The organism is Citrobacter freundii complex sp. 2024EL-00216 (assembly GCF_043945515.1).
Classification (GTDB): domain Bacteria; phylum Pseudomonadota; class Gammaproteobacteria; order Enterobacterales; family Enterobacteriaceae; genus Citrobacter; species Citrobacter portucalensis.
In genome coordinates, this window is the sequence record NZ_JBIMRA010000004.1 from 115,344 (window position 1) to 173,014 (window position 57,671).

Here is a 57,671-nt window from a genome sequence, read left to right on the forward strand (position 1 = left end):
ACCGTCACCACCGTGACCAAAGCGGCACCGGCGAAAACAGCCACCAGCACATCGACGACCAGCACTACCACCACGACAAGCCCTACGGTCATCAAGATTGAATCCGCCGATCCGCAGGTGGTGTACGTTCCAACCTATAACCCGAACACGGTTTACGGTACCTGGCCGAATACCGCCTATCCGCCAACCTATCTGCCACCAACGCCCGGTGAGCAATTTGGTAACAGCTTCGTCAATGGTTTAGGCTTCAGCCTTGGTGTCGCCACAACCTATGCCATCTTCAGCAACATCGACTGGGATGACGACGACGACCACCATCATAATGATGACTGGGATAACCATGGCGGCTATAACCGCAACGGTGATAACAACATCAACATTAACGTTGATAACTTCAATAAAATCAGTGGTCAGCGCCTGACAGATGCCAACCGTACCTGGCAGCATAACCCGGCCTACCGTGAGGGTGTGCCTTACCCAAATAGCCAGCTCAATAACCGCTTCCACTCCACTAACACGGCAACCGGATTAAGTTCGACCCAGCAAAGACCGGTCAACCGTGATAACCAGCGCCAGGCCGCGATGAGCCAAATGGAAAAATCGACGGGGAAAACATTCCCGCAGACGGCACGCTCGGGCACGAAAGACGCCCAGCGTCAGGCATCGAATCAACAGCTGAAACAAATTTCCCAACGTAATAACTACCGCGGTTACGATACCAAACCGCAAACCGCGAAGCGGACGAGCACTCAGCAGCGGGAGAATCGCCAGGCAGTCGCCCAGCGACAGGAGAAACGGGTCACGCAACCGGCACAACAGCGCAATCTTCAACAGCGAACCAGCCAGCCACGCGCCAATGCGCTGAGCGGTAACGACAGTCGCTCCGCCAACTGGCAGGCACAGCAACAACGAGGTGTCCAGAGCCGCCAGGTCGCCCGTAATCAGCCATCGCGCCAGCCTTCTGGCGGGCGTGCTGAACACCGTGAATTCCGTCATCGTTAAGGGAACCGACATGAAAAATAAACTACTCAGTGGAATGGTGTTGTTCATGGTTTCGGCCACCGGGATGGCACAACAATCCTTCAGCACACCAGACCAGGCAACAGATGCGCTGGCAAACGCTATCAGTGAGCAAAATGAAAGTGCAATGAGCAACCTGCTCGGGGAAAACTGGCGTGATTTTCTGCCGCCAGAAGGCGTCGATCCTGATGCGGTTGATCGCTTCCTGCGTGACTGGAAGGTACGCCATAGCACTGTCATCGACGGCAATACGGCGCATCTTGTGGTTGGAGACAGCGACTGGCAACTGCCAATCCCGGTCGTCAAAAACGCTTCAGGCTGGCAATTTGATATCAAGGAAGCGGCCGAAGAGATCCTGACCCGTGAGATTGGACGCAACGAACTTGCTGCCATTGAGGCGTTGCACGCCTATGTGGATGCCCAGCAGAGCTATTTTGCGATGAACCAGAAATACGCGCAAAAGATTGTCAGTTCTGAAGGGAAAAAGGATGGTCTGTACTGGCCTGTTTCGCCGGGCGAAGCGCCAAGCCCGCTTGGCCCAGCCTTCAGTCCACAGGAGCCGGGCATGGGCTATCACGGCTATCACTTCCGGATCCTTCCCGATAAAACCAGCGGTTTTGCCATGGTAGCCTGGCCCGTTAGCTACGATCACACCGGCGTGATGAGTTTTATGATTAACGGTGAAGACAAAGTCTACCAGGCCGATCTCGGTGTTGAATCACAGCAGAAAGCACAAGCGTTAACCACATTCCATCCGGATAAAAACTGGCAACCTGTAGCGCCCTGATACCGAGTCGGAAGGTTAGTAGGCCGGGTAAGGCATAGCCGCCCCCCGGCAACCCCAACAAATTAAATGCAGCAACTTTATCCGTTGTCACTTTAGCTTTGCTGCACATAGAGATTTGCAGGTCAGTAACCATGGTGTAGTTCACCTCTTCCACCATCGCATCCGCAGCCATGCCGATCAGCCCACACGCTCACGTCAGCGTGGATTTGTCTGACGTGAGCTCGGAGAGTTAATTCTGATGCGGCATTAATTCAGGATAACCTTTAAACACCGGCTTAGTGCTGATAAGTGCTATTTCGTCAGCTCGAATGCTGCCAGAGTTTGTTGCCCATACACCTTCCTGTGTCTGGTTAATCTGCTGATGCTGCGCATTCAAATTTTGTCCCATTGCCGCAATATGTGTGCTTTCGGTACCACCGCTGTTGGTAGCCCATGGAATGACGGCATCCTGCGCCAGCGCCATGCCGGAAATAAACACGGTAGTTATTACTGCTGCTTTTAAAAAACGTTTCATCATTTCCCCTCCCAATTTATTATCACGCTATTAGTTTACAGGGTTATTAATTTCATCTAATGACAAGATAAGGTGATTTATTTCTTGTGAAACAGTATGTTGATTTGGAATGCTGATTTCATGCGGTTCGGGAGTTTGATGCAGTACGGTAAAAAACATTTTCTGGCAATTCGGCTAGTTACCTTAATCTTTGCCAGATCTTGACACTATTATGTAACAAATACATAAAAAAAGCGGCCATTCAGCCGCTTTTTATCATTTCGGAAAAATTACTTTTTCTTCGCTTTCGGGTTTGGCAGGTCGGTAATGCTACCTTCAAAGATTTCTGCCGCCAGGCCCACGGACTCGTGCAGAGTCGGGTGCGCGTGGATGGTCAGCGCGATATCTTCTGCGTCACAACCCATTTCGATCGCCAGACCGATTTCGCCCAGCAGCTCGCCGCCGTTGGTACCGACAATCGCACCACCGATAACACGGTGAGATTCTTTGTCGAAAATCAGTTTGGTCATACCGTCTGCGCAATCGGAAGCGATAGCACGGCCAGAAGCAGCCCACGGGAAGGTGGCGGTTTCGTAGCTGATACCTTTTTCTTTCGCTTCTTTCTCGGTCAGACCAACCCATGCAACTTCTGGTTCAGTGTATGCAATGGATGGGATAACTTTCGGATCGAAGTAGTGTTTCTTACCGGCGATAACTTCAGCGGCAACGTGACCTTCATGCACACCTTTGTGTGCCAGCATCGGCTGACCGACGATATCGCCGATAGCAAAGATGTGCGGTACGTTGGTGCGCAGCTGTTTGTCAACGCGGATGAAGCCACGGTCGTCAACTTCCACGCCAGCTTTGCCCGCGTCGAGGTTTTTACCGTTCGGTACACGACCGATAGCGACCAGCACAGCATCGTAACGCTGAGCTTCGGCAGGGGCTTTTTTGCCTTCCATGGAAACGTAGATACCGTCTTCTTTCGCTTCAACGGCGGTCACTTTGGTTTCCAGCATCAGGTTGAACTTCTTGCTGATGCGCTTGGTGAAGACTTTAACCACGTCTTTGTCGGCAGCCGGGATAACCTGGTCGAACATTTCAACCACGTCGATCTCTGAACCCAGCGCATGGTACACGGTACCCATTTCCAGACCGATGATACCGCCGCCCATTACCAGCAGGCGCTTAGGAACAGTTTTCAGTTCCAGTGCATCGGTGGAATCCCATACGCGCGGATCTTCATGCGGAATAAACGGCAGTTCGATCGGACGGGAACCCGCCGCGATGATTGCGTTGTCGAAGTTGATCACGGTTTTGCCGTTTTCGCCTTCAACTTCCAGGGTGTTTGCCCCGGTAAATTTACCCAGACCGTTAACCACTTTCACTTTACGGCCTTTGGCCATACCCGCCAGACCGCCGGTCAGCTGAGTGATAACTTTTTCTTTCCAGGTACGAATCTTGTCGATATCGGTTTTCGGCTCGCCAAAAACGATACCGTGTTCAGCCAGCGCTTTGGCTTCTTCGATAACTTTTGCTACGTGCAGCAGCGCTTTAGAAGGGATACAGCCGACGTTCAGACAAACACCACCAAGGGTGCTGTAACGTTCTACGATGACGGTCTCCAGACCTAAATCTGCGCAACGGAAGGCAGCAGAGTAACCTGCAGGGCCTGCCCCAAGTACCACGACCTGAGTTTTGATTTCAGTGCTCATCATGACCTCTTAATTTATACCCGTCGTCCAGCGGGTCGTTCTATCCGCCCGTATTTTACAAAATTGTTAACAATTTTGAAACAACAAACGGCAACCGATTTGTCTTTCGCACAATAACCTCACTGACTTCATGAGATTACCAGAAAAAAGCCGGCCGTCGGGCCGGCTTTTTCGCTTACATCACCAGGCGGCGAATGTCAGACAGCATGTTGTTGATGATGGTGATAAAGCGCGCACCATCCGCACCGTCAATTACACGGTGGTCGAAGGAGAGCGAAATCGGCATCATCAGACGCGGCATAAACTCTTTACCGTTCCACACTGGCTCCATAGAGGACTTGGAGACACCGAGAATAGCCACTTCCGGCGCGTTCACAATCGGCGCGAAGTGGGTAGTACCCAGGCCACCGATGCTGGAGATGGTGAAGCAACCGCCCTGCATTTCGCCAGCGGTCAGCTTGCCATCACGCGCTTTCTTGGAGATCACGGTCAGTTCACGAGACAGCTCGGTAATGCTCTTCTTATTCACGTCTTTGAAGACCGGAACAACCAGACCATTAGGAGTATCAACCGCTACACCGATGTTGATGTATTTCTTCAGGGTCAGGCGCTGACCGTCTTCAGACAGGGAGCTGTTGAAGCGCGGCATCTGTTCCAGAGCTGCGGCAACGGCTTTCATGATGAAGACTACTGGGGTGAATTTCACGTCCAGTTTACGTTTTTCAGCTTCGGCGTTCTGCTGTTTACGGAACGCTTCAAGATCGGTGATATCGGTCTTATCGAAGTGAGTAACGTGCGGGATCATCACCCAGTTACGGCTCAGGTTAGCACCAGAGATTTTCTGGATACGGCCCAGTTCCACTTCTTCGATTTCACCAAACTTGCTGAAGTCCACTTTCGGCCAGGGCAGCATGCCCGGGATACCGCCACCTGCTGCTGCAGTCGGAGCCGCTTCAGCACGCTTGATAGCGTCTTTCACGTAAGCCTGAACGTCTTCACGCAGGATACGACCTTTACGGCCAGAACCTTTCACTTTCGCCAGGTTCACACCGAATTCGCGCGCCAGGCGACGAATCAGCGGCGTTGCATGAACGTAAGCGTCGTTTTCAGCAAACTCAGATTTGCCTTCCGCTTTCGCTGCCGGAGCTGCGGCTTGCGCAGGTGCTGGTGCAGCGGCCGGAGCCGGAGCAGCTGCTTGCGCAGGAGCGGCTGCAGGTGCTGCGCCTTCGACTTCGAAGACCATAATCAGAGAACCGGTTTTAACTTTGTCGCCGGTGCTGATTTTGATTTCTTTCACGGTACCCGCGAACGGTGCCGGAACTTCCATCGACGCTTTATCGCCTTCAACGGTGATCAGTGACTGTTCAGCGGCAATTTTATCGCCCACTTTAACCATCACTTCAGTGACTTCAACTTCGTCACCACCGATATCCGGTACGTTAACTTCTTTCGAGCCAGAAGCTGCCGGAGCCGCCGCTGCTGCTGGAGCAGCCGCCTGAGCCGGTGCAGCAGCAGGCGCTGCGCCCGCCACTTCGAAGACCATAATCAGGGAACCGGTAGACACTTTGTCACCCGTGTTGATTTTGATCTCTTTAACGGTACCTGCGAACGGCGCCGGAACTTCCATAGAGGCTTTGTCACCTTCAACGGTGATCAGAGACTGTTCAGCCGCAACGGTGTCGCCCACTTTAACCATGATCTCGGTAACTTCTACTTCGTCGCCGCCGATGTCAGGTACGTGTACGTCTTTCGCCGCAGAGGCAGCAGGTGCTGCTGCCGGAGCTGCTTCTTTCTTCTCTTCTGCCTGAGCAGGTGCAGCAGCTGCTGCACCGTCGGCGGAATCGAAAATCATGATCAGTTTGCCGGTCTCAGTTTTGTCGCCAACAGAGACTTTGATCTCTTTAACGATACCCGCCTGAGGGGACGGAACTTCCATAGAGGCTTTGTCGCCTTCTACGGTGATCAGCGACTGTTCAGCTTCAACTTTGTCGCCTACTTTGACCAGGATCTCGGTGATTTCAACTTCATCAGCCCCGATGTCCGGTACATTGATTTCGATAGCCATTATTCTTTTACCTCTTACGCCAGACGCGGGTTAACTTTATCTGCATCGATGTTGAATTTGATGATTGCGTCTGCAACCACTTTCTTATCGATTTCGCCACGTTTAGCCAGTTCGCCCAGGGCCGCTACAACCACGTAGGAAGCATCAACTTCGAAGTGGTGACGCAGGTTTTCACGGCTGTCAGAGCGACCGAAACCGTCAGTACCCAGTACGCGATAATCATCAGCCGGTACATAAGTACGAACCTGTTCGGCAAACAGTTTCATATAGTCAGTAGATGCTACTGCCGGAGCGTCGTTCATCACCTGAGCGATGTACGGAACGCGCGGCGTTTCCATCGGGTGCAGCATGTTCCAGCGCTCACAATCCTGGCCATCACGCGCCAGTTCAGTGAAGGAAGTTACGCTGTAAACGTCAGAGCCTACACCGTAGTCGTTCGCCAGGATCTGTGCTGCTTCACGCACGTGACGCAGGATAGAACCGGAGCCCAGCAGCTGAACTTTACCTTTCTTACCTTCGAGGGTTTCGAGTTTGTAGATACCTTTACGGATACCTTCCTCGGCACCTGCTGGCATTGCCGGCATGTGGTAGTTTTCGTTCAGCGTGGTGATGTAGTAGTAAACGTTCTCTTGTTTCTCACCGTACATACGCTCCAGACCATCGTGCATGATGACCGCAACTTCGTACGCGTAAGACGGATCGTAAGAGATACAGTTCGGGATAGTCAGAGACTGAATATGGCTGTGACCATCTTCGTGCTGCAGACCTTCGCCGTTCAGCGTAGTACGACCAGAAGTACCCCCTACCAGGAAGCCGCGAGCCTGTTGGTCGCCTGCCTGCCAGCACAGGTCACCAATACGCTGGAACCCGAACATGGAGTAGTAGATGTAGAACGGGATCATCGGCAGATCGTTGGTGCTGTAAGACGTCGCAGCAGCCAGCCAGGATGCGCCTGCACCCAGTTCGTTGATACCTTCCTGCAGGATCTGACCTTTCTCGTCTTCTTTGTAGTAAGCAACCTGCTCACGGTCCTGCGGGGTGTACTGCTGACCGTTCGGGCTGTAGATACCAATCTGACGGAACAGACCTTCCATACCGAAAGTACGCGCTTCGTCAGCGATGATCGGAACCAGACGATCTTTGATCGACTTGTTCTTCAGCATCACGTTCAGGGCACGAACGAAAGCGATAGTGGTGGAGATTTCTTTGTTCTGCTCTTCCAGCAGCGCACCGAAGTCTTCCAGAGCTGGCAGTTCCAGCTTCTCGGTGAAGTTCGGCTGACGAGCAGGCAGGTAGCCGTGCAGTTTCTGACGCTGAGCGTGCAGATAAGTGTGCTCTTCAGAACCTTCCGGGAAGGTGATGTAAGACAGGTTTTCAACCTGCTCGTCGGTCACAGGAACGTTGAAACGGTCGCGGATATAACGCACGCCGTCCATGTTCATTTTCTTAACCTGGTGAGCGATGTTTTTACCTTCAGCAGTGTCACCCATGCCGTAACCTTTGATGGTATGGGCCAGGATTACAGTTGCTCTGCCTTTGGTTTCCTGCGCTTTTTTCAGTGCAGCGTAGACTTTCTTCGGATCGTGACCACCACGGTTCAGAGCCCAAATCTGCTCGTCAGTCCAGTCAGCAACCAGTGCTGCGGTTTCCGGGTATTTACCGAAGAAGTGCTCACGTACGTATGCGCCATCTTTGGATTTGAAGGTCTGGTAGTCGCCGTCAACGGTTTCGTTCATCAGCTGGATCAGTTTACCGCTGGTGTCTTTACGCAGCAGCTCATCCCAACGACCGCCCCACATGACTTTGATAACGTTCCAGCCAGCGCCCGCGAAGATGCCTTCCAGTTCATTAACAATCTTGCCGTTACCGGTTACCGGGCCGTCAAGACGCTGCAGGTTACAGTTGATAACAAAGACCAGGTTGTCCAGTTTTTCACGGGTCGCGATGGTGATCGCACCTTTAGATTCTGGCTCATCCATCTCGCCGTCGCCCAGGAAGGCGTAAACGGTTTGTTTAGAGGTATCTTTCAGGCCACGGTGTTCCAGATATTTCAGGAATTTAGCCTGGTAGATAGCACCGATTGGGCCCAGACCCATAGATACGGTCGGGAACTGCCAGAATTCCGGCATCAGTTTCGGGTGCGGGTAGGAAGACAGGCCTTTGCCATGTACTTCCTGACGGAAGTTGTTCATCTGCTCTTCAGTCAGACGACCTTCCAGGAATGCGCGTGCGTAGATGCCCGGAGAAATGTGACCCTGGAAGTACACCAGATCGCCGCCATCTTGCTCGTTGCGTGCACGGAAGAAGTGGTTGAAGCAAACATCATATACCGTTGCGGAGGACTGGAAGGATGCCATGTGGCCACCCAGCTCGAGGTCCTTTTTAGACGCGCGCAGTACGGTCATGATGGCGTTCCAGCGGATAGCAGAACGAATACGACGTTCCAGCTCCAGATTGCCCGGGTATTCCGGTTCATCTTCAACGGCAATAGTGTTTATATAATTGCTGGCCCCTGCACCTGCCGCTACTTTCACGCCGCCTTTGCGGGCTTCTGAAAGCAGTTGGTCGATCAGATACTGAGCACGCTCAACACCTTCTTCACGGATGACCGATTCGATCGCCTGTAGCCAGTCGCGAGTTTCGATCGGATCCACGTCATTTGGGAAACGTTCTGACATGGGGGTATTCCTTATCTATCTAATACGTTGAGTTATCTGGAACCTGTCCCATTACGTTCTCGTCAGAGAGCGTAATAAGACAGGTTCTGCGTTTAGTTGCCGCGCACTTTATATGGCGCTTGATTTACAACATCTTCTGGTTAACGTTCTGCCAGAAAAATCACTAATTCTTTCGTTGCTCCAGACGGCGTAAGGCGCGTTCACGACGGCTTTCCTCACGGCTTCTGTCCAGCAGAATCTCTTCGATAAAGGCCAGGTGACGATGAGACGCTTCACGCGCTTCTTCAGGCTTCCCGGCGATAATTGCTTCAAAGATACGGGTACGATGACTGCTTACCAGCGGCAGCATTTCACGACGCGCATACAGCAATTCGAAGTTTTGCCGAACGTTCTGGGCCAACATCGGCTCCATACACCTTAGCAAATGGAGCAGCACTACATTGTGTGCCGCTTCGGTGACAGCAATTTGATACTGAAGTACCGCATCAGATTCGCCGTCAAGATCGCCGGACTGTTGCGCAAGCTCGATTGCATGGTGGAGTTCACGGATACGCGTTTTGTCTTCATCCGTGCTGCGCAGTGCAGCGTAATAAGCTGCAATACCTTCCAACGCATGGCGCGTTTCAAGCAGGTCAAACTGGGATTCAGGATGGTCGGAGAGCAGCTCTACCAGTGGGTCGCTAAAGCTCTGCCACAGGCTGCTCTGAACAAAAGTGCCACCGCCCTGACGACGAAGCAGTAAGCCCTTCGCTTCAAGGCGTTGGATCGCCTCGCGTAAGGAGGGGCGGGAGACGTCGAACTGTTTTGCCAGCTCGCGTTCCGGTGGGAGTTTTTCTCCGGGGCGAAGTGTCCCCTCAAGAATTAAAAACTCCAGCTGCTGCTCAATCACATCGGAGAGTTTTGGTTGGCGGATTTTGCTGTAGGCCATGATTTCCTGTCTTAAGCCATTTGCCCGAAGTCAATTGGTCTTACCAATTTCATGTTCTTGACGCTAAAGTAACAAAGTATTCACCTTCTGTCCATACAGGTTTTGATTGAAATCAGTAAAGGAGGCATATTTTAACAACATTACAGAAATAACGTTTCAAACATGTAACTATGCACAAATGTTAAATTTACCCACCTCGGGGTAGTTTTAACGGAATTGAAACGAAAAATTATCTCATCTGAACCGATTCACCTGCTTATTTATCGATATATCAACCACTATTAATGAATAGAAATTCAAAATGGAAATTTTGTGGTAGATAAACTCGCATTTACAAATGGTTTCTTTTTATTCAACTCGTCATCTTCCCCGCATAAAGCAGGTGCATTCGCGCTCGCATATCATTATTCTGATCAAGACAAAAGTATTAAGGCAACATTTTATCAAAAGCATCTGTAAACAAATTAATACAACAAACGGAATTGCAAACTTACACACGCATTGCTGCGTAGTTCAAAAAATAAGCACTCGAAATATGAAGAGTAAAACCACACACGAGGTTTCATGATGGAAAGTCAACAGCATGGCGATCAGCTCAAGCGCGGCCTTAAGAACCGCCATATACAGCTAATCGCACTGGGTGGCGCGATTGGTACCGGGTTATTCCTCGGTAGCGCATCCGTTATCCAGTCTGCAGGACCGGGTATTATTCTGGGTTACGCTATTGCCGGCTTTATCGCCTTTTTGATTATGCGTCAGTTAGGTGAAATGGTGGTTGAAGAGCCCGTTGCAGGCTCATTTAGTCACTTTGCTTATAAATACTGGGGCGGTTTCGCGGGGTTCTCTTCCGGCTGGAACTATTGGGTGCTGTACGTGCTGGTTGCCATGGCTGAGCTAACTGCCGTGGGTAAATACATCCAGTTCTGGTACCCGGAGATCCCAACATGGGTGTCTGCGGCTGCCTTCTTTGTGCTGATCAACGCCATCAACCTGACCAACGTGAAAGTGTTTGGTGAGATGGAGTTCTGGTTCGCCATTATTAAAGTCATTGCCGTCGTAGCGATGATCCTGTTCGGCGGCTGGTTACTGTTTAGCGGTAACGGCGGCCCGCAGGCCAGCGTCAGCAACCTGTGGGACCAGGGAGGCTTCCTGCCGCATGGCTTCACCGGTCTGGTGATGATGATGGCTATTATCATGTTCTCTTTCGGTGGGCTGGAGCTGGTCGGGATCACCGCAGCAGAAGCGGATAACCCGGAGCAAAGCATCCCCAAAGCGACTAACCAGGTTATCTACCGTATCCTGATTTTCTATGTGGGTTCGCTGGCGGTTCTGCTTTCCCTGATGCCGTGGACGCGTGTCACGGCGGATACCAGCCCGTTTGTCCTTATTTTCCACGAGCTGGGCGACACCTTTGTTGCTAATGCCCTGAACATCGTAGTGCTGACTGCCGCCCTTTCTGTCTATAACAGCTGCGTATACTGCAACAGCCGTATGCTGTTCGGTCTGGCACAGCAGGGCAATGCGCCGAAAGCGCTGATGAACGTCGACAAACGCGGTGTACCGGTGAACACCATTCTGGTTTCCGCACTGGTGACGGCTCTGTGTGTGCTGATCAACTACCTGGCACCGGAATCCGCCTTTGGCCTGCTGATGGCGCTGGTGGTTTCCGCACTGGTGATCAACTGGGCAATGATTAGCCTGGCACACATGAAGTTCCGCAAAGCCAAACAGCAGCAGGGTGTTACCACCCGCTTCCCGGCGCTGCTCTATCCGCTGGGTAACTGGGTGTGCCTGATTTTCATGGCTGCAGTACTGGTGATTATGCTGATGACGCCGGGCATGGCGATCTCGGTGTACTTAATCCCTGTATGGATTGCCATTCTTGGCATCGGCTACCTGTGTAAACAGAAAACGGCCGGCGCGGTTAAAGCGCATTAATCCCCCCCTCCCCCCACCTGCGTCAGGTGGGGGTTGTTACCTGTCTCACACTTTCCCACTCACGACTGTTTAGTCCATATCAGCGGCGTTATCCTGCAACGCAAAAATACCGGTACCGGACAATAATTCTCTCCATATCTCATTAATGGAGTGCAGTTGATGGAAACCAGTAAGCTCACGGTGAAAGAAAAGATCGGCTATGGAATGGGCGACGCCGGATGCAACATCATCTTTGGCGCCATCATGTTGTTTGTTAACTATTTTTACACAGACATTTTTGGTCTGGCACCTGCACTGGTCGGCGTATTACTGCTCTCAGTACGCGTTATCGACGCCGTTACCGACCCTATAATGGGCGCGATGGCCGACCGCACCCGTAGTAAATATGGTCGATTTCGTCCATGGCTTTTATGGATGGCTTTCCCGTACGCATTATTCAGCGTACTGATGTTTACCACCCCTGAGTGGACCTATAACAGCAAAGTTATCTATGCGTTCGTTACCTACTTCCTGCTATCTATTACTTATACAGCGATCAACATTCCCTACTGCTCGCTCGGCAGCGTTATCACCAACGATCCGAAGGAACGCGTCGCCTGCCAGTCATATCGCTTTGTGTTGGTAGGCATTGCAACCCTGCTGCTGTCCCTCACCTTGCTGCCAATGGCCGACTGGTTCGGCGGGGAAGACAAAGCCAAAGGGTATCAGATGGCGATGGCGGTTCTGGCTTTCATCGGCATGTGTATGTTCCTGTTTTGCTTCGCTACGGTCCGTGAACGCGTACGCCCTGCTGTCCAGACCAATGACGATTTAAAAGCCGATCTGAAAGACGTGTGGAAGAACGATCAGTGGGTAAAAATTCTGCTGTTAACATTGTGCAACGTCTGTCCTGGCTTTATTCGCATGGCTGCCACCATGTACTACGTGACATGGGTTATGCAGCAAAGCACGCAGTTCGCAACGCTGTTTATCAGTCTTGGTGTGGTCGGCATGATGATCGGCAGTATGCTGGCGAAGGTATTAACCGATCGCTGGTGCAAACTGAAAGTCTTCTTCTGGACCAATATTATCCTGGCGATTTTCTCTGCCGCGTTTTACTTCTTCGATCCGAAAGCCACCATGATGATTATGGTGCTCTACTTCCTGCTCAACATCCTGCACCAAATCCCTTCTCCGCTGCACTGGTCGCTGATGGCGGATGTCGATGACTATGGCGAGTGGAAAACCGGTAAACGCATCACCGGAATCAGCTTCTCCGGTAACCTGTTCTTCCTGAAACTGGGCCTGGCGATTGCCGGAGCGATGGTCGGCTTCCTGCTATCCTGGTACGGCTACGACGCAGGGGCGAAAGCGCAAAGCGACTCTGCCATTAACGGTATTATGCTGCTGTTTACCATCATACCGGGCATAGGCTACCTGATTACCGCAGGCGTGGTTCGTCTGCTGAAAGTTGACCGCGAGTTTATGCAACAAATCCAGACAGATTTAGAAAAGCGCCGCGCCAACTACCGTGAACTGAATGAATACCACGATATAAAAACGACTGAAACCGTAAGGAAAGCCTAATGAATCAGTGGCCAAATCCCTTTATTGAACAGCGTGCCGATCCGTTTATCTTACGTGACGGTAGCCACTATTACTTCATTGCTTCAGTACCCGAATATGACCGACTGGAGATACGCCGGGCCGACTCGCTGGACGGGTTGCGCACCGCCGCCCCGATTGTCGTCTGGCACAAACCAGAAAGCGGCCCCATGAGCCAACTCATCTGGGCACCCGAAATCCATCATCTGGCAGGCAAGTGGTACATCTATTTTGCTGCCACCCACACACAGTCGCTCGATAAGCTGGGGATGTTCCAGCATCGCATGTTTGCGCTCGAATGTGCCGACGCCGATCCGCTGACCGGGCAGTGGACGGAGAAAGGTCAGATTAAAACGCAGTTTGATACCTTTGCGCTTGATGCCACCACCTTTAACCATCAGGGAAAACAGTGGTACCTCTGGGCGCAGAAGTCGCCCGATATCGCCGGAAACTCCAATATCTATCTCGCTGAGCTGGAAAATCCATGGACGATTAAAGGCGAGCCGGTCATGCTAAGTCACCCTGAGTATGACTGGGAATGCCGGGGTTTTTGGGTCAATGAAGGTCCTGCCGTCATGGTTCACGGCGATAAGCTGTTTATCAGCTATTCCGCCAGCGCCACCGATGAGAACTACTGTATGGGATTATTGTGGATTGACCTCAACGCCGATCCGCTCAACCCGCAGAACTGGCACAAATCACCGCGCCCGGTCTTTACCACCAGTTATGAAAACCACCAGTTTGGGCCAGGACACAACAGCTTTACACAAACGCCGGAAGGTGAAGATGTGCTGGTGTATCACGCGAGAAACTACACCGAAATCGAGGGCGATCCGCTGTACGACCCAAACCGCCACACTCGTCTGAAGCTCGTGCGTTGGGACGAAAACGGCATGCCAGATTTTGGCATCCCGCCTGCTGATACGAACTAAACCGCTGCACTGCCCGGTGGCGCTAACGCTTACCGGGCCTACACGTTTTTTCATTGTAGGCCGGATAAGCATTAGCGCCATCCGGCACAACGCTATACTAATGCCCCATAAATGGTGAGCACCGCAATAACCACCACCACCACAAACGAGGTTTTCTTCGCCAGCGAAACGGCGGCTTTTGGCGTTTCGACTTTATCGGTGTGCGGTTCACGCGCCAGCGAGAACTGCGCCAGACGCGTAAGCACCTGATATTGCGACGTGTGCAGATCCGCAAGCGAGGCAAGCCAGGCCGGCAGCGCCTTCTCGCCATGTCCCAACAGCGCATAGACCACGCCCGCCAGACGCACCGGGATCCAATCCAGCACATGCAGGATCGCATCAATACCTGATTGCAGACGCTGGTGCGGTGTCTGATAGCGCGCCAGCCAGGACTGCCAGGCACGTAAAAAAGCATAACCAACCAGCGTCACAGGTCCCCATGGACCACCGACAATCAGCCAAAATAACGGCGCCAGATAAAAGCGGAAGTTGTTCCATAACAACGCGTTCTGCAGTTCGCGCAAGAATTCACGCTCATCGCAGTCCGGCGGAACCCCATGGATAAGCGTCAGCTCGCTGGCCATAGCATCACGGGCGTGAGCATCATCGCGAGCAGCCGCGTTCAGGTAAGCGTGATAGTGAAGGCGCGCCTTGCCAGCACCGATGCACAGCAAGCCAATTAAGATCCACGCCACCAGCAACGGAACATTAAACAACAGCCCATGAAGTGCGCGCAGTAGCAGAAACGTCACTCCCATCGCAATCAGAGTCATGCCTACCGTACGCATCATCGAAAAATGCTTAATCCGGCGGAAAAAAGCTTCAATCCGGTGATCAAGCTGCCAGTGCTCACCCAGCTTAAACAGGCGTTCAACAATCAACACCAATAATGTTGTAAACAGCGTCATGTCATCTCCTTGTGCGACGAGGGGGTGACCAGGGCGCGGAACCTTGCCCAGTCAAAGGACGGCCCGGGATCGGTCTTACGCTCGGGCGCAATATTGCAATGTCCTGTCATGTTGTTAGCAATGGCCGGATAACGCGTAATCAGAGTATTCGTCACGGCAGCCAGTTGCTGATACTGCGCATCGGTATAGGCCAGCGTATCCGTCCCTTCCAACTCAATACCAATTGAAAAATCATTACAGCGTTCTCGCCCTTGATAGCTCGACACACCCGCATGCCAGGCGCGTTTATCAAAAGGCACATATTGCACGATTTCACCGTCACGGCGAATCAAACAATGGGCCGAAACACGCAGATGGGCGATCCCGGCAAAATAAGGATGGGCGTTGGGATCAATCGTGCCCGTAAACAGCGCGTCTATCCACGGGCCGCCAAACTCGCCGGGCGGCAGGCTGATATTATGCACCACCAGCAGAGAAGGGTTTTCGTCATCCGGGCGGCAATCGTAATGCGGAGAGGGAACGCGTCGCGCCTCTGCCAGCCAGCCCTCGTCTAACAACATGCAGAATCTCCTTATTGGTGGTGCTCATATCAGGTTCAGGGTAGCATGTTTCCACCTTATGATTCGTTAGCAATTTGGAGTTTTATCATGCCGCCTCGCCGCTATAACCCTGACTACCGACGTGACGCGCTGTTGGAACGCATAAATCTGGATATCCCTGCCGCTGTAGCTCAGGCGCTGCGTGAAGATTTAGGCGGAGAAGTTGATGCCAATAACGATATCACCGCACAGCTTTTACCCGAAGACATGCGCTCCCATGCCACCGTAATCACCCGCGAAGATGGCGTTTTTTGTGGAAAACGTTGGGTGGAAGAGGTCTTTATTCAGCTGGCTGGCGATGATGTCAACATCACCTGGCATGTTGAAGATGGCGACAGCATAAAGGCCAATCAGCAGCTGTTTGAACTGAACGGCCCTTCCCGCGTTTTACTGACCGGTGAACGTACTGCGCTGAATTTTGTGCAGACGCTTTCAGGTGTAGCGAGCGAAGTGCGTAAATACGTCGACCTGTTAGCAGGAACCAAGACCCAACTGCTGGATACGCGTAAAACCCTGCCGGGACTGCGTACCGCGCTAAAATACGCCGTATTGTGCGGCGGCGGCGCGAATCATCGTTTGGGGCTGTCCGACGCCTTCCTGATTAAAGAAAACCACATTATTGCTTCCGGCTCGGTACGTCAGGCCGTCGAAAAAGCCTTCTGGTTGCACCCGGATGTGCCGGTTGAAGTCGAAGTAGAAAGCCTGGATGAGCTGGACGACGCGCTGAAAGCCGGGGCCGACATCATCATGCTCGATAACTTCGAAACTGACCAAATGCGCGAAGCGGTAAAACGCACCAACGGCCAGGCGCGTCTGGAAGTGTCGGGCAACGTCACCCATGAAACGCTGCGCGAATTTGCCGAAACCGGTGTGGACTTTATCTCTGTTGGCGCGCTGACCAAACATGTTCGCGCACTCGATCTCTCCATGCGATTTCGCTAATTGCTGATTGTATTGCCCGATGACGCTTCGCTTATCGGGCCTACTACACAGGTTTATTCCGTAAGCCGAATACGGCATTTACACCACCACCCGGCAGTTTCTTCGAGTCTCTTCGCAAATACATTGTCTGACTCTGTAATTTCGTAAAAATCCTCTGAACCCGCTTTCCCGTTTTGTTTTTTGTCTCTCGCCGTCCTCCCGTCGGTTTGCCAAAGTAGCGCCAGCAAACTCAAGGAGCGAACGATGAACAAGCAACGAGGCTTTACGCTTATCGAACTCATGGTGGTGATTGGCATTATTGCCATCCTTAGCGCCATCGGCATTCCGGCATATCAAAACTATCTGCGCAAAGCCGCGCTGACAGACATGCTGCAAACCTTTGTCCCCTATCGCACGGCGGTTGAGCTCTGTGCACTGGAGCATGGCGGAACAGATACCTGCGATGCCGGAACGAATGGTATTCCCTCTCCAACAACTACCCGTTACGTCTCAGCCATGAGCGTTGAAAAGGGAGTTGTCAGCCTTAGTGGGCAGGAAAGCCTGAGCGGGCTAAGCATCACCATGACGCCAGGTTGGGACAATGCCAACGGCATTACCGGTTGGAACCGAAACTGCGTCATCCAGAACGACAGCGCATTGCAGCAGGCCTGTGAAGACGTTTTCCGCTTCGATACCCACTAAGGAACAGAGATGAACACCACCCAACTTACGGCACTATGCCAACGTTATCAGGCAATATTACTGGATGCAGACAATGAAGTGGTGCATATCGCCGTCGTAGACGCCCCATCACACGAGCTGCTGGATGCGCTGCATTTTGCCACCACCCGACACATCGACATTGTCTGCTGGACACGTCAGCAAATGGAAGGCCACACGCATACACCGCAGAAAATGCTCCCGGCAGTAGTCACGAAAAGCAGCGCCAGCGCGGCAGACTTGCTGAATCAGACGTTTCATTCCGCTCTGACGCAACGGGCTTCTGATATTCATTTTGAACCCGAGGAAAATCACTATCGAATCAGATTACGCGTAGATGGCGTGCTTCACGCTTTACCGGAAGTCACGACCGAGATGGGCATTGCCATCACCGCAAGGTTAAAAGTATTAGGCAGCCTGGATATCGCCGAGCATCGGCTTCCACAAGACGGACAATTTACCGTTGAGATTTCAGGAGAGCCGGTCTCGTTTCGCATCGCCACCCTACCCTGTCGCTACGGCGAAAAAGTCGTGTTACGGCTACTTCATCAGGTCGATCAGTCACTGGAGATCGCGGCGCTGGGAATGCAAGACGCGCAGCTGGCCGCATTTTCGCAAGCCTTGCAGCAGCCTCAGGGGCTGATTCTGGTTACCGGGCCTACCGGAAGCGGCAAAACGGCCACGCTGTACAGTGCGCTGCAAACCCGAAACACCCCGGATGTGAATCTTTGTAGCGTGGAGGATCCGGTAGAGATCCCGATCGCAGGTCTCAACCAGACGCAAATTCACCCACGCGCCGGTTTGACTTTTCAGGGCGTATTGCGCGCGCTGCTGCGCCAGGATCCCGACATTATCATGGTGGGTGAAATCCGCGATGGCGAAACGGCAGAAATAGCCCTTAAAGCCGCACAAACAGGTCATCTGGTTCTTTCTACGCTGCATACCAATTCCACCAGTGAAACGCTGGTGCGCCTGCAACAAATGGGTGTCGCACGCTGGATGATCGCCTCCGCGCTGACGCTCGTTATTGCACAGCGGTTGGTCAGAAAGTTGTGCCCCCATTGCCGACAACGTCAGAGTACGCCTATCACGCTCTCGAAATCTGTCTGGCCTACACCACTACCGAATTGGCAGGCCCCTGGCTGCAAACATTGTTATCACGGATTTTATGGCCGTACGGCATTGTTTGAAGTCCTCCCGGTTACTCCGGCATTACGTCAGAGTATTGCCAGTGGCACATCCGTAGACGAAGTGGAATCTGATGCTCAGCAATCAGGAATGAGAACGCTTTTCGAGAATGGCTGTCAGGCCGTCGAGCAAGGGTTAACGACATTTGAAGAGCTGATTCGTGTACTGGGCATGCCTCATGTCCACTAAACAGCTTTGGCGCTGGCAAGGCATTAACAACGAAGGTAAATCTCTGGAAGGAACGCTATGGGCCGATACCCGACCGTCATTGATGCTGACTCTTGAGGAACAACAGATTACGCCGCTGCGCATTAAACGTATGCGTGTCAAAATCTCGCACTGGAGCCGTACAAGAAGTGCCGAAACCATACACCAGTTGGCGACATTGCTAAAGGCAGGGTTAACGCTCTCAACAGGGCTAGCTCTGCTTGCTGAACAGCATCCCAGCACTCAATGGCAGGCGCTACTGCGTACGCTGGCTTACGATATGGAACAGGGCATAACCCTCTCCGCCTCGTTATCACAATGGCAACACGTTTTTCCGCCCCTTTACCAGGCAATGATCCGTACCGGAGAACTTACGGGTAAGCTGGACGACTGCTGTTTTGAACTCGCCTACCAGCAAAAGAAACAACAGCAACTTGCTGATAAAGTTAAAAAAGCCCTGCGCTATCCGATCATCATCATAACAATGGCGGTGATGGTCGTATTTGCGATGCTGCAATTTGTACTCCCTGAGTTTGCCGCTATCTACCAGACGTTCAACACCCCGCTACCGGCGCTCACTCAGTGGATTATTACCATCGCACACTGTAGCAGCCAATGGGGATGGCTGGCGGTAGCGCTTGGCCTGGTAGCAGTTGCCACACATCATTTGATAAAGCAGAAACCGTACTGGCTCATTCTGCGCCAGAAATTGCTGCTCAGCCTCCCGGTCATAGGGCCGATGGTGAGAGGGCAAAAACTCACGCAGATATTCACTGTTCTGGCGTTAACGCAAAATGCAGGCATTCCCTTTTTGCAGGGGCTTGAGAGCGTTACCGAAACGCTGGCTAACCCTTTCTGGTCTCAACGTTTAGCACTGGTTCAGCAGGACATCAGCTCTGGAAAACCGATCTGGTTAGCGCTTAAAAATAGTGGTGAATTCAGCCCATTGTGTATACAGCTGGTCAGAACTGGTGAAGCTTCCGGCTCGCTGGATGCAATGCTGCGCAATCTTGCTCATCACCATGGCGAGAAAACCCTGGCTCAGGCTGATAATTTGGCTGCATTACTTGAGCCTGCGTTGCTGGTCATTACGGGGCTTATCATCGGTACACTGGTCGTCGCGATGTATTTACCGATTTTCCATTTGGGAGATGCGATGAGCGGGGTGGGATAGATTCAAATGCCTGATGACGGCGTAACGCCATCAGGCATTTCACAGAACTAGCTGTTCTTACAGGCTATTGAAAACACGGTTTTCTTGTTCCTGTACACGAATAAACGTTGTACGTTTGGTCAGCTCTTTCAGACGGGATGCGCCCACATAGGTACAAGCAGAACGCAAACCGCCGAGGATATCGCGAGCGGTATTATCAACCGGGCCGCGCAGTGGCAGTTTGACGGTTTTACCTTCTGCAGCGCGGTACTGTGCAACACCACCTACGTGACGCGTCATGGCAGATTCAGAGCTCATACCGTAGAACAGCATGAATTTCTCACCGTTCTCTTCAACAATTTTGCCGCCACTTTCTTCATGACCAGCCAGCATGCCGCCGAGCATCACGAAGTCTGCGCCGCCACCGAACGCTTTTGCCACGTCACCCGGCATTGTGCAGCCGCCGTCGCTGACAATCATGCCACCCAGACCGTGGGCTGCATCGGCGCATTCAATAACCGCAGAAAGCTGTGGATAGCCAACGCCGGTTTTTACACGCGTGGTACATACAGAACCAGGGCCAATGCCAACTTTGACAATATCAGCACCGGAGAGCACCAGCTCTTCGCACATTTCACCGGTGACCACATTGCCCGCACAGATCGTTTTAGTCGGCCATGCTTCACGCGCTTTCGACACGAACTGAACAAAATGCTCTGAGTAGCCATTGGCCACATCAATGCAGATAAAGTTTAACGCGGGGTTGAGCGCCAGAATCTGTTTAGTTTTTTCGAAATCTGCATCAGACGTACCGGTTGAAACCATTACGTGTTTGAGCACATCGGCAGAGCTCTCTGCGATGAAGGCGGCCCAGTCTTCAACAGAATAGTGTTTGTGCACGGCGGTCAGGATGTCGAAGGATGCCAGTGCCGTTGCCATGGCAAACGTCCCGACAGTGTCCATGTTCGCGGCAATAATAGGTACGCCGGACCAGGTCTGACCTGAATGCTTAAAGGTAAATTGACGTTCCAGCTCAACATCGGAACGGCTTTTGAGAGTAGAACGCTTAGGGCGGATAAGAACGTCTTTGAAACCTAACTTCAGATCTTCTTCGATACGCATGTGCGGATTCCTGGGGTTAATGGCGAAAAATCGAAACTCACAACTCCAGTGACGCTATCATACGCACTAATCAATGCCGCGCAAGACTGCGAAATTCTCTTTTTTTACGCTACAATCCCATAAATTTACCTGGCGAATAGTAGGTTAATCCTGCAGCAGCCTCGCCTTCGCACGCATAACTTTTAACTGTTTGATAATCAAACTTAAACTCCAGGATCGGCATCTATGAGGTATACGGTAGCCTTAACCGGCGGCATTGGCAGTGGTAAAAGCACCGTTGCAAATGCGTTCGCTGACCTCGGAATAAACGTCATTGATGCAGATATTATTGCGCGCCAGGTGGTTGAACCCGGCACACCTGCTCTTAAGGCGATCGAAGAACATTTTGGTTCCGACGTTATAGCCGCAGACGGATCGTTGCAGCGACGCATTTTACGCGAACGCATTTTTTCCAATCCTGAGGAGAAAAGCTGGCTGAATGCTCTGCTTCATCCGCTTATTCAGCAGGAAACCCAGCGTCAGTTTCAGCAAGCAACCTCTCCTTATCTGCTATGGGTTGTCCCTTTGCTGGTGGAAAATTCGCTGTATAAAAAAGCCGACCGCGTACTCGTGGTGGATGTCACCCCCGAAACCCAGCTCAGACGCACCATGCAGCGTGATGACGTCACGCGTGAGCATGTTGAACAAATTCTTGCTGCCCAGGCAACGCGTGAAGCGCGGCTGGCCGTGGCAGACGATGTTATTGATAATAATGGCGCACCGGAAGCCATCGCCTCGGATGTCGCCCGCCTGCACGCGCTCTATTTGCAATGCGCGTCGCAGTTTGTCTCACAGGAAAAATCGTAATGCACACCCAGGTCCTTTTTGAACACCCTCTCAATGAGAAGATGCGTACATGGCTGCGCATTGAGTTTTTAATCCAACAGCTCTCCGTTAATTTGCCCATTACTGACCATGCCGGCGCTCTGCATTTTTTCCGCAATATCGGAGATTTACTGGATGTATTTGAACGCGGCGAAGTCCGTACCGAACTCCTCAAAGAACTGGAGCGACAGCAGCGTAAACTCCAGGCCTGGGTCGAAGTTCCCGGCGTCGATCAAAGCAGAATCGACTCTTTGCGTCAGCAGCTAAAAAGTGCAGGCAGCATTCTGATTTCTGCCCCGCGTATTGGACAGACGCTGCGCGAAGATCGTCTGATTGGTCTCGTACGTCAGCGTTTAAGTATTCCTGGCGGGTGCTGCAGTTTCGATCTGCCGACTCTGCATATCTGGTTACACCTGGCACAGTCGCATCGTGACGCGCAGGTTGAAACCTGGCTTGCCAGCCTGAATCCGCTCAACCAGGCGCTGTCGCTGGTACTGGATTTAATTCGCAACTCAGCACCGTTTCGTAAGCAAACCAGCCTGAATGGTTTTTATCAGGACAACGGCGAAGATGCAGATCTGCTACGCTTGCAGCTGCCGCTTGATTCGCTGCTTTATCCGCAAATCTCTGGTCATAAGAGCCGTTTTGCCATCCGCTTTATGCCGCTGGATAGCGAGAATGGTCAGGTGCCTGAGCGCCTCGATTTTGAACTGGCGTGCTGTTAAGGAGTCAACATGTCTGAACAAACCATCGTCAACTGCCCAACCTGCGGCAAGCCTGTAGTATGGGCTGAGGTCAGTCCGTTTCGCCCATTCTGCAGCAAGCGCTGCCAGTTAATCGATCTGGGAGAGTGGGCCGCAGAAGAGAAACGCATCCCAAGCTCTGGTGATCTGTCAGAAAGCGACGACTGGAGTGAAGAGCAGAAGTAATTCTGCTAAAACGGTGGGTCGGATAAGGCAATGCCGCATCCGACATTTTATGTTGTTTTGCCTGATGGCGCTGCGCTTATCAGGCCTACGAACTAAAACGTAGGGCGGGCAAGCGTAGCGCCCCCGCCATAATTTGCCGGATACGGCGTTGCCTTATCCGGCCTACAGCACCATTAGCCAGCTATCAGCTTTTCAATGACCGGTGCATTCGCGGGCGGGAAATCCTGCGCATTCAGAGCATCTTGCGCAATCCACTGCGCCGGTTGCCCCTCTTTTCCCCACGGCTCGCCTTCCCAGCTTTCAACCAGCCAGAACCACAGAGTGATATGCCTGTCCGGAAACTGATACTCCAGCTTTTCGAACAATGAGCTTTGAGTCGGCGTGATCCCCACTTCTTCCTGTAGCTCGCGAATCAGCGCCTGCTCCGGCGTTTCGCCCGCTTCAATTTTCCCGCCGGGGAATTCCAGCTTATTTGCCATGTGGGCATCAGCCGCACGCTGGGTGATAAAAATTTCATGTTGCTGATTACGAATAATCCCGACGGCGATTTGCAGTATTTTCATCTTTATCGTCCATAAAAAAGGCGCAGAATTCTGCGCCTTTTCAGTAAGTTATTTTCTTAGCTCAGACGGCCGTGGCACTGTTTGTATTTTTTGCCAGAGCCGCAAGGACACGGATCGTTACGACCCACTTTACGATCGCCGGTTTGTGCTGCCAGCTCTTCTGCCGCGGCAGAATCGTCGCCTTTATGACTCAACTGCTGCATCTGCGCTAAGCGCTCAGCTTCTTCACGACGCTGCTGCTCCATGGCTTCGACTTCTTCAGGCATACGCACCTGAACTTTGCTCAGGGTGCTGATCACTTCATATTTCAGTGATTCCAGCATTGACGCAAACATAGAGAAGGATTCACGCTTGTATTCCTGCTTCGGATCTTTTTGCGCATAACCACGCAGGTGGATACCCTGGCGCAGATAGTCCATCGCAGCAAGGTGCTCTTTCCACAGGGAGTCGAGAGTTTGCAGCATCACGCCTTTTTCGAAGTGACGCATCATCTCCGCGCCCACAACTTCTTCTTTACGCTGATAAACTTCGATGGCGTTAGCCAGGATACGTTCACGCAACGTTTCTTCGTGCAGCTCAGGCTCTTTATCCAGCCACTCTGAAATCGGCATCTCAAGATCGAAGTCGTTTTTCAGACGTTCCTGCAGACCCGGGATATCCCACATTTCTTCCAGAGACTGCGGCGGAATATAGGCATCAATAGTTGCTTTGAAGACATCTTCACGGATGCTGTTGATGGTTTCGCTAACGTCAGTTACGTCCAGCAGTTCGTTACGCTGGGTGTAGATAGCACGGCGCTGATCGTTGGCAACGTCATCATATTCCAGCAGCTGCTTACGAATATCGAAGTTGCGGCTTTCCACTTTACGCTGCGCGTTAGCAATTGCTTTGGTCACCCATGGGTGTTCAATGGCTTCGCCAGGCTTCATACCCAGTTTACGCATCATGCCTGACACGCGGTCAGAGGCAAAAATACGCATCAGCGCATCTTCCATCGACAGATAGAAACGGGAAGAGCCCGCATCACCCTGACGACCCGAACGACCACGCAGCTGGTTATCGATACGGCGAGATTCGTGACGCTCGGTACCGATAATATGCAAGCCACCGGCAGCTAATACCGCGTCATGGCGAACCTGCCACTCGGCTTTAATCTGCGCGATTTGTTCCGGAGTTGGGTTTTCCAGCTCGGCAACTTCCGCCTGCCAGCTACCGCCCAGTACGATATCGGTACCACGACCGGCCATGTTCGTCGCGATAGTCACGGCTGACGGGTAACCCGCCTGGGCGACGATTGCAGCTTCGTTGGCGTGGAACTTGGCGTTCAGAACATTGTGTTTGATACCCGCTTTGCTCAGCTCGTTAGACACTACTTCCGATTTTTCAATGGAGATAGTACCTACCAGCACCGGCTGGCCATTTGCAGTACGTTCTTTAATATCTTCAATGATCGCCTGAATTTTTTCCGCTTCGGTCATGTACACCAGATCCGGTAAATCCTTACGGATCATCGGACGGTTGGTCGGCACAACCACGGTATCCAGTTTGTAGATGGAGCTAAATTCAAACGCTTCAGTGTCGGCTGTACCGGTCATACCGGCCAGTTTTTCGTACAAACGGAAGTAGTTCTGGAAGGTAATAGATGCCAGCGTCTGGTTCTCGTTCTGGATCTCTACGCCTTCTTTAGCTTCAACAGCCTGGTGCAGACCATCGGACCAGCGACGCCCCTGCATGGTACGACCGGTGTGTTCATCGACGATGATAACTTCGCCGTCTTTCACGATGTAGTCTACGTCGCGGGTAAACAGCACGTGCGCACGCAGTGCGGCAGTCACGTGGTGCATCAGCATAATGTTGCCTGGAGAGTACAGTGACTCGCCCTCGTCCATAATGCCTTCGTTAACCAGCAGCTCTTCAATCAGCACCAGACCACGTTCGGTCAGGTTAACCTGGCGCGCTTTCTCATCAACTGAGAAGTGGCCTTCGCCCTGGAACGTGTCGGAATCTTCCTTCTCCTGACGGATCAGGTGCGGGATGATTTTATTCACTTTTTTGTACATTTCCGAGCTGTCTTCAGCCGGGCCGGAAATGATCAGTGGCGTACGCGCTTCATCGATCAGGATGGAGTCGACTTCATCGACCAGCGCATAGTGCAGTTTACGTTGAACACGCTCTTCCGGACTAAACGCCATGTTGTCACGCAGGTAGTCAAAGCCGTATTCGTTGTTGGTACCGTAAGTAATATCGGCGTTGTAGGCTTCACGCTTGGCTGGCGCAGGCAGGCCAGACATGTTGATACCAACGGTCATGCCGAGGAATTCAAACAGCGGGCGGTTATTTTCGGCATCACGCTGAGCCAGATAGTCGTTCACGGTAACCACGTGTACGCCCTTCCCGCTTAATGCGTTCAGGTAGGCTGGCAGCGTCGCGGTAAGGGTTTTACCTTCACCAGTACGCATTTCCGCGATGCAGCGATCGTTAAGCACCATACCGCCCAGCAGCTGAACGTCGAAGTGACGCATACCGAACACGCGTTTACTCGCTTCACGCACTACTGCGAACGCTTCCGGGATCAGGCTCTCAACGCTGGCACCTTTTTCCAGACGGGCGCGGAATTCAGCGGTCTTCGCTTTCAGTTCATCATCGGAGAGTTTTTCCATCTCCGGTTCCATCGCGTTGATGACATTGACCACTTTACGCATACGACGCAGCGTACGCTCGTTACGGCTACCGAATACTTTCGTTAATAATTTGATTAGCATAATAAAATCTCAAACGCCCCGCGGTGCGGAGTCAAAAATTATAAGTTGGAAGGTTCTTTTTTAGCTGAGGCGTTGAGGACCAGCGCGGATACCCTGCAGCTGGCTGATCCAGACCGGAACGCTAAACGCGGCCTGAGAGGTAAAGTGTGCGTATGTCACGCGACTTACTGTCGCGGGCGGAGTGCCTTCTTGCGTCAGCATCGCGCTGAGCGTATTCAGTAACGCAAGATGGTGCGCCTGGATTGGCAATGGCTCTTCGGCAACGGGCAACGCCTGAGGTGCCATGGCAAAAGAAAGATGGCGGATAACCGTACGAATGGCATGTTGATGCCAGTAATCGACGGTAAAATTTGGGCGGCGATTAGTCGCTTCCAGCAAAGCAAGCTGGCTAAAGTTAACTTTAGCGCCTTGATCGTGATTGCTGGCGGTCGCCTTCGCGGGGGTATTAGGTTCAGCAGCATTACCGAGCGCGGGCAGGCCAAAACTAGCCGCGACCATCCCCAACAGGAGATGCGGCCAGAAGTACCGTCTGCCTAACTGTCGCCAGCGCGTCAGTATTCCACTCACGTTATTGCCACCTGATATACCCTGCGTTTGGGGTTACAAATGCAAAACCATTTTTTGCGCACAAATCTTACCATTAATGCGTTCGCACCACAGCAGTAATGACAGCAAGTCGCGGGTAAATATGCTTAAGAAAGCAGCGATCGAACGGTATTTTAATCTACCTGTGGGGAAAAAGTCGCTTCAGATAAGGTGGTTTGCACTCGGAAGATAAAAAAACGACTGGTTCACCTGGCCGGAGAGAGTGCCAGATTTACCAGTCGAATTTATGCGACAGCGTATGTCGTTATGCCAGTACGGTCGATGGTGCTTTGAACGCCAACGGCAGTTCTGCATCGTCCTGGAAGGTCACATATTCCCAGGCTTCCTGTTTTGCCAGGACCGCCTGCAACAGTTTGTTATTCAATGCATGACCGGATTTATACGCGGTAAATGCACCAATAATGTTGTGACCACACATGAACAAGTCACCGATCGCGTCGAGCATTTTGTGACGAACGAATTCATCTTCAAAACGCAGGCCGTCTTCGTTCAATACGCGATAATCGTCAACAACGATGGCACAATCGAAGCTGCCGCCCAGGCACAGGCCGCGGGACTGCAGATATTCGATATCACGCATGAAGCCGAAAGTACGCGCACGGCTGATCTGACGCATGAACGCATCCGCAGAGAAGTTCATCGCGTAGCGCTGCGTGCTGGAGTCGATCGCCGGATGGTTAAAGTCGATGGTGAAATCCAACGTAAAACCATTATACGGCTTAAACTCAGCCCACTTATCGCCATCTTCGACACGAACGGTCTCTTTGATGCGAACAAATTTTTTGGCGCTGCTCAGTTCTTCAATACCTGCATCAAGCAGCAGATAAACGAACGGAGCGGCACTGCCATCCATGATCGGGATTTCCGGTGCGTTAACTTCAATAACGATGTTATCGATACCTAAACCCGCCAGAGCAGCATTAAGGTGCTCTACGGTTGAAATCCGTACATCATGCTCATTGACCAGACACGTACAGAGCATGGTATCACGCACAGATTTGGCATCGGCCGGGAAATCTACCGGAGGATTCAAGTCGGTGCGACGATAGATGACCCCGGTGTTGGCCGGCGCAGGGCGTAATGTCAGGGTGACTTTTTTGCCGGTATGCAAACCGACGCCAGTCGCCTGAACGATACGTTTAAGAGTCCTTTGTTTGATCATCGTATAATCTCGCCAAATTACCTATCCAACCGAAGTGTACTATACATTCGGTGGGCCAGTTTAGCACAAAGAGCCACAATTCCCAAATTCCAGCTAATTCTTAATCAGCTTGCTTACGCAGGAATGCTGGGATATCCAGATAATCCGGCTCTTTGGTGGTTTGCGGCGTATTGTCGTTAACCACTTTCGCTACCGGTTTCTGCTCTTGCGTCAACGGCGCCATGCCGTGCTGCTGGTAACGATCCATTACCGGCTGCTGTACCTGCTTGTTGGTCACCAGAGTGATTTCAGGACGTTTGTCCATACCAATTCCAGTTGCAACAACGGTGACGCGCAGTTCGTCGTTCATATCCGGGTCCAGGGAGGTACCGATAACCACGGTCGCATTATCCGATGCAAAGGCACGAATCGTGTTCCCGACGGTTTCGAACTCATCCAGACGCAGGTCGAAGCCCGCAGTAATGTTGACCAGCACGCCGCGCGCACCAGACAGATCGATGTCTTCCAGCAGCGGAGAAGAGATAGCCATTTCAGCCGCTTCTTCTGCACGGTCTTCACCGCTTGCCACGCCTGAACCCATCATCGCGTAGCCCATTTCGGACATCACGGTGCGCACGTCTGCAAAGTCGACGTTCATCAGGCCCGGACGAGTAATCAGTTCAGCGATACCCTGGACTGCGCCTTTCAGCACGTCGTTCGCTGCGCCAAACGCATCCAGCAGGGAGATACCGCGACCCAGCACTTTCAGCAGCTTGTCATTCGGAATAGTGATCAGAGAGTCCACATGTTTGGACAGCTCGGTGATACCCTGTTCCGCGAATGCCATACGCTTCTTACCTTCAAAGTTGAAAGGCTTAGTCACGACAGCAACGGTCAGAATACCTAAATCTTTTGCTACTTCAGCAACCACTGGCGCTGCACCGGTACCGGTACCGCCGCCCATGCCAGCTGCGATAAACACCATGTCTGCGCCGTCAAGCGCTGCACGCAGAGCTTCACGATCTTCGTCTGCCGCATTACGGCCTACTTCCGGGTTTGCACCCGCGCCCAGACCTTTGGTGATGCCGCTACCAATCTGAATGGTCTGTCCAACCGCCGTTTTACGCAACGCCTGAGCGTCGGTATTCACCGCGAAGAATTCAACACCTTCGATGCGCTCGCGCACCATGTGTTCAACGGCATTACCGCCGCCGCCGCCGACGCCGATGACTTTAATCACCGCGTCATTGGTAAGTTCCATAGGTTCAAACATAGTTTCTCTCTCCGTTGTGCCTGTCGCCTGAGACCGTTAATGTGCGTTGGTCTCTTTAAAAATTAAAACTCTTTTCGCAGCCAGCTATTGAGTCGTTTGATCCACGAGCCAACTGATGCCGTAACGCGTTTTTCTACTTCAGCCTCACCACTCAAATGGGATTCTTTCCCGTAGTGAAGCAGCCCCACTGCCGTTGAATAATAAGGCTCCTGGGCATAATCCGTCAGACCAGTGATATTCAGCGGTGCGCCAATACGTACTTGCGTATGAAACACGCGCTGTGCGCAGGCCGCAAGACCTTCAATTTGCGCAGCGCCACCGGTTAACACAATCCCCGCCGCCAGATGATGTTTCACACCCTGCTGGCGAAGCTGTTCTTGTAATTGCAAAATTTCTTCGTTGACCAGGTTGAGCAGCTCGGTATAACGCGGCTCAATGACCTCTGCCAGGGTCTGACGTTGCAGGCTACGCGGTGGACGACCACCTACGCTTGGCACTTCAACGCTTTCGTCTTTACCCACGATGGAGCCCAGCGCGCAACCATGACGCACTTTGATGGCTTCAGCATCGCTCGGCGGCGTACCAAAGGCATACGCGATATCGCTGGTCACTACATTCCCTGCATAAGGGATAACTTTAGTGTGGCGCAACGCCCCGCCAGTATAAACGGCGATGTCCATTGTACCACCACCAATATCCACCACGCAGACACCCAGCTCACGTTCATCTTCCGTCAACACGGAATAACTGGCTGCCAACCCGGCAAAAATCAGTTGGTCAACTTTCAGACCACAACGTTCAACGGCTTTGACAATGTTCTTTGCCATGTCGTTGTGGCAGGTAATAAGATGGACTTTTGCCTGCATACGCACGCCGGAAAGACCGACCGGATTTTTAATGCCTTCCTGGTAGTCGATGGCGTATTCCTGCGGAATAACGTGCAGAACACGATGTTCATCGCGAACGCGTACGGATTTTGCCGTATGTACCACGTTTTCCACATCTTCCTGCGTCACTTCCTCTTCGGAAATGGGCACCATACCAATTTCATTTTGACAGCTAATATGTTTACCGGAAAGTGCCAGATACACCGAGGAAATCTGGCAATCTGCCATCAGTTCAGCCTGGTCAATGGCGCGCTGTACGCACTTCACCACTGACTCAAGGTCATTCACCCCGCCTTTATCCATACCTCGCGATGGGCAACTGCCCACGCCAATGATATTGACCATACCGTCGGGCAGAACTTCCCCTACTAAAGCGGCTACCTTCGCGGTGCCAATCTCCAGTCCAACTACCAGTTTTCTGTCCGTCGCCTTGATCATTGTTGTTCTGCCTGTGCCTGATTCTGTTGCTGATTAGATTCCTCAGGAGGCAAGGGAACCCAGCCTACTGCCGCTCCTGAGTCATAACGCAAATCAACGTAGCTAATCCGTTTGCCATCGGTTTGCGCCTGCTGCTGTAAAACCGGGTAGAGTTCCACAAAGCGAGCCAAACGTTTTATCGTATCGCCCCTGCCCAGATTCAGCTTAATATCGTTATTCAGCGTCAACTGCCAGGAACGACGAGCGGTCATCGCCGCTTCCTTCAGGGTGAATCTATCCTTAGCCAGCACCTGCCCCATATCGCGGAACCCTTGCAACACTTCACTTGCGCTGCCTTCCGGTCCATACAACATGGGTAATACCTGCTTATTGGCCCGACCGGTTGGAACACTGAACGTATTTCCTTCAGCATCCACCATATGTTGGTCATTCCAACGCGCAATGGGCACATATTCAACCAGATGAATCTTCAATTCATCGGGCCATTGCTTTCTGACGCTCGCCTGTTTAATCCAGGGGAGGCGTTCAATTTGACTCTGAATGATGTTCACATCCTGAGTCATAAAGGTTCCCGGAGCGCCCAGCGCCAAAATGGACTGACGAATATCGTCATTGCGCGTGTAATGCCGTTCGCCGGTTAACACCAGTTTCGATAAAGGCAAACGTTGCGCATCTTCCATCCATCCCAACACTACCCAGCCGCTGACAAACACGGTGCACAGCACTGTCAGCAGGAACAATATTCCTGCAAGACGCGTTCCATTATTGCGGCGTGAGGAGTTTACTTCTTCTTCATCACCGTTTCGCGTGTTCAGCGCAGCCTGCGACATATCAGTCCGCCAACTCCAGAATTCTTACCACCAACTGCGAGAAGCTCAGGCCCGCCTGACGCGCCGCCATCGGCACCAGACTGTGGCTGGTCATACCTGGAGAGGTATTCGCTTCCAGCAGATAAAACTGGCCATCGCTGTCCAGCATGACGTCAATGCGACCCCAACCTTTACAGCCCAATGTGGTCCACGCTTTCAGGACTAATTCCTGTAAACGGGCCTCTTGTTCGACTTCCAGACCGGCAGGGCAGAAATATTGTGTCTCATCAGAGAGATACTTCGCCTCATAATCATAGAAGGTTCCCGCGGGTTGGATACGTATTGACGGTAAAATTTCTTCACCAAGTATCGCAACTGTAAATTCCGGGCCACTGAGCCATTTTTCGATCAGTACTTCTTCATCATGCTGAAAAGCCAATGCTAATGCACCATGCAAAGCATTTTCTTCTTCAACTTTTGACATCCCTACGCTTGAGCCTTCACGGCTTGGCTTCACAATCAGCGGCAAACCTAGCGCAGAAATCTCCGTAACAACCTCATCACTAAGACCTTTTTCGAACTCAGCGCGGGTCAATGCGACCCAAGGCGCGACCGGTAAACCAGCCCCCTGCCACAACAGTTTGCTGCGCAGTTTGTCCATCGAAATCGCAGAAGCCATGACGCCACTACCGGTGTACGGCAGACCAACCAGCTCCAGCATGCCCTGCAACGTGCCATCTTCACCACCACGACCGTGCAGCGCAATAAACACCTTTTGAAAACCCATCGATTTCAAAAGCGTGACATCAACCTCTTTTGGGTCAATTGGATGAGCATCCACACCACCTTCGCGTAACCCTGCCAGTACGGCCGCGCCGGAATTCAGCGAAACGTCACGCTCTGCGGAGGTTCCCCCTAACAGGACCGCGATTTTATCAGCCATGTTGTTCTTCCTCCGGGTTTTGCGGCTTCAGTTTGATTTCAGCTAAGGAACGCGCGATTTTGCCGATATTTCCAGCGCCCTGCACCAAAATCAGATCGTTGCCGGTTAATACCGGCGCCAGCATGTCTGCCACCTGAGCCGGATCGGATACCAGAATCGGGTCGATCTTACCGCGACCACGGATCGTACGGCACAGCGAGCGGCTGTCGGCTCCTGGAATCGCGGCTTCACCCGCGGCGTACACATCCAGCATCAACAGCGCATCGACCTGAGTCAGCACGTTGGCAAAGTCGTCATACAGATCGCGAGTACGCGTAAAGCGGTGCGGCTGGAACAGCATCACCAAATTTTTGTCCGGCCAGCCCGCGCGTGCAGCTTTAATCGTGGCATCCACTTCCGTAGGGTGATGACCATAATCATCCACCAGCAACGCCGTCCCGGCTTTACCGTTTACCGGCTCAAGCGGGAATTCGCCGAGGAAGTCAAAACGTCGTCCGGTGCCCTGGAAACTTTCCAGCGCGCGCAGAATTGCGTCGTCTTCAATGCCTTCTTCTGTTGCAACTGCTACCGCCGCCGCCGCGTTCAGCGCATTGTGACGGCCCGGTGCGTTCAACGTCACGCGTAAATCGGCCATCCCCTGACGCAGCAGCGTGAAGTGTCCTTGTGGACCAATCTGCTGGTAATCTTCGACGCGCACATCAGCATCATCGCTGAAACCATAGGTTGTGGTTTGACGACCAACTCGCGGCAACAACTCGCGGATCACCGGGTCGTCAACGCACATCACCGCACGACCATAAAACGGCAAGTTATGCAGGAAATTAATAAACGTCTGCTTTAAATTTTCGAAGTCGCCATGGTAGGTATCCATATGATCGGCTTCGATATTGGTAACAATCGCTACCATCGGCTGCAAATGCAGGAACGACGCATCGCTCTCATCCGCCTCCGCAATTAAATAACGGCTATGACCCAGACGCGCATGGACGCCTGCGGCCTTCACCAGACCGCCGTTGACAAACGTCGGATCCAGCCCCGCTTCCGCGTAGATACTGGAGACCATCGCTGTGGTCGTGGTTTTACCGTGCGTCCCGGCAATGGCGATACCGTGACGAAAACGCATTAACTCCGCCAGCATTTCAGCACGACGGATCACCGGAATGCGCGCTTCATGCGCCGCAACAATTTCCGGGTTATCCGCAGAAATGGCGCTGGATACCACCACTACGCTCGCATCGCGCACGTTTTCCGGGCGATGGTTGAAGAAAATCGTGGCGCCCAGATTCGTCAACTGCTGCGTCACCGGGTTCGGCGCTAAGTCAGAACCGCTGATCTGATAACCTTCGTTGGCCAAAACCTCGGCAATACCGCCCATACCAGCACCACCGATGCCGACAAAGTGAATGTGCCGAACGCGACGCATTTCGGGCACGATGGAACGCAGTTTTGCCAGTTGTTGTGTATTCATTCTTTAGCCATTAACTTCTTAGTTCATGCGATGCAAAAGGCATCACCACAATTACGCCCGGGCAGCCCGGCTCACTTCATTAGCAACGCGCTCTGTAGCATCCGGAATGGAAGCGGCGCGCGCACGTTCTGCCATGGTTAATAAGGTTTCTCGCGACCACCCGGAAAGGGTGTTAGCGACGGCATCCACAGTAAACTGCGGCTGCTCAAGAATTTTGGCGGCGCCCGCTTTCTCCAGCGGCAGCGCGTTCCAGTACTGCTGTCGGTCTTTATGCTGAAAAGGCACAAACAGCGCAGGCAAACCTGCGGCGGCAATTTCGCTTACCGTCAGCGCGCCGGAGCGACAAACTACGACATCCGCCCACGCGTAGGCTGCTGCCATATCATCAATAAACTCAGTGACCTTGTGCTGCGGTTGTCCCGCGTCGGCATACGCGTGTTCAACGGTTTGCTGCGCACCTTTGCCACTCTGATGCCAGATAGTCACCGCATCACCAAGCTTTGCAGCAACCTGCGGCATCGTCTGGTTCAATACGCGTGCGCCCTGAGATCCCCCGACGACCAGCACGCGAACCGGGCCTTCACGCCCCGCCAGACGCGCTTCGGGCAACGGCAGCGCCAGAACATCGGTGCGTACTGGGTTACCCACCACTTCCGCATTCGGGAAAGCGCCAGGAAAAGCCTGCATCACCTTCGTTGCAATCTTCGCCAGCCACTTGTTGGTTAATCCCGCAATGCCGTTCTGCTCATGCAGGACAACCGGAATGCCTAATGACCAGGCAGCCAGACCGCCAGGGCCGGACACGTAACCGCCCATCCCCAGCACCACATCAGGCTTAAACTGCTTCATGATGGCGCGCGCCTGACGCCAGGCATTAAAAATACGCACGGGGGCGGCAAGCAGCGCGTTGACACCTTTGCCACGCAAACCGGAGATGCGAATAAAGTCAATTTCGATGCCATGCTTTGGCACTAAGTCCGCTTCCATACGATCGGCGGTGCCCAGCCAACGAACCTGCCAGCCCTGGGCCATTAAATGATGCGCGACCGCCAGCCCCGGGAACACATGCCCGCCGGTACCGCCTGCCATCACCATTAACCGCTTCGGTTGACCACTCATCGTGCACCTCGTGTAAACGCCTGGGCTTTTTCCAGACGCGTTTCATAATCAATACGTAACAAAAACATGATGGCCGTCGACATAATCAACAAACTGGAACCACCATAACTGATCAGCGGTAACGTCAGACCTTTTGTTGGCAGCATACCTGCTGCCGCGCCGACGTTTACCAGGGCCTGGAAGCTAAACCAAATCCCGATGGAGCAGGCTAAAAAGCCTGAAAAACGGTGGTCAATTTCCAGCGCTTTGCGGCCAATCGACATCGCGCGAAAAGCGACGAAGAATACCATTAAAAGCGCCAATACCACACCGATATAACCCAGCTCTTCCCCAATGATGGCGAAGATGAAGTCGGTGTGCGCTTCCGGTAAATACTCCAGTTTTTGCACTGAATTACCTAACCCCTGACCCCAAACCTCACCGCGACCAAAAGCCATCAGCGATTGCGTTAACTGATAGCCGCTGCCAAACGGATCTTCCCATGGGTTCCAGAAAGAGGTTACGCGGCGAATACGATACGGTTCGGCAAGGATCAGCAGCACCACCGCCGAAATCCCCATGCCGATAATGGCAATGAACTGCCACAGTTTCGCACCAGCGAGAAACAGCATCGCCAGCGTCGTGACAAACAGTACCACTACCGTACCAAGGTCAGGCTGCGCCAGCAGTAAGACTGCCAGCACCAGAATCACGCCCATCGGTTTTAAGAAGCCGCGCAGGTTGTTACGCACTTCATCGACTTTACGCACCAGGTAGTTAGCGAGATAACAGAACAGCGACAGCTTGGTGAATTCCGCAGGCTGAATACGCAGCGGCCCCAGCGCGATCCAGCGCGATGCCCCGTTAACGGAGCTCCCCACCACCAGCACGATCAACAACATGATGATCGAGGCGATCAGCATCGTCGTGCTGTACTTTTGCCAGAACTCCATCGGCAGACGCAGCGTCACCATCGCCAGACAGAACGCGAGGAAGATATACAGCGCGTCACGCTTAGCAAACAGGAAGGGATCGCCTGCCAGGCGTTGCCCTACGGGCATCGATGCCGATGTCACCATCACAAAACCGATCGCTGCCAGACCAAAAGTCAGCCACAGCAGCATGCGGTCATACATGATCAGGCTGTCCGCGTCTTTATCACGCGAAGCCATCACCCAGCCTTTAAGTGCCGCGAAGATCCACGCCAGGACACCCAGTCCCGGTACGCGCGGCATTTTCAGACGAGGGAGAGAGAATCGCATCAACCCAACTCCTTCGCCAAACGGGTAAAGACGTCACCGCGTTGCTCAAAGTTCTTGAACTGGTCAAGGCTGGCGCAGGCTGGCGACAGCAGCACCATATCACCCTGCTTCACACGTGGTGCGAGCAGACGCATTGCCTGCTCCATGGTTTCAGTGTGTTCCGCAACCTCAGGACGCAGAGCGGCAAGCTGCGCGCCATCGCGACCAAAGCAGTACAGACGAATGTTGTCGCCAGTCAGGTAGCATTGCAGCGGCATAAAGTCGGCGGATTTCCCATCGCCGCCCAGCAGCAGGTGCAACGTACCGTCAACGTGCAGACCATTCAGCGCCGCTTCGGTGCTGCCAACGTTGGTGGCTTTTGAATCGTTGATCCAACGCACACCGTTATGATTCAGTACCAACTGGAAACGATGCGCCAGACCGGTAAAGGTAGTCAGCGCTTTCAGGCTGGATGCCCGCGGCAGACCCGCAGCATCCGCCAGCGCCAGCGCCGCCAGGGCGTTGGTATAGTTATGCTGGCCGGTAAGCGTCATCTCTTTCACGTTCAGGACTTTTTCACCCTTCACCCGCAGCCAGGTTTCACCCTGCTGACGATTGAGATGATAGTCACCCATGTTGATGCCAAAGCTCACGCAGCGCTCATCCGCCCCGCGAATCGGCATGGTCAGCGCATCATCGGCATTAACCACGCACACTTTCGCATTCTCATAGACGCGCAGTTTGGCCGCACGGTACTGCTGCAAGCCAAACGGATACCTGTCCATATGATCTTCAGTGACGTTCAAAATGGTGGCGGCTACGGCCTGTAAGCTGGAGGTTGTCTCCAGCTGGAAGCTCGACAGCTCCAGTACATACAGCTCACGTTCGTCATCCAGCAACATCAGCGCGGGCAGGCCGATATTTCCGCCAACACCCACGTTCACACCAGCCGCTTTCGCCATTTCTCCCACCAACGTGGTGACGGTGCTTTTCCCGTTGGAACCGGTGATCGCGACGATCGGCGCCTGCGCTTCACGACAGAACAGCTCGATGTCACCGACAATTTCGATCCCTGCATCAGCAGCGGCGCTCAGAGAAGGATGCGCCAGGGCAATACCAGGGCTGGCGACGATGAGATCGGCGGCCAGCAGCCAATCATCATTCAGGCTGCCAACATGACGCTCAACCGCTTCCGGCAATTTATCCAGGCCAGGTGGCGTTGCGCGGGTATCCATCACACGCGGCGTCACGCCACGCGCCAGAAAGAAATCCACGCAGGACAGCCCGGTCAATCCCAGACCGATAATGACGACTTTTTTACCCTGGTAATCAGCCATGATTAACGTACCTTCAGCGTTGCCAGGCCAATCAGCACCAGCATCAGCGAAATAATCCAGAAGCGCACAATTACGCGCGGTTCCGGCCAGCCTTTCAGTTCATAGTGATGGTGAATCGGCGCCATACGGAAGATACGCTGTCCGCGCAGCTTAAAGGAGCCAACCTGCAGAATGACCGACAGCGTTTCCACAACAAATACGCCGCCCATGATTACCAGCAGGAATTCCTGACGCAGCAGCACGGCAATAATGCCCAGCGCGCCGCCCAGCGCCAGCGAACCGACGTCGCCCATAAAGACCTGCGCCGGATAGGTGTTAAACCACAGGAAGCCTAACCCCGCACCGACAATCGCCGTACAGACGATCACCAGTTCGCCGGCATGGCGTAAATACGGAATGTGCAGATAGTTGGCAAAGTTCATGTTACCGGTCGCCCACGCCACCAGCGCAAAACCCGCAGCCACGAACACGGTCGGCATAATCGCCAGACCATCCAGGCCATCGGTGAGGTTTACCGCATTGCCAGTACCCACAATAACGAAGTACGCCAGCAGCACGTAGAACAGCCCCAATTGCGGCATGACATCTTTAAAGAACGGCACCACCAGCTCGGTAGCCGGGGTATCTTTACCGGCGAGGTACAGCGCAAAGGCTACACCCAGCGCAATCACCGACATCCAGAAGTACTTCCAGCGGGCAATCAGGCCCTTGGTATCTTTGCGCACCACTTTGCGATAGTCATCGACAAAACCGATAATGCCGTAGCCAATCAATACCACCAGCACGCACCATACGTACGGGTTCGACGGATATGCCCACAACAGAACGGAGATAACAATCGCGGTGAGGATCATGATCCCGCCCATGGTTGGCGTACCGCGTTTACTAAAGTGCGATTCAGGACCGTCGTTACGTACAACCTGTCCAAAGGACATTTTTTGCAAGCGGGCAATCATGCGCGGGCCCATCCACAAAGAGATGAACAGCGCGGTCAGCAGGCTGACGATGGCGCGAAACGTCAGATAGGAAAAGACGTTAAAGCCGGAATAATATTTGACCAAATGTTCGGCCAGCCAAACTAACATGTCCCATTCTCCTGTAATGCGCGTACTACCTCTTCCATGGCGGCACTACGTGAACCCTTCACTAAAATCGTCATGACCTGATGTTCTGCAATCAATGCTTTAAGATGCGCGGCCAGCGCGCTTTTATCCGCAAAATGTTCGCCAACGCCGCTGGCGTCGCTAATTGCCTTACTCAGTTTTCCTGTACTCAGTACACGGTCGATACCTGCTGCTTTCGCAGCAACACCTACCTGTACATGGCATGCTTCACTTTCTGCGCCAAGCTCTGCCATATCGCCAACGACCAGTACGCGATAGCCCGGCATTTCAGACAGCACCTGCACCGCTGCGGTCATCGAACCGACGTTCGCGTTATAGGAGTCGTCCAGCAGCAACTGATTTTCTGCGAGTTGAATCGGGAACAGACGTCCCGGTACCGCTTGCAGATCCTTCAAACCCGCTTTGATCGCCTCGTGCGTCGCGCCTACCGCCATAGAAAGCGCCGCCGCCGCAAGGGCGTTAGCGATATTGTGGCGACCCGGCAACGGCAGCAGGACATCAATGCTTCCGGTCGGCGTTTGCAGAGAAAATTCTGTGCCATGCGAGGTCACATGAACGTTGGTAGCAGAAAAGTCGCTGTTGGCCGCATTCGGGGAGAAGCGCCAGACTTTGCGTTCGCCGATGATGCTTTGCCAGTTCAACCAGTCGTTGTTGTCGGCATTCATAATGGCGATACCATTCTCAGACAGGCCGGTAAAAATCTCACCTTTTGCCTTCGCAACGCCCGCCAGAGAGCCGAAACCTTCCAGGTGCGCGGCGGCCAGATTGTTCACCAGCGCCGCTTCCGGACGCGTCAGGCCGACGGTCCAGGCGATTTCGCCCTGATGGTTGGCGCCGAGCTCAATCACGGCATAGTCGTAATCGTTATTTAAGCGCAGCAGCGTCATCGGTACGCCGATGTCGTTATTCAGATTGCCCGCGGTATATAGGGTGTTACCACACTGGCTCAGAATGGCAGCCGTCATCTCTTTGACGGACGTTTTACCGGATGAGCCGGTCAGCGCGACAACGCGCGCCGGAACCTGAGCGCGAACCCACGCCGCCAGTTCACCAAACGCCAGACGCGTATCTTTAACAATCAGCTGCGGCAGGTTGGTGTCCAACGGGCGGCTGACCAGCAGCGCACCCGCCCCGCTCTCTTGCGCTTTGTCTGCAAAATCATGGGCATCAAAGCGTTCGCCTTTCAGCGCCACAAACAGGCAGCCCGGCGTCACTTTACGCGTATCGGTTGTTACGGCATCAAGGGGCAGATCGGCCCCTTTCAGTTCGCCACGGAGGATCTCCGCCAGTTGGCTGAGCGTTACGCTAATCATGCGATAACCCCCAGCAGACGCGCTGCGGTCACGCGGTCAGAATAGTCGAGACGCTGCGAGCCGACGATCTGGTAATCTTCGTGACCTTTCCCGGCCACCAGCACCACGTCGTTTTCTTTCGCCTGCATAATGGCGTTTGTCACGGCTTCTGCGCGCCCTTCCATCACCTTCGCCTGTCCGGCATCCAGCATACCCGCCAGAATGTCGTTAATAATGGCGCGCGGCTCTTCGGTACGCGGGTTGTCATCAGTCACCACGACAACATCTGCAAACTGCTCGGCGATTGCGCCCATCAACGGACGTTTGCCTTTATCGCGATCGCCACCGCAGCCAAAGACGCACCACAGTTTGCCAGTACAGTGCAGACGTGCCGCCTGCAGCGCTTTTTCCAGCGCATCTGGCGTATGAGCGTAATCAACCACCACGGTGGTTTTACCCGGCGCGCTGAACACTTCCATACGTCCGCAAACCGGCTGCAATTGTGTCGCCGTTTTCAGTAAATCAGCTAACGGATAGCCCAGTGCCAACAGCGTTGCCAGCGCCAGCAAAAGATTGCTGACGTTAAACGCCCCCATCAGGCGGCTTTCAATTTCGCCGTCGCCCCATGAGGAGGTAAAACGAATCGTTGCCCCGCTGTCGTGATACTTCACGTCAACCGCTTTTAACCAACGACCATGACAGTTCGGGTTGATGTGGTCTTCCATCGAAACGGCAACCGCATCCGGGAGTTTCGCCAGCCAGCGACGACCGACTTCATCATCCGCATTGACGATGGCCTGACCGCAATGGTGCGTGGAATACAGCAGCCATTTCGCGGCTTCGTAATGTTCCATGTCGCCGTGGTAGTCGAGATGGTCGCGGCTTAAGTTAGTAAATACTGATGCGGCAAACTTCAGCGCCGCCACGCGATGCTGAACCAGGCCGTGTGAAGAGACTTCCATCGCGCCAACCGTTGCGCCCTGCGCAGCCAGCCCCGCCAGCACATGCTGGACATCAACGGCTGAACCGGTGGTATTTTCCGTCGGGATCACTTTGCCCAGCAGGCCATTGCCTACTGTTCCCATTACCGCGCTGGTTTCGCCAAGCAGTTGGCTCCACTGGGCCAGCAATTGGGTGGTGGTGGTTTTACCGTTAGTCCCGGTTACGCCGACCAGACGCATTTTCTCAGAAGGCTCGTGGTAAAAACGGCCCGCCAGTGCAGATAAACGTTCGTTAAGCTGACTGAGATAGATGACCGGAACGCCATGCATTTCACGGATTTCACCATCAGTAGCTTCATCTTTTGCTTCTGCAATAATGGCAGCCACACCTTGCGCTATCGCCTGCGGGATATACCGACGCCCGTCCGCCTGATGACCCAATACTGCGACAAAGAGATCGCCTGATGCAGCCACACGGCTGTCAAGCGTCATCTCCCGCAGTGCTCGCTCCGGTGCACCCGGCACCCATGGAGCAAGAAGGTCGCGCAAATTACGATCTGCCACCTGTTGCCTCGCCTTGATTATTCACAAATTCATTTTTATCGCCCGTTGTCAGCGCATCCGGCTCGATGTTCATGGTGCGCAGTACGCCGCCCATGATGGCACCAAAGACCGGCGCGGAAACGGCGCCACCGTAGTATTTACCCGCCTGCGGATCGTTGATAACAACAACCAGCGCGAAGCGCGGCTGACTCGCAGGCGCAACGCCTGCGGTATAAGCAATGTATTTGTTGATGTAGCGGCCATCCGGCCCTACTTTTTTCGCTGTACCGGTTTTAATAGCGATGCGATAGCCTTTAATGGCCGCCTTCACGCCGCCGCCGCCCGGCAGCGCCACGCTTTCCATCATATGCACGACGGTACGCACGGTATCTTCCGGGAAGATACGCTCACCCGGAACAGGAGGGTCAACTTTGGTAATCGACAGTGGACGATAAACGCCGTAGCTGCCGATCGTTGCATAGACTCGCGCTAACTGTAACGGCGTTACCATTAGCCCGTAGCCGAAAGAGAAGGTGGCCCTCTCTATGTCAGACCACCGTTGTTTTTGAGGATATAAGCCACTGCGTTCTCCGACCAACCCCAAATTGGTCGCTTTTCCCAGCCCAAAACGTGAGTAAGTATCTACTAACGCTGAGGACGGCATCGCTAACGCCAGCTTGGAAACACCGACGTTACTCGACTTCTGCAAAACCCCGGTGAGGGTTAATTCGCTATAACGCGCCACGTCTTTGATTTCGTGACCATTAATTCGGTAAGGGATAGTGTTAAGGACGGTATTTTCGCGTACCACGCCACGCTGCAGCGCGGTCATCACCACCATCGGTTTAACGGTAGAACCCGGTTCAAACACGTCGGTGATGGTACGGTTACGCATCGCGTCTTTTGGCGTACCGGTGAGATTGTTCGGGTTGTAGGACGGACTGTTGGCCATGGCCAGCACTTCACCGGTGTTTACATCCACCAGTACCGCACTGCCTGACTCCGCCTTGTTGAACGCCACGGCGTTATTCAGTTCACGGTAGACCAGTGCCTGTAAACGCTCATCAATGCTCAACGCGAGGTTATGCGCCGCCTGGCTGTCGGTAGAGGAGATATCTTCAATGACGCGGCCATAACGGTCTTTACGTACAATACGTTCGCCCGGTTGTCCGGTGAGCCACTTGTCGAAGCTCTTCTCTACGCCTTCAATCCCCTGGCTGTCGACGTTAGTAAAGCCGATGAGGTGAGCAGTCACTTCTCCGGAAGGATAGTAACGGCGGGATTCTTCGCGCAGGTGGATACCTGGCAGCTTCAGTTTCTTGATGTAGTCGGCCATGTCAGGGTTTACCTGACGCGCCAGATAGATGAAGCGCCCTTTCGGGTTGGCGTTAATGCGGGAAGCCAGTTGATCGAGCGGGAGATTCAGCGCGGTTGACAGCGCTCTCCAGCGTTCGCCAACGCTCACGCCGCCTGCATCATGTACTTCTTTCGGGTCGGCCCATATCGCTTTAACCGGAACGCTCACCGCCAGCGGGCGACCAGAGCGGTCGGTAATCATTCCGCGTGATGTAGACACTTCCTGGACGCGTAGAGAGCGCATATCACCCTGACGCACCAGCATGTCCGGCGCGATGATTTGCAGCCAGGCAACGCGCCCCAGCAGAAAACCCAGTGCCAGCAAAATACAGCCGCACAGTAACGCAAAACGCCAACTGATAAAGTTGGCTTGTTCTTCCTGGCGTTTTGGTTTGTGCGTTTTTGCCGCTGCTTTCATGCGTCGCGTTTATCCTTATTTTTGTACTACGATATTTTCTTGTGAGGGATCGACATGCTGCATTTGCAGCTTTTCCGTTGCGATCCGTTCAACACGGCTATGGTCGCCGAGCGCGTTCTCCTCAAGGATCAAGTTGCGCCATTCGATATCCAGCGCATCTCGCTCCAGAACCAGCTGCTCACGCTGCGCAGTCAGTAACCGCGTATGGTGTGCTGTTGTCACGACGGTAACCGCCGTCAAAATAATGCAAATGAACAGGCAGAGTGGCAGCTTCCCAAACCGCAAAAGATCGTCACCGATCACGCCAGGCAAGGCATGGCGCTCGTTGCTTCCTATCGATCCTTTAACTTTGCTGGGGGCTTCTGTCACTCTGCTGATCATGCGTTCGTCCTCTCTGCAATACGCAGAACTGAACTACGGGCACGAGGATTCTCAGCTACCTCTTCTTCACCCGGCATCATCTTGCCTAGTGCTCTTAACTCACGGCCGCCCAGCTTTTTGATCTGCGCTTCGGTCATCGGTATTCCAGCCGGTACCTGAGGACCACGGCTTTGTTCACGCATAAAGCGTTTCACAATGCGGTCTTCAAGCGAATGGAAACTGATGATCGAAAGGCGACCACCTGGAGCCAGCACGCTGAGCGAGCTTTTTAGCGCCTGCTCTATCTCCTCCAGTTCACTGTTCACCCAAATGCGCACCGCCTGGAAGGTACGGGTCGCGGGATGTTTGAATTTGTCTTTCACCGGCATTGCCGCTGCAATAACTTCCGCCAGCTCTTTGGTGCGGGTCATCGGTTCGATGCGGTTGCGCTCCACGATGGCGCGCGCAATGCGTTTGCCGAAGCGCTCTTCGCCAAAGGTTTTAATCACCCAGGCAATGTCTGCTTCATCGGCGGTTTGCAGCCATTCGGCCGCTGACTGACCGCGTGTTGGGTCCATACGCATATCTAACGGACCGTCACGCATAAACGAGAAACCGCGCTCTGCGTCATCGAGCTGCGGTGAAGAAACGCCGAGATCGAGAAGAATCCCGTCGATCTTACCGGTCAGTCCACGCTCGGCGACATAGTCAGCCAGCGCAGAGAAAGGTCCATGTACGATGGAGAAACGGGGATCGGTAATCGTTTTTGCAACGGCAATAGCCTGCGGATCGCGATCGATTGCCAGTAAACGTCCCTCTTCGCCAAGCTGGGAGAGGATCAGACGTGAGTGACCACCGCGACCAAATGTCCCGTCAATGTAGATGCCGTCTGGACGAATATTCAGGCCGTTTACGGCTTCATCCAGCAACACCGTTGTATGTTTATAATTTTCCGTCATTTTATAGAGACAAATCCTGCAATCGTTCCGACAACGCGCCAGTAACAGACTGCTCAGCGTCGATATCTTCCTTGACCTGTTGATACCAGGTCGTTTCATCCCACAGCTCAAACTTATTGAACTGCCCAACCAGCATCACTTCTTTCGTTAGCCCTGCGTGTTGCCGCAGAATGGGTGCTATCAGTAATCGACCAGCGTTATCCATCTGACATTCGCTGGCATGACCCAACAATAAGCGCTGTACGCGACGCTCAACTGGATTCATGCTCGACAGACGCGATAGCTTCTGCTCGATTATTTCCCATTCAGGCAGGGGGTACAGCAGCAGGCACGGGTGATGGATGTCAATGGTGCAAACCATTTGACCGGTAGCGCTCTCAAGCAGTTGATCCCGATAACGGGTAGGCACGGATAAGCGCCCTTTACTGTCGAGATTAACTAACGTTGCTCCCCGGAACATGCCAGTCTCACCCCCAATTACCACTTTATCCCACAAATTCCCACTTAAAGGAGTTTACGGAGCGGAGGAAAACCTTGTCAAGCAAGTCGCGGCGCTTAGCGGAGCAAAAAACCCATTGTTTACGGCTAATATCAGCGCTGAACAAATTCCGTACAGCAAACGAAGCAAATTAACGTCATGAATATTTGTAAGAAAAAAATCCAACAACTCATCATTGTTTAAAACAACTGAATATCATCCAAAGAAAATATAAAGTGTCAGTTTGCGACGCGAGCGGCATTTTAGGACAATATGCAGCGAGTTAACAGTACCAGTTAATCGGTCTGTACGCCGCGCAGAGCCGAGGAAAGCACCAGATGGCCGCAATACGAGAGCAAAGTGTTTGTTAATTCGGCAAATCCATACAAGCATGTAACAAAATAATACAAGCGTAACGCGTCGTTACGTATCAATAACCCAAAAATGGATAGTTGCATTTTTAATTCGGGGTATTTCAAGAATGATTTCAGATAATTCTAAAGAATATTCTTAAATATAATGCGGTTATTTCTGAGAATAGAAAAATTGAAGACGTCAGAGGCTTATCCCGCCGACGTCATCAATTGAGGAAACTTAGTTACGGCTGAGAATACCGCGACGGTACAGATTACGCCGTATACGCGTTAAACCTGGTTTTGGTTTACGCGGTTCGTCAAGACTTGCCAGTACAATCTCCAGCACGCGTTCTGCGACATCACGATGGCGCTGTGCCACTGCCAGTACCGGGCACTGCAGGAAGTCGAGCAGTTCGTGATCGCCAAAAGTCGCAATCGCTAAATCTGACGGCAGTTGCCCATCACGACGCAGGGTCACATCCATCACGCCCTGCAACAGGGCAAACGACGTGGTAAACAACGCCTGAGGCATTGGGTGCGTTTCCAGCCATTTATCAAACAGCTGCGCAGCCGCTTCCCGCTCATAGCTGTTGGCGTACAGGAAATGGACTTCACGCGGATCGTCCTTCCACGCGGTACGAAAACCCTGCTCGCGCAGGAAACTGACGGATAATTCAGGAAGCGCGCCCAGATAGAGAACGGTTTCAGCAGGGAATTTGCGTAACTCCTCTGCCAGCATTTCCGCATCATCCTGATCCGCACCCACAACGCTGGTAAAATGTTCGCGGTCCAGTGCACGGTCCAGCGCCACAATCGGGAATGAACTGTTTGCCCAGCGTTGGTAGAACGGATGCTCAGGCGGCAATGAAGTCGACACAATAATGGCATCGACCTGGCGCTGTAAAAGATGCTCAATACAGCGCATTTCGTTATCCGGCTGATCTTCAGAGCAGGCAATCAACAGCTGATACCCACGCTGACGCGCCTGGCGTTCCAGATAGTTTGCGATCCGGGTATAGCTTGTGTTCTCAAGATCCGGGATCACCAGCCCGATAGAACGTGTGCGTCCAGCACGCAGCCCGGCCGCCACGGCATTCGGGTGGTAATTATGCTCACGCACCACCGCCATGACTTTTTCAACCGTTTTGTCGCTTACGCGATATTGCTTTGCTTTGCCATTAATAACGTAGCTTGCAGTCGTTCGCGAAACGCCGGCCAACCGAGCGATTTCATCCAGTTTCACAATTGCCCCTTGCGTAAAATGTACAAACCATAACCTTTTAGATGGCATGGGTTAAACTTCTTAACATCTAAGCGCAGAATAATGACTGCGGCAACCGCTTTTGTCTCTGGTTACTGCTGATTTCGCAAAAAAAAGCGCAGCAGGTAGCATCAGCGAAAGCGGGTTCGTTACCTGCAGGCAGGATAAGGCGTTTATGCCGCTATCCGGCATGACCTCCACGATGAGGCCTGATAGCGCTTTGCTTACCAGGCCTACGGTTGACGATTAGCGCATAATTTTATCGCCACGGGAGAGTCCCACCACACCGGAACGAGCAACTTCCACAATTTTGGCGACTTCACGCAAGGTTGCCAGAAACGCATCCAGCTTGTCGCTGGTGCCCGCCAGTTGTACGGTGTAGATAGACGGCGTCACGTCGATGATTTGCCCGCGGAAAATCTCCGTGTTGCGTTTCACCTCCTCCCGGCCATAACCGCTGGCCTGGATTTTCACCAGCATGATTTCTCGTTCAACATGGGCACCCTGCCCCAGCTCGCTAACGCGCAGAACATCCACCAGTTTGTGGAGCTGCTTTTCGATCTGCTCAAGGACTTTCTCATCCCCTACCGTCTGAATCGTCATCCGCGATAAGGTGGGGTCGTCGGTCGGCGCGACGGTCAGGCTTTCAATGTTGTATCCACGCTGGGCGAAGAGGCCAATCACCCGCGACAATGCACCCGACTCATTTTCCAGCAATACTGATAATATCCGGCGCATAATCAGGTCCTCTCCGTTTTGCTTAGCCACATTTCATCCATCCCGCCCCCACGAATCTGCATCGGGTAGACATGCTCACTGCCGTCGACGGTGACGTCGACAAACACCAGGCGATGGTTACGCACATGCTCCAGCGCTTCACCCAGCTTGCTCTCCAGTTCATCTGGATGATTAATCTGGATACCGATATGCCCATAAGCCTCAGCAAGGCGCACAAAATCGGGCAGCGACTGCATGTAAGACTGGGAGTGACGCCCGGAGTAGATCATGTCCTGCCATTGTTTGACCATGCCGAGATAACGGTTGTTAAGGTTGAGCACCAGCACCGGCAGTTCATACTGCAGCGCCGTCGACAGCTCCTGGATGTTCATCTGAATGCTGCCATCCCCGGTGACGCACACTACCGTTTCATCCGGCAATGCCATTTTCACCCCTAACGCCGCAGGTAAACCGAATCCCATCGTGCCGAGGCCGCCTGAGTTAATCCAGCGACGCGGTTTATCGAACGGATAATAAAGTGCGGCAAACATCTGATGCTGGCCAACGTCAGAGGTCACATACGCCTCCCCTTTCGTCAGACGCCAGATGGTTTCAATCACCGCCTGCGGCTTAATGCTTTCGCTTTGCGTGTCGTATTTCAGACACTGACGGGCGCGCCAGTGCTCAATCTGTTGCCACCAGTCACGGTTATCATCCAGTGGCTGCTGTGATTTCTCCTGCTCCAGCAGTTCGAGCATTTGATCCAGCACCAGACGGGCATCACCCACAATCGGAATATCCGCAGTAACGGTTTTAGAAATAGAGGTCGGATCGATGTCGATATGCAGCACGGTCGCATTCGGACAATATTTTGCCAGGTTATTCGTCGTTCGATCGTCAAAACGAACGCCGACAGCAAAGATCACATCGGAATGATGCATGGTCATATTCGCTTCGTATGTACCGTGCATCCCTAACATGCCCAGCGCCTGACGATGTGTGGCCGGAAACGCGCCCAACCCCATTAGCGAGGAGACAACCGGCAGATTCAGCGCTTCAGCAATCTGAGCTAACTGCTCATGGCAAGCAGCATTGACCGCGCCACCGCCCACATAGACAACCGGTTTCTTCGCCGCGACCAGCGTCTGTAGCGCCCGTTTGATCTGTCCTTTATGTCCCGTCGTCGTCGGATTATACGAGCGCATACTCACCGAGTCCGGCCAGCTATAAGGCAGTTTCTTCGCCGGATTCAGAATATCCTTCGGCAAATCCACCACCACCGGCCCAGGACGACCGCTTGCTGCCAGCCAGAAGGCTTTTTTCAGCACCTGTGGGATATCTTCCGTTTGTTTGACCAGGAAGCTGTGTTTTACCACCGGGCGGGATATACCTACCATGTCGCACTCCTGGAAGGCATCGTAGCCAATCAGCGACGTTGCGACCTGTCCGGAGAGGATCACCAGCGGAATGGAATCCATGTATGCCGTTGCGATTCCGGTAATCGCGTTGGTTGCCCCCGGTCCGGAGGTAACTAATACGACCCCCACTTCTCCCGTGGCACGCGCCAGGCCATCAGCCATATGTACCGCCGCTTGTTCATGGCGGACCAGCACATGATCAATACCACCGACCGTATGCAGCGCATCATAAATATCGAGGACGGCCCCCCCGGGATAACCGAATACCTGCTTCACACCCTGATCGATGAGCGATCGGACGACCATCTCGGCTCCAGACAACATCTCCATGGCTTGCCTCACTCTTATAATGAATTACGGTTTAACAACACATTAACCGCTGACGATGACGCATGGCAATTGACTCCGAAGGGGTGTCACTGGAGTAAATAAGAATAAAAAGGAGGAAAGACGCGAATAAACGGAGAATTAAACCAGCATAAGCAATCAGTATGATAAATAATCGCTTAAAAATGGGAACTTACAGCAATTACTCTATTTTTTGACACTTTTGGACAGACGTAAAAAATAGAGTTCAGCATAAAATTTCAGTTATAAAGACAAAAGCAGAATAAACAGGATGTATTGTCCGGTTTACTCTGCCGAGTGCTACTGCTTACAAACGGAGACTAACAGCTCTTCCATCCATTGATGTCCTTTATCCCGGCCCGCGGCTTCATGCCAGGAAAGATAGCATGTGCGGCTGTTCAATTTTAACGGTAAAGGTAAGATCTGTAGTTCTAAAGAATCGGCAAATTCTTCTGCTAACCAACGCGGCGCAATAGAGACCAAATGCGTTTGCGACACAATATTAAGAACGCTAATTAATGCCATGCCCTGATAAGCTACGCAGGATTGTTTATCCGGTGTGTCATACCATGGTTGGCTGAATGATGCGAAGCGATCAAGTGACACCACCGCATGCTGTTCATTATAGACATCGCTTTCCAGTAACGGACCACTAATGCGCGGATGCTTTTTACTTGCGACTAACACCATTTCGTCATTGAATAACGGAATACTGGTAAATTCAGGACGACGGAATTCTTCATAGCTAATAACGAATTCTGTTTCCTGGTAACGTAATTGATGCTCTGTATTTTGATTGAGTGAAGATTTAAATACGACATGAATGTTTGGCGCTACTTGCTCAACCCGATTATAAATCAACGACGTCAGAATATTATCCAATGGGCTGCATACGCAAAGATTGAATACGCGCTCGCTGCTGGCTGGCTCAAAACCCGATCCAGGCAGTTCATTTTGCACTAATTGCAATGCCTGGCGAACAGAACCAAATAGCTGGAAAGCTCTTGCTGTCGGCTGGATACCGCGTCCATAACGAACAAAAAGCTCATCATTAAACATCACTTTCAGGCGCGCGACCGCATTACTGACAGCAGGTTGCGACATTCCTAAAGTATGCGCGGCACGGGTAATATTTTGTTCTTGCATCACCGCATCAAAGACGGTTAATAAATTAAGATCAACCATGCGAAGCTGTGGCTTCCCCATATCTATAATATTTGTTTTATCTATTATTTTTACTTCTGGCATATTTAACTCCACTGTCACTCTAAACTCCCTTTTCCCAGACGGAGTGAAGAAATAATCTCCGTTAATATGATTTACCATACATATAAGATGAGAAAAAGAAAAAACATTAAAATTAGGAAAACATAAAGGTACAAACCTAAATGAACAAAAAACCAATGCGAGCGCAGTGTGGCAGGTGTCACTGCACGGTGATTCATATGTTTAAATTTCAAAAACAATATAACCATAAGCATGGCGAATATACAATCATACGTATCGTGAATACGTATTTAAGTTTTAATTAAATGTTTATATTATTAATACATTAAAAGTTAACATTAATTTATCAATTATGTGGAGTCATACCGCACATAGCCATTCACGATTACTATAAAAACAGTCAAATCATAAAGATATGAAATCCCAAGAGCGACCTTTTCTTCAGTTCGCCGTTACAATAAATGCAAATAATTATGCTCAAATATGTCAAACCATGAAAAGTATGTACAACCATCAACTGATTAATTTTATGTACTCCGCAAAATTCAGCACAATTCGCTTAAGTTTTGCAGAAACTTCTCCCCTCAAGTAAGGCATTTGCAGGGGTGAGGGTTGACATCAGTCTTCATATCCAGTACCACTAAAAGCATATCGCATTCGCCTGGAGCTTAATTGATGACTTACATTGCTCGTTTTAACGGTCTACTACTACTAAACGCATCTTCATTGCGCGGTAGACTGGTGGACGACATTCAGCATTAAGTCAGCTCCAGTTAAGACAAAAACCCGCGCCGTTGCGCGGGTTTTTTTATGCTCGAAGCAAGGCGCCCTAAGAAACCAAGGACCTAAACCATGAGCCAGCAAGTCATTATTTTCGATACCACCTTACGCGATGGTGAACAGGCGTTACAGGCAAGCCTGAGTGTGAAAGAAAAACTGCAGATTGCGCTGGCCCTTGAGCGTATGGGCGTTGACGTGATGGAAGTAGGTTTCCCCGTTTCTTCACCGGGCGACTTTGAGTCAGTTCAGACCATTGCTCGTCAGGTTAAAAACAGCCGCGTTTGCGCCTTAGCACGCTGCGTAGAAAAAGATATCGACGTCGCAGCAGAATCGCTGAAAGTCGCTGAAGCTTTCCGTATTCATACGTTTATCGCCACCTCGCCGATGCACATCGCGACGAAATTACGCAGTACGCTGGATGAGGTCATTGAGCGCGCGGTCTACATGGTTAAGCGTGCGCGTAATTATACCGATGACGTGGAGTTCTCCTGCGAAGATGCAGGCCGTACCCCTATCGCCGATCTGGCTCGCGTGGTTGAAGCTGCCATTAACGCGGGTGCTAAAACCATTAACATCCCCGATACCGTCGGTTACACCATGCCTTTCGAATTTGGGGCAATCATTTCTGGCCTGTATGAACGCGTACCAAATATCGATAAAGCCATCATCTCCGTACACACCCATGATGATTTAGGTTTGGGCGTCGGCAACGCGCTGGCAGCCGTTCACGCCGGAGCGCGTCAGGTGGAAGGCGCGATGAACGGTATCGGCGAACGCGCCGGTAACTGCTCACTGGAAGAAGTGATCATGGCGATCAAGGTGCGTAAAGATATCCTGAATGTACAGACCCGCATCAATCACCAGGAGATCTGGCGTACCAGTCAGTTAGTCAGCCAAATCTGCAACATGCCTATTCCGGCAAACAAAGCCATTGTCGGTAGCGGCGCCTTTGCCCACTCCTCCGGCATCCATCAGGACGGCGTACTGAAAAACCGTGAAAACTACGAAATCATGACGCCTGAATCCATTGGTCTGAACCAGGTACAGCTGAACCTGACCTCCCGTTCCGGACGCGCCGCGGTGAAACACCGTATGGATGAGATGGGATATAAAGAAAATGAATACAGCCTGGACAACCTGTATGACGCATTCCTGAAACTGGCGGATAAAAAAGGTCAGGTATTTGATTACGACCTGGAAGCGCTGGCCTTCATTAATAAACAGCAGGAAGAACCAGAGCATTTCCGTCTGGATTACTTCAGCGTGCAGTCCGGCTCAAACGACATCGCCACCGCCTCCGTCAAGCTGGCCTGCGGTGACGAAGTCAAAGCCGAAGCGGCGAACGGTAACGGTCCGGTCGATGCTATTTATCAGGCCATCAACCGTGTAACTGAGTACAACATCGAACTGGTGAAATACAGCCTGACCGCCAAAGGGCACGGTAAAGATGCGCTGGGTCAGGTGGATATCGTTGCCAACTATAACGGTCGTCGTTTCCACGGCGTCGGTCTGGCGACGGATATCGTCGAATCTTCTGCTAAAGCGATGGTGCATGTGCTGAACAACATCTGGCGCGCCGAAGAAGTCGAAAAAGAATTGCAACGCAAAGCTCAGAACAACGAGAACAACAAGGAAACCGTGTGATGTCGAAGAATTATCATATTGCTGTTTTGCCGGGTGACGGTATTGGCCCGGAAGTGATGGCGCAAGCCCTGAAGGTACTGGACGCAATCCGTAACCGTTTTAACATGCGCATTACCACCAGCCACTACGACGTGGGTGGTGCCGCGATCGATAACCACGGTCAGCCGCTGCCACCTGCAACGGTTGAAGGCTGTGAACAAGCTGACGCCATTTTGTTTGGCTCCGTTGGCGGCCCGAAATGGGAAAACTTACCGCCAAACCAGCAGCCAGAGCGTGGCGCACTGCTGCCATTGCGTAAGCACTTCAAATTATTCAGCAACCTGCGCCCGGCTAAGCTCTACCAGGGGCTGGAAGCGTTTTGCCCTCTGCGCGCAGATATTGCCGCGAACGGTTTCGACATCCTGTGCGTACGCGAACTGACTGGCGGGATTTACTTCGGTCAACCAAAAGGCCGCGAAGGCAGCGGACAACATGAAAAAGCCTTTGATACCGAGGTTTATCACCGTTTCGAGATCGAACGTATTGCGCGTATCGCGTTTGAATCCGCTCGCAAACGTCGCCGTAAAGTTACCTCGATTGATAAAGCTAACGTACTGCAAACGTCTATTCTGTGGCGCGAAATCGTCAATGAAATTGCTAATGAATACCCGGACGTTGAACTGGCGCATATGTACATCGACAACGCGACTATGCAATTAATTAAAGATCCATCCCAGTTCGACGTGTTGCTGTGCTCTAACCTGTTTGGTGACATTCTGTCTGATGAGTGCGCCATGATCACCGGTTCAATGGGCATGTTACCGTCCGCCAGCCTGAATGAGCAGGGCTTCGGTTTGTACGAGCCTGCTGGCGGCTCCGCTCCGGACATCGCAGGGAAAAATATTGCCAACCCTATCGCCCAGATCCTGTCGCTGGCGCTGCTACTGCGCTACAGCCTGGATGCCAATGATGCGGCAACCGCAATTGAGAGCGCCATCAACCGCGCATTAGAAGAAGGCATTCGCACCGGTGACTTAGCCCGTGGCGCTGCCGCAGTCAGTACCGATGAAATGGGCGACATCATTGCCCGTTACGTCGCAGAAGGGGTGTAATCATGGCCAAAACGTTGTACGAAAAATTGTTTGATGCGCACGTCGTCTTTGAGGCGCAAAACGAAACCCCACTGTTGTACATCGACAGGCATCTGGTGCATGAAGTGACCTCTCCGCAGGCGTTTGATGGTCTGCGCGCGCATGGCCGTCAGGTGCGCCAGCCAGGTAAAACCTTTGCCACCATGGATCACAACGTCTCTACCCAGACCAAAGATATCAACGCGTCGGGTGAGATGGCGCGCATCCAGATGCAGGAGCTGATTAAGAACTGTAACGAATTTGGCGTCGAGCTGTACGACCTGAACCATCCGTATCAGGGTATCGTTCACGTGATGGGGCCAGAACAAGGCGTGACGTTGCCGGGTATGACCATCGTCTGCGGCGATTCCCACACCGCTACACACGGCGCGTTCGGCGCACTGGCGTTTGGCATTGGCACCTCTGAAGTTGAACACGTTCTGGCGACGCAGACCCTGAAACAGGGGCGCGCCAAAACCATGAAGATTGAAGTCAACGGTAAAGCAGCCCCTGGCATTACCGCCAAAGATATCGTGCTGGCGATTATCGGTAAAACCGGTAGCGCAGGCGGTACCGGACACGTGGTTGAGTTTTGTGGCGAAGCTATCCGTGCATTGAGCATGGAAGGCCGGATGACCCTGTGCAATATGGCCATTGAAATGGGCGCCAAAGCGGGTCTGGTCGCACCGGATGAAACGACCTTTAACTATGTGCAGGGTCGTTTACACGCACCGAAGGGCGAGGATTTTGACCACGCGGTTACATACTGGAAAACCCTGAAAACCGACGACAACGCGACGTTTGATACCGTCGTTACCCTGCAGGCAGAAGAGATCGCTCCGCAGGTCACCTGGGGAACAAACCCGGGTCAGGTCATCTCGGTGAACGATAATATTCCCGACCCGGCGTCATTTGCCGATCCCGTTGAGCGTGCATCAGCTGAAAAAGCGCTGGCGTATATGGGGCTGAAACCGGGTATTCCGTTAACGGAAGTGGCTATCGATAAAGTGTTCATCGGTTCCTGCACCAACTCGCGTATTGAAGATTTACGCGCCGCGGCAGAAATCGCCAAAGGGCGCAAAGTTGCGCCGGGCGTGCAGGCACTGGTGGTGCCGGGCTCTGGTCCGGTGAAAGCGCAGGCGGAAGCAGAAGGTCTGGATAAGATCTTTATCGAAGCCGGTTTTGAATGGCGTTTACCGGGCTGTTCCATGTGCCTGGCGATGAACAATGACCGCCTGAACCCAGGCGAACGCTGCGCATCCACCAGCAACCGTAATTTTGAAGGCCGTCAGGGCCGCGGTGGTCGCACGCATTTAGTCAGCCCGGCAATGGCCGCCGCTGCCGCCGTTACCGGTCATTTTGCCGACATTCGCAGCATCAAATAAGGAAACTACCATGGCAGAGAAATTTACCCAGCATACCGGCCTGGTTGTCCCACTGGATGCCGCCAACGTTGATACCGACGCAATTATCCCTAAACAGTTTTTGCAGAAGGTTACGCGCACCGGTTTTGGCGCCCATCTGTTTAACGACTGGCGTTTCCTGGACGAAAAGGGCCAACAGCCGAATCCTGAGTTCGTTTTAAACTTCCCGGAATATAAAGGGGCATCAATTCTGCTCGCACGGGAAAACTTTGGCTGCGGCTCTTCACGCGAACATGCGCCGTGGGCACTGACCGATTACGGCTTTAAAGTGGTGATCGCACCAAGCTTCGCCGACATCTTCTACGGCAACAGTTTCAATAACCAACTGTTGCCGGTGACCCTGAGCGACGCGCAGGTTGATGAAATGTTCGCGCTGGTGAAAGCCAATCCGGGCATTAAATTTGAAGTGGATCTGGAAGCGCAGGTGGTGAAAGCAGGCGATAAGTCCTACAGCTTTAAAATCGACGACTTCCGCCGCCACTGCATGCTGAACGGTCTGGACAGCATCGGGCTGACGCTGCAGCATGAAGCGGCCATCACCGAGTACGAAGACAAGCAGCCAGCATTTATGCAGTAATCTCTTCCGCTGGTCACCGCGCGGTGGCCAGCCCTTTCTCTTCGCCTAAAGCGTATCGCCGTAATAGATTTGGTAGCCAAGATTGACGCTGCCCGGCGCATCTTTCCCGTTCAAACGCTTAATCAGAATATCCGCCGCCGTTTTGCCAATCTCAAAGCGTGGCGTAATCACACTGGCGATTTTTTGCAGCCGCGCACGGCCAATTTCCAGCCCGTGGAAACCGGCAATCGCCATTTTTCCCGGCACATCGTACTGCTGTGCCTGACACTCCAGCAGCGCGCCAACCGCCAGGTCATCGTTGGTACAGAAAATAGCGTCAATATCCGGCTTTTCCGCCATCGCCTGCTGGAACATCTTGCGGCCCAGCGCCACCGACGAAATAGTCTTTGGCGCCAGGTGGTACGCTTCCAGTCCCTGCGCCGCCAGCGCTTTCTCGGTGCCGCGAAAACGGCTAAGGTCTCGGGGGTCATCCATCGAGCCAAAGAAAGCAATGCTGCGTTTACCGCTGTCGATAAAAGCCTGCGTCATTTCAAACGCGGCTTTTTCGTTATCAAACCCAACCTGAATATCAAGATACTGGCCGCTAATATCCATCAGTTCCGCCACCGGTACGCCACTGGCGCGCACGTACTGGATCATTCGCTCTGTATGCAGCTTTCCCGTGAGGATCAGGCCGTCGATATTGTAAGAGAGCAGGTTCAGCACCTCGCGTTCTTCACGCTCGGCATCATATTCGTAGTTGGCGATCAGCGTCTGGTACTGGCAGGCCGAGGTGACTGATTCAATCCCTGCCAGCACGTCGGCAAAGATCTGATTACGAAACGAGGGGATCAGCACACCAATGGTTTTGCTGCGTGCGTTGAGCAGAATTTCCGGGGCGCGGTTGGGGATGTAGTTGTTCTCTTCCATCACTTTCGAAATCAATTCGCGGCTTCGTTGCGACACCTGATTCGGATCACGCAGATAACGGCTGACCGTCATCTTATTCAGCCCGGCCAGATTAGCGATATCCTGTAATGTCATCCGATTGTTTTTCATGAGGTTCTCTACGACCAACAGCCCATTATGCTCGCAGAGAACCTTATCACAGCCGGTTAGCGACTGCACTCCTCGCTCAACCTTAACGCGTAGCCATCTCAGCCGACGGCGACGTGGTTTCATTTTGCGCACGAACGCAGTACATCAGCACCACCGACGCCAGCAGAGCAATCGCCATGAAGGTGTAGGAGACGCCCGGCCCGCCGGTCACACCGTTGAGGTAACCCACCAGCCACGCGCCGAGGAATGCCCCTAACGCGCCAAAACTGTTGATCATCCCCATCGACACGCCGGAGACGTTGCGTGGCAGCAGTTCGGGGATCAGCGCAAAGAACGGCCCGTAAGGCGCATACATACAGGCGGCGGCCACAACCAGCAGCGCGTAGGAGAGCCAGAAGGACTGGTTGCCCAACAGCCACGAGGCAAAGAACGCGATGGCGGCAATCAACAGCAGCGGCCAGATAAACAGCTTACGGTTCTGGAACTTATCGGACAGCCAGGAGACGGTCAGCATCAGGCAGATCGCCGCCAGATACGGTACCGCTGCCAGCCAGCCCACCGCCACGATGTCCATCTGCGCCGCATTTTTGAGGATTGACGGCATCCACATCATGAAGCCATACACCCCGATGCTCCACAGCGCATGCACCGCGCAAAGCATAATGACGCTGCGTGAACGCATCGCTTCACCGTAGTTACGCATCGGTTTGATGTCGCGCTGCTCGCGATCCATCGCCTGCTGTAATGCCTGTTTCTCCTGCTCGCTCAACCAGCCCGCATCCGCCGGTTTGTCGCGTACCAGAATCACCCAGCAGAACGCCCAGATCACCGCCGGGATACCTTCGATAATAAACATTTCGCGCCAGCCCCAGGCTTCAATCAGGTAGCCGGAGACTATCGACATCCACAGCACTGTGACCGGGTTGCCGAGAATTAAAAAGGTGT

The 57,671-nt window shown here is 52.8% G+C and carries 50 protein-coding genes and 1 pseudogene (2 of these 51 cut by a window edge); 17 read left to right on the forward strand and 34 right to left on the reverse strand.

The features are described from left to right. A protein-coding gene (locus tag ACHHZ7_RS06605) for a DUF3300 domain-containing protein (RefSeq protein WP_060682744.1) crosses the window boundary here: on the forward strand, positions 1-1,002 show its 3' portion. 570 nt of this gene lie to the left of the window's left edge; 1,002 of the gene's 1,572 nt are visible here — the last part of the coding sequence; the start codon falls outside the window, past its left edge; the stop codon is at positions 1,000-1,002. Between the two features lie 10 nt (positions 1,003-1,012). Beyond that, entirely contained in the window at positions 1,013-1,807 is a 795-nt protein-coding gene (locus ACHHZ7_RS06610) for a DUF2950 family protein (protein WP_060682745.1), read from the forward strand. Positions 1,808-1,874: 67 nt separating this feature from the next. On the opposite strand, the pseudogene traT reads toward ACHHZ7_RS06610, so the two are convergent. The 6 genes and pseudogenes from traT to pdhR all read right to left on the reverse strand — a co-directional run. Then, positions 1,875-1,997: pseudogene (traT, locus tag ACHHZ7_RS06615) on the reverse strand (complement resistance protein TraT); the annotation flags it as partial. A 39-nt stretch (positions 1,998-2,036) separates the two neighbouring features. Beyond that, on the reverse strand, positions 2,037-2,321 hold the full coding sequence (locus ACHHZ7_RS06620) for a hypothetical protein (protein ID WP_008786212.1): 285 nt from the start codon (positions 2,319-2,321) through the stop codon (positions 2,037-2,039). Between the two features lie 269 nt (positions 2,322-2,590). Then, positions 2,591-4,015 (reverse strand): dihydrolipoyl dehydrogenase, encoded by a 1,425-nt coding sequence (gene lpdA / locus ACHHZ7_RS06625; RefSeq protein ID WP_003829486.1) that lies wholly within the window; start codon positions 4,013-4,015, stop codon positions 2,591-2,593. 175 nt (positions 4,016-4,190) lie between these two features. Beyond that, positions 4,191-6,080 carry a pyruvate dehydrogenase complex dihydrolipoyllysine-residue acetyltransferase gene (gene aceF / locus ACHHZ7_RS06630; protein ID WP_032942375.1) on the reverse strand — a complete coding sequence of 630 codons (1,890 nt, stop codon included), beginning with the start codon at positions 6,078-6,080 and terminating at the stop codon, positions 4,191-4,193. Between the two features lie 14 nt (positions 6,081-6,094). After that, the gene (gene aceE, locus ACHHZ7_RS06635) at positions 6,095-8,758 is read right to left on the reverse strand and encodes a pyruvate dehydrogenase (acetyl-transferring), homodimeric type (RefSeq protein ID WP_008786210.1); all 2,664 of its coding nucleotides are present in this window, start codon (positions 8,756-8,758) and stop codon (positions 6,095-6,097) included. Between the two features lie 163 nt (positions 8,759-8,921). Continuing rightward, positions 8,922-9,686, reverse strand: a complete 765-nt coding sequence (gene pdhR / locus ACHHZ7_RS06640; RefSeq protein WP_003018699.1) for a pyruvate dehydrogenase complex transcriptional repressor PdhR — start codon at positions 9,684-9,686, stop codon at positions 8,922-8,924. Between the two features lie 564 nt (positions 9,687-10,250). On the opposite strand from pdhR, the gene aroP reads away from it, so the two are divergent. The 3 genes from aroP (at position 10,251) to ACHHZ7_RS06655 (ending at position 14,140) form a co-directional block, all read left to right on the forward strand. Continuing rightward, the gene (aroP, locus tag ACHHZ7_RS06645) at positions 10,251-11,624 is read left to right on the forward strand and encodes an aromatic amino acid transporter AroP (RefSeq protein ID WP_008786209.1); all 1,374 of its coding nucleotides are present in this window, start codon (positions 10,251-10,253) and stop codon (positions 11,622-11,624) included. A gap of 159 nt (positions 11,625-11,783) precedes the next feature. Next, positions 11,784-13,190, forward strand: coding sequence for a glycoside-pentoside-hexuronide (GPH):cation symporter (locus ACHHZ7_RS06650; protein WP_060682746.1), 1,407 nt, complete (start codon positions 11,784-11,786; stop codon positions 13,188-13,190). Then, a complete protein-coding gene (locus tag ACHHZ7_RS06655) occupies positions 13,190-14,140 on the forward strand; it encodes a family 43 glycosylhydrolase (protein WP_060682747.1) in 951 nt (316 codons plus the stop codon). The genes ACHHZ7_RS06650 and ACHHZ7_RS06655 overlap by 1 nt, the downstream gene beginning before the upstream one ends. Positions 14,141-14,232: 92 nt before the next feature. Here ACHHZ7_RS06655 and ampE read toward each other — a convergent pair whose 3' ends face one another. Then, the gene (gene ampE, locus ACHHZ7_RS06660) at positions 14,233-15,087 is read right to left on the reverse strand and encodes a beta-lactamase regulator AmpE (protein WP_032942372.1); all 855 of its coding nucleotides are present in this window, start codon (positions 15,085-15,087) and stop codon (positions 14,233-14,235) included. Beyond that, positions 15,084-15,647, reverse strand: a complete 564-nt coding sequence (ampD, locus tag ACHHZ7_RS06665) for a 1,6-anhydro-N-acetylmuramyl-L-alanine amidase AmpD (protein WP_008786207.1) — start codon at positions 15,645-15,647, stop codon at positions 15,084-15,086. Before ampD ends, ampE begins: the two co-directional genes overlap by 4 nt. Positions 15,648-15,734: 87 nt before the next feature. Here ampD and nadC point away from each other — a divergent pair, with 87 nt between their 5' ends. The 4 genes from nadC to hofC all read left to right on the forward strand — a co-directional run bounded on the left by nadC (position 15,735) and on the right by hofC (position 19,896). Then, the gene (nadC, locus tag ACHHZ7_RS06670; protein ID WP_060683755.1) at positions 15,735-16,628 is read left to right on the forward strand and encodes a carboxylating nicotinate-nucleotide diphosphorylase; all 894 of its coding nucleotides are present in this window, start codon (positions 15,735-15,737) and stop codon (positions 16,626-16,628) included. A 243-nt stretch (positions 16,629-16,871) separates the two neighbouring features. Next, positions 16,872-17,309, forward strand: coding sequence for a prepilin peptidase-dependent pilin (gene ppdD, locus ACHHZ7_RS06675; protein ID WP_008786205.1), 438 nt, complete (start codon positions 16,872-16,874; stop codon positions 17,307-17,309). A gap of 9 nt (positions 17,310-17,318) precedes the next feature. Further along, on the forward strand, positions 17,319-18,704 hold the full coding sequence (gspE, locus tag ACHHZ7_RS06680; protein ID WP_060682748.1) for a type II secretion system protein GspE: 1,386 nt from the start codon (positions 17,319-17,321) through the stop codon (positions 18,702-18,704). Next, the gene (gene hofC, locus ACHHZ7_RS06685) at positions 18,694-19,896 is read left to right on the forward strand and encodes a protein transport protein HofC (RefSeq protein ID WP_060682749.1); all 1,203 of its coding nucleotides are present in this window, start codon (positions 18,694-18,696) and stop codon (positions 19,894-19,896) included. The genes gspE and hofC overlap by 11 nt, the downstream gene beginning before the upstream one ends. 57 nt (positions 19,897-19,953) lie before the next feature. Here hofC and ACHHZ7_RS06690 read toward each other — a convergent pair whose 3' ends face one another. After that, positions 19,954-20,997, reverse strand: a complete 1,044-nt coding sequence (locus ACHHZ7_RS06690) for a GMP reductase (RefSeq protein ID WP_003829510.1) — start codon at positions 20,995-20,997, stop codon at positions 19,954-19,956. Between the two features lie 225 nt (positions 20,998-21,222). On the opposite strand from ACHHZ7_RS06690, the gene coaE reads away from it, so the two are divergent. The 3 genes from coaE to yacG are packed head-to-tail and all read left to right on the forward strand — an operon-like array spanning position 21,223 to position 22,790. After that, entirely contained in the window at positions 21,223-21,843 is a 621-nt protein-coding gene (gene coaE / locus ACHHZ7_RS06695; RefSeq protein ID WP_060682750.1) for a dephospho-CoA kinase, read from the forward strand. Continuing rightward, positions 21,843-22,586 carry a cell division protein ZapD gene (gene zapD / locus ACHHZ7_RS06700; protein ID WP_008786201.1) on the forward strand — a complete coding sequence of 248 codons (744 nt, stop codon included), beginning with the start codon at positions 21,843-21,845 and terminating at the stop codon, positions 22,584-22,586. Before coaE ends, zapD begins: the two co-directional genes overlap by 1 nt. A gap of 9 nt (positions 22,587-22,595) precedes the next feature. Beyond that, on the forward strand, positions 22,596-22,790 hold the full coding sequence (yacG, locus tag ACHHZ7_RS06705) for a DNA gyrase inhibitor YacG (protein ID WP_003018740.1): 195 nt from the start codon (positions 22,596-22,598) through the stop codon (positions 22,788-22,790). A 173-nt stretch (positions 22,791-22,963) separates the two neighbouring features. Here the strand turns inward: yacG and mutT are convergent, their stop codons facing one another. The 23 genes from mutT to leuO form a co-directional block, all read right to left on the reverse strand. Further along, a complete protein-coding gene (gene mutT, locus ACHHZ7_RS06710; RefSeq protein WP_008786200.1) occupies positions 22,964-23,353 on the reverse strand; it encodes an 8-oxo-dGTP diphosphatase MutT in 390 nt (129 codons plus the stop codon). 56 nt (positions 23,354-23,409) lie between these two features. After that, entirely contained in the window at positions 23,410-26,115 is a 2,706-nt protein-coding gene (gene secA / locus ACHHZ7_RS06715) for a preprotein translocase subunit SecA (protein WP_003829517.1), read from the reverse strand. A 60-nt stretch (positions 26,116-26,175) separates the two neighbouring features. After that, entirely contained in the window at positions 26,176-26,682 is a 507-nt protein-coding gene (gene secM / locus ACHHZ7_RS06720; RefSeq protein ID WP_003829520.1) for a secA translation cis-regulator SecM, read from the reverse strand. Positions 26,683-26,965: 283 nt separating this feature from the next. Continuing rightward, a complete protein-coding gene (lpxC, locus tag ACHHZ7_RS06725) occupies positions 26,966-27,883 on the reverse strand; it encodes a UDP-3-O-acyl-N-acetylglucosamine deacetylase (protein WP_006686706.1) in 918 nt (305 codons plus the stop codon). Positions 27,884-27,983: 100 nt separating this feature from the next. Then, positions 27,984-29,135 carry a cell division protein FtsZ gene (gene ftsZ, locus ACHHZ7_RS06730; RefSeq protein WP_003018753.1) on the reverse strand — a complete coding sequence of 384 codons (1,152 nt, stop codon included), beginning with the start codon at positions 29,133-29,135 and terminating at the stop codon, positions 27,984-27,986. Between the two features lie 62 nt (positions 29,136-29,197). After that, positions 29,198-30,460 carry a cell division protein FtsA gene (gene ftsA, locus ACHHZ7_RS06735; protein WP_003018755.1) on the reverse strand — a complete coding sequence of 421 codons (1,263 nt, stop codon included), beginning with the start codon at positions 30,458-30,460 and terminating at the stop codon, positions 29,198-29,200. Continuing rightward, on the reverse strand, positions 30,457-31,290 hold the full coding sequence (gene ftsQ, locus ACHHZ7_RS06740) for a cell division protein FtsQ (RefSeq protein WP_003018758.1): 834 nt from the start codon (positions 31,288-31,290) through the stop codon (positions 30,457-30,459). Before ftsQ ends, ftsA begins: the two co-directional genes overlap by 4 nt. A 1-nt stretch (position 31,291) precedes the next feature. Continuing rightward, on the reverse strand, positions 31,292-32,212 hold the full coding sequence (locus tag ACHHZ7_RS06745) for a D-alanine--D-alanine ligase (RefSeq protein WP_048214939.1): 921 nt from the start codon (positions 32,210-32,212) through the stop codon (positions 31,292-31,294). Continuing rightward, positions 32,205-33,680, reverse strand: a complete 1,476-nt coding sequence (gene murC, locus ACHHZ7_RS06750; protein WP_060682751.1) for a UDP-N-acetylmuramate--L-alanine ligase — start codon at positions 33,678-33,680, stop codon at positions 32,205-32,207. The genes ACHHZ7_RS06745 and murC overlap by 8 nt, the downstream gene beginning before the upstream one ends. Before the next feature lie 51 nt (positions 33,681-33,731). After that, positions 33,732-34,799, reverse strand: a complete 1,068-nt coding sequence (gene murG / locus ACHHZ7_RS06755; RefSeq protein ID WP_060682752.1) for an undecaprenyldiphospho-muramoylpentapeptide beta-N-acetylglucosaminyltransferase — start codon at positions 34,797-34,799, stop codon at positions 33,732-33,734. Next, complete coding sequence (gene ftsW, locus ACHHZ7_RS06760) at positions 34,796-36,040, reverse strand: cell division protein FtsW (protein ID WP_003829529.1); 1,245 nt, start codon at positions 36,038-36,040, stop codon at positions 34,796-34,798. Before ftsW ends, murG begins: the two co-directional genes overlap by 4 nt. Beyond that, positions 36,040-37,356, reverse strand: coding sequence for a UDP-N-acetylmuramoyl-L-alanine--D-glutamate ligase (murD, locus tag ACHHZ7_RS06765; RefSeq protein WP_060682753.1), 1,317 nt, complete (start codon positions 37,354-37,356; stop codon positions 36,040-36,042). Before murD ends, ftsW begins: the two co-directional genes overlap by 1 nt. A 2-nt stretch (positions 37,357-37,358) precedes the next feature. Then, on the reverse strand, positions 37,359-38,441 hold the full coding sequence (mraY, locus tag ACHHZ7_RS06770; protein ID WP_003018774.1) for a phospho-N-acetylmuramoyl-pentapeptide-transferase: 1,083 nt from the start codon (positions 38,439-38,441) through the stop codon (positions 37,359-37,361). Beyond that, entirely contained in the window at positions 38,435-39,793 is a 1,359-nt protein-coding gene (gene murF, locus ACHHZ7_RS06775) for a UDP-N-acetylmuramoyl-tripeptide--D-alanyl-D-alanine ligase (protein WP_060682754.1), read from the reverse strand. Before murF ends, mraY begins: the two co-directional genes overlap by 7 nt. Next, on the reverse strand, positions 39,790-41,277 hold the full coding sequence (gene murE / locus ACHHZ7_RS06780) for a UDP-N-acetylmuramoyl-L-alanyl-D-glutamate--2,6-diaminopimelate ligase (RefSeq protein WP_008786196.1): 1,488 nt from the start codon (positions 41,275-41,277) through the stop codon (positions 39,790-39,792). Before murE ends, murF begins: the two co-directional genes overlap by 4 nt. Beyond that, positions 41,264-43,030: a peptidoglycan glycosyltransferase FtsI gene (ftsI, locus tag ACHHZ7_RS06785; RefSeq protein ID WP_003829538.1), complete on the reverse strand. Its 1,767-nt coding sequence runs from the start codon at positions 43,028-43,030 to the stop codon at positions 41,264-41,266. The genes murE and ftsI overlap by 14 nt, the downstream gene beginning before the upstream one ends. Before the next feature lie 15 nt (positions 43,031-43,045). Continuing rightward, complete coding sequence (gene ftsL, locus ACHHZ7_RS06790; protein ID WP_060682755.1) at positions 43,046-43,411, reverse strand: cell division protein FtsL; 366 nt, start codon at positions 43,409-43,411, stop codon at positions 43,046-43,048. Further along, entirely contained in the window at positions 43,408-44,349 is a 942-nt protein-coding gene (rsmH, locus tag ACHHZ7_RS06795; RefSeq protein ID WP_003018789.1) for a 16S rRNA (cytosine(1402)-N(4))-methyltransferase RsmH, read from the reverse strand. Before rsmH ends, ftsL begins: the two co-directional genes overlap by 4 nt. Position 44,350: 1 nt before the next feature. Beyond that, complete coding sequence (gene mraZ, locus ACHHZ7_RS06800) at positions 44,351-44,809, reverse strand: division/cell wall cluster transcriptional repressor MraZ (RefSeq protein ID WP_003018792.1); 459 nt, start codon at positions 44,807-44,809, stop codon at positions 44,351-44,353. A gap of 612 nt (positions 44,810-45,421) precedes the next feature. Beyond that, positions 45,422-46,426, reverse strand: coding sequence for a catabolite repressor/activator (cra, locus tag ACHHZ7_RS06805; protein ID WP_003018794.1), 1,005 nt, complete (start codon positions 46,424-46,426; stop codon positions 45,422-45,424). Positions 46,427-46,690: 264 nt separating this feature from the next. Further along, positions 46,691-47,182, reverse strand: a complete 492-nt coding sequence (ilvN, locus tag ACHHZ7_RS06810) for an acetolactate synthase small subunit (RefSeq protein WP_003829566.1) — start codon at positions 47,180-47,182, stop codon at positions 46,691-46,693. A gap of 2 nt (positions 47,183-47,184) precedes the next feature. Beyond that, positions 47,185-48,909 carry an acetolactate synthase 3 large subunit gene (gene ilvI, locus ACHHZ7_RS06815; protein ID WP_020996230.1) on the reverse strand — a complete coding sequence of 575 codons (1,725 nt, stop codon included), beginning with the start codon at positions 48,907-48,909 and terminating at the stop codon, positions 47,185-47,187. Positions 48,910-49,227: 318 nt separating this feature from the next. Then, positions 49,228-50,175: a transcriptional regulator LeuO gene (gene leuO / locus ACHHZ7_RS06820; protein ID WP_020996231.1), complete on the reverse strand. Its 948-nt coding sequence runs from the start codon at positions 50,173-50,175 to the stop codon at positions 49,228-49,230. A gap of 654 nt (positions 50,176-50,829) precedes the next feature. Between leuO and leuL the strand changes: the two genes are divergently transcribed. The 5 genes from leuL (at position 50,830) to leuD (ending at position 55,688) form a co-directional block, all read left to right on the forward strand. Next, positions 50,830-50,916 (forward strand): leu operon leader peptide, encoded by an 87-nt coding sequence (leuL, locus tag ACHHZ7_RS06825; protein WP_048998978.1) that lies wholly within the window; start codon positions 50,830-50,832, stop codon positions 50,914-50,916. Between the two features lie 90 nt (positions 50,917-51,006). After that, positions 51,007-52,578 (forward strand): 2-isopropylmalate synthase, encoded by a 1,572-nt coding sequence (gene leuA, locus ACHHZ7_RS06830; protein ID WP_008786191.1) that lies wholly within the window; start codon positions 51,007-51,009, stop codon positions 52,576-52,578. Further along, complete coding sequence (gene leuB / locus ACHHZ7_RS06835; RefSeq protein ID WP_003829570.1) at positions 52,578-53,669, forward strand: 3-isopropylmalate dehydrogenase; 1,092 nt, start codon at positions 52,578-52,580, stop codon at positions 53,667-53,669. The genes leuA and leuB overlap by 1 nt, the downstream gene beginning before the upstream one ends. Positions 53,670-53,671: 2 nt before the next feature. Continuing rightward, complete coding sequence (gene leuC, locus ACHHZ7_RS06840; protein WP_048227098.1) at positions 53,672-55,072, forward strand: 3-isopropylmalate dehydratase large subunit; 1,401 nt, start codon at positions 53,672-53,674, stop codon at positions 55,070-55,072. Between the two features lie 10 nt (positions 55,073-55,082). Beyond that, positions 55,083-55,688 carry a 3-isopropylmalate dehydratase small subunit gene (gene leuD, locus ACHHZ7_RS06845; protein WP_003829572.1) on the forward strand — a complete coding sequence of 202 codons (606 nt, stop codon included), beginning with the start codon at positions 55,083-55,085 and terminating at the stop codon, positions 55,686-55,688. Positions 55,689-55,733: 45 nt separating this feature from the next. On the opposite strand, the gene ACHHZ7_RS06850 is transcribed toward leuD, so the two are convergent. Continuing rightward, complete coding sequence (locus ACHHZ7_RS06850; RefSeq protein ID WP_032944294.1) at positions 55,734-56,726, reverse strand: LacI family DNA-binding transcriptional regulator; 993 nt, start codon at positions 56,724-56,726, stop codon at positions 55,734-55,736. A gap of 82 nt (positions 56,727-56,808) precedes the next feature. Beyond that, positions 56,809-57,671 carry the 3' portion of an MFS transporter gene (locus ACHHZ7_RS06855; RefSeq protein WP_003829574.1) on the reverse strand. Its footprint extends 421 nt past the window's final position, so 863 of the gene's 1,284 nt are visible here — the last part of the coding sequence; its start codon lies beyond the right edge, outside the window — the gene reads right to left on this strand; the stop codon is at positions 56,809-56,811.

What these genes read in the sequence shown, in the direction of transcription:
- ACHHZ7_RS06610 (WP_060682745.1), top strand. Translation starts at nt 1,013, where the DNA reads ATGAAAAATAAACTACTCAGTGGAATGGTGTTGTTCATGGTTTCGGCC.
- ACHHZ7_RS06620 (WP_008786212.1), bottom strand. Translation starts at nt 2,321, where the DNA reads ATGAAACGTTTTTTAAAAGCAGCAGTAATAACTACCGTGTTTATTTCC.
- lpdA (WP_003829486.1), bottom strand. Translation starts at nt 4,015, where the DNA reads ATGAGCACTGAAATCAAAACTCAGGTCGTGGTACTTGGGGCAGGCCCT.
- aceF (WP_032942375.1), bottom strand. Translation starts at nt 6,080, where the DNA reads ATGGCTATCGAAATCAATGTACCGGACATCGGGGCTGATGAAGTTGAA.
- aceE (WP_008786210.1), bottom strand. Translation starts at nt 8,758, where the DNA reads ATGTCAGAACGTTTCCCAAATGACGTGGATCCGATCGAAACTCGCGAC.
- pdhR (WP_003018699.1), bottom strand. Translation starts at nt 9,686, where the DNA reads ATGGCCTACAGCAAAATCCGCCAACCAAAACTCTCCGATGTGATTGAG.
- aroP (WP_008786209.1), top strand. Translation starts at nt 10,251, where the DNA reads ATGATGGAAAGTCAACAGCATGGCGATCAGCTCAAGCGCGGCCTTAAG.
- ACHHZ7_RS06650 (WP_060682746.1), top strand. Translation starts at nt 11,784, where the DNA reads ATGGAAACCAGTAAGCTCACGGTGAAAGAAAAGATCGGCTATGGAATG.
- ACHHZ7_RS06655 (WP_060682747.1), top strand. Translation starts at nt 13,190, where the DNA reads ATGAATCAGTGGCCAAATCCCTTTATTGAACAGCGTGCCGATCCGTTT.
- ampE (WP_032942372.1), bottom strand. Translation starts at nt 15,087, where the DNA reads ATGACGCTGTTTACAACATTATTGGTGTTGATTGTTGAACGCCTGTTT.
- ampD (WP_008786207.1), bottom strand. Translation starts at nt 15,647, where the DNA reads ATGTTGTTAGACGAGGGCTGGCTGGCAGAGGCGCGACGCGTTCCCTCT.
- nadC (WP_060683755.1), top strand. Translation starts at nt 15,735, where the DNA reads ATGCCGCCTCGCCGCTATAACCCTGACTACCGACGTGACGCGCTGTTG.
- ppdD (WP_008786205.1), top strand. Translation starts at nt 16,872, where the DNA reads ATGAACAAGCAACGAGGCTTTACGCTTATCGAACTCATGGTGGTGATT.
- gspE (WP_060682748.1), top strand. Translation starts at nt 17,319, where the DNA reads ATGAACACCACCCAACTTACGGCACTATGCCAACGTTATCAGGCAATA.
- hofC (WP_060682749.1), top strand. Translation starts at nt 18,694, where the DNA reads ATGTCCACTAAACAGCTTTGGCGCTGGCAAGGCATTAACAACGAAGGT.
- ACHHZ7_RS06690 (WP_003829510.1), bottom strand. Translation starts at nt 20,997, where the DNA reads ATGCGTATCGAAGAAGATCTGAAGTTAGGTTTCAAAGACGTTCTTATC.
- coaE (WP_060682750.1), top strand. Translation starts at nt 21,223, where the DNA reads ATGAGGTATACGGTAGCCTTAACCGGCGGCATTGGCAGTGGTAAAAGC.
- zapD (WP_008786201.1), top strand. Translation starts at nt 21,843, where the DNA reads ATGCACACCCAGGTCCTTTTTGAACACCCTCTCAATGAGAAGATGCGT.
- yacG (WP_003018740.1), top strand. Translation starts at nt 22,596, where the DNA reads ATGTCTGAACAAACCATCGTCAACTGCCCAACCTGCGGCAAGCCTGTA.
- mutT (WP_008786200.1), bottom strand. Translation starts at nt 23,353, where the DNA reads ATGAAAATACTGCAAATCGCCGTCGGGATTATTCGTAATCAGCAACAT.
- secA (WP_003829517.1), bottom strand. Translation starts at nt 26,115, where the DNA reads ATGCTAATCAAATTATTAACGAAAGTATTCGGTAGCCGTAACGAGCGT.
- lpxC (WP_006686706.1), bottom strand. Translation starts at nt 27,883, where the DNA reads ATGATCAAACAAAGGACTCTTAAACGTATCGTTCAGGCGACTGGCGTC.
- ftsZ (WP_003018753.1), bottom strand. Translation starts at nt 29,135, where the DNA reads ATGTTTGAACCTATGGAACTTACCAATGACGCGGTGATTAAAGTCATC.
- ftsA (WP_003018755.1), bottom strand. Translation starts at nt 30,460, where the DNA reads ATGATCAAGGCGACGGACAGAAAACTGGTAGTTGGACTGGAGATTGGC.
- ftsQ (WP_003018758.1), bottom strand. Translation starts at nt 31,290, where the DNA reads ATGTCGCAGGCTGCGCTGAACACGCGAAACGGTGATGAAGAAGAAGTA.
- ACHHZ7_RS06745 (WP_048214939.1), bottom strand. Translation starts at nt 32,212, where the DNA reads ATGGCTGATAAAATCGCGGTCCTGTTAGGGGGAACCTCCGCAGAGCGT.
- murC (WP_060682751.1), bottom strand. Translation starts at nt 33,680, where the DNA reads ATGAATACACAACAACTGGCAAAACTGCGTTCCATCGTGCCCGAAATG.
- murG (WP_060682752.1), bottom strand. Translation starts at nt 34,799, where the DNA reads ATGAGTGGTCAACCGAAGCGGTTAATGGTGATGGCAGGCGGTACCGGC.
- ftsW (WP_003829529.1), bottom strand. Translation starts at nt 36,040, where the DNA reads ATGCGATTCTCTCTCCCTCGTCTGAAAATGCCGCGCGTACCGGGACTG.
- murD (WP_060682753.1), bottom strand. Translation starts at nt 37,356, where the DNA reads ATGGCTGATTACCAGGGTAAAAAAGTCGTCATTATCGGTCTGGGATTG.
- mraY (WP_003018774.1), bottom strand. Translation starts at nt 38,441, where the DNA reads ATGTTAGTTTGGCTGGCCGAACATTTGGTCAAATATTATTCCGGCTTT.
- murF (WP_060682754.1), bottom strand. Translation starts at nt 39,793, where the DNA reads ATGATTAGCGTAACGCTCAGCCAACTGGCGGAGATCCTCCGTGGCGAA.
- ftsI (WP_003829538.1), bottom strand. Translation starts at nt 43,030, where the DNA reads ATGAAAGCAGCGGCAAAAACGCACAAACCAAAACGCCAGGAAGAACAA.
- ftsL (WP_060682755.1), bottom strand. Translation starts at nt 43,411, where the DNA reads ATGATCAGCAGAGTGACAGAAGCCCCCAGCAAAGTTAAAGGATCGATA.
- rsmH (WP_003018789.1), bottom strand. Translation starts at nt 44,349, where the DNA reads ATGACGGAAAATTATAAACATACAACGGTGTTGCTGGATGAAGCCGTA.
- mraZ (WP_003018792.1), bottom strand. Translation starts at nt 44,809, where the DNA reads ATGTTCCGGGGAGCAACGTTAGTTAATCTCGACAGTAAAGGGCGCTTA.
- ilvN (WP_003829566.1), bottom strand. Translation starts at nt 47,182, where the DNA reads ATGCGCCGGATATTATCAGTATTGCTGGAAAATGAGTCGGGTGCATTG.
- ilvI (WP_020996230.1), bottom strand. Translation starts at nt 48,909, where the DNA reads ATGGAGATGTTGTCTGGAGCCGAGATGGTCGTCCGATCGCTCATCGAT.
- leuO (WP_020996231.1), bottom strand. Translation starts at nt 50,175, where the DNA reads ATGCCAGAAGTAAAAATAATAGATAAAACAAATATTATAGATATGGGG.
- leuL (WP_048998978.1), top strand. Translation starts at nt 50,830, where the DNA reads ATGACTTACATTGCTCGTTTTAACGGTCTACTACTACTAAACGCATCT.
- leuA (WP_008786191.1), top strand. Translation starts at nt 51,007, where the DNA reads ATGAGCCAGCAAGTCATTATTTTCGATACCACCTTACGCGATGGTGAA.
- leuB (WP_003829570.1), top strand. Translation starts at nt 52,578, where the DNA reads ATGTCGAAGAATTATCATATTGCTGTTTTGCCGGGTGACGGTATTGGC.
- leuC (WP_048227098.1), top strand. Translation starts at nt 53,672, where the DNA reads ATGGCCAAAACGTTGTACGAAAAATTGTTTGATGCGCACGTCGTCTTT.
- leuD (WP_003829572.1), top strand. Translation starts at nt 55,083, where the DNA reads ATGGCAGAGAAATTTACCCAGCATACCGGCCTGGTTGTCCCACTGGAT.
- ACHHZ7_RS06850 (WP_032944294.1), bottom strand. Translation starts at nt 56,726, where the DNA reads ATGAAAAACAATCGGATGACATTACAGGATATCGCTAATCTGGCCGGG.